This is a genomic window from Yoonia sp. SWMV100, from assembly GCF_056108365.1.
The window spans coordinates 171,595-229,099 of the sequence record NZ_JBWBAQ010000006.1; the positions used below are offsets into that span (position 1 = coordinate 171,595).

The following is a 57,505-nucleotide window of genomic DNA, read 5'->3' on the forward strand; positions in this document are numbered from 1 at the left end:
TTAGGGGAAACTTCAATTCTAAAGCACATATCCGGGTCAAATACGCCGCCAATGATGGACGATTGGCAAGGAGGCGGTAGACGGTGCGCCGCCGACATAAAAGACAGCGCGGTCTGGTGCCGCATGATCGCACGGCAGCCAAACGGGCGAAAAGCTGCGGTTGAACTGTATCAGACCGTGGCGTCGCTGCGGATCAAATGCAGATGCCAGTCCGTGTCGCTGGTAATGGCGCGACCAAAACCCAACATCTGCTTGTGCTGAGCTGAGCTAGCACACACAGATGTTGATCTGACAGCGCATCAAAAAAAATAAACGCCCCGTTGAAAATGGTAAATCTTCGGCCAGCCTGCTTTGTTCGTTGATTCGTGAAATCGTGCCAGTTGGACTGGCAAACGCTATTTGTTCAGAACCACGCGCGGCGTGCGGCTGCGGGGGCTGTGCTACGATCGCAAGCAAAGCCATGCCCGGCGGGATCAGATCGTAAATGCAGCGACACACGATTAGCGCGACGCCAAGCTGTTGGTGACCATGAAGGATCGCGATCAGCGGCAGATCAAATGCGCCCACGCCGGCAGGCGTGCGGGCCAGCAATCCCGCGCCCAGGGCCATTACATACGCCGCAAGCAAAGCCGTGAATTTCACCGATACGCCCTAGCTTGAGGCGGCCAACATTCACGCAAAATCCAGTGCGATCACATGTGGCCAGCTGACCGCCCCGCACCAAGTGAAAAACCTTGATCTCGACAGACATCGCTTGAAACACAAAAACTCCGACTGAAAAGATCGGCGTATCAGGGCATCAAGAAGGCCGCGCTATCCTGCGCGCGCGTGCCGACGCAAAGTCACCTATCATAGCTTTCCGCAAGAAGTTCGGATTTTGCGGTCTGCAAGAGGTTTTCCATTTGGGCACGAATTTCGCGCGGTTCAGCATAGTCAGCCAAATCGTCGATCAGTGCCTGTTCGACCGCATTTGGCGTATGCGGGTGAATATCCATGCTGACGATATGATTGGCATAGAGTTCTGCATCTTGGTCAGATTTTCCTAACACCTGCGCCGCCCAGAGGCCAAGCAGGCGATTGCGGCGGGACATTGCGTTAAATTGCATTTGTGTATCATGGGCAAATTTCGCCTCGAAGGCGCGTTCGCGGTCTTTCAGTGTGGTCATTGGAAACCTCGTGAATTAGGGGAACCGATCTGCATGATATGGGTGTGCGGGTGCTTGCCCGCAAGGTGTGCTTGCACTATGACGCGGTATGACGCGGCCCAAGGCGGGCAGGCGCACGAAGTGACGAGGTGAGCATGGCACGCCGTAAAAAGATTTACGAAGGTAAGGCGAAGATCTTGTATGAAGGTCCAGAGCCAGGGACGCTTGTCCAATATTTTAAAGACGATGCGACCGCTTTCAACGCGGAAAAGAAAGCCGTTTTTGAGGGCAAAGGCGTGCTGAATAACCGCCTGTCAGAGTTTTTTATGACCGGCCTGAGCCAGATCGGGATTCCGACGCATTTCATTAAGCGGCTGAACATGCGCGAGCAGTTGATCCGTCAGGTCGAGATTATTCCGCTTGAAGTGATCGTGCGCAACTTTGCCGCAGGATCGATGGCAAAACGTCTAGGCATGGAAGAGGGCACACCGCTACCACGGCCTATCGTCGAGTTTTCATATAAAGACGACGCGTTGGGTGACCCATTGGTCCCCGAAGAATATATCATCGCTTTTGGCTGGGCCAGCCAGCAAGACCTTGATGATATCATCAGTCTCGCGTTGCGCGTGAACGATTGGATGTCCGGCGTCATGTATGGCGTTGGTATCAAGCTGATTGATTTCAAGATCGAGATGGGGCGTGTCTGGGATAACGAATTCCCGCGACTTCTTCTTGCCGACGAAATTAGTCCGGATAGCTGCCGTTTGTGGGACATTGAAACGGGTCAAAAACTTGACAAGGACGTGTTCCGCCGTGATTTGGGCAGCCTAACGGATGCCTACACCGAAGTGGCGCGCCGCCTTGGTGTTATGCCGTCCAATGTGACCCACCGACCCAAGCCAACACTGATCAACTGACGTTGATTGTTTGAGTATTTGAAACAAAGCGAGACAGGGAAAATCACTGATGAAAGCCCGCGTATATGTCATGTTGAAGAACGGCGTTCTGGATCCCCAAGGTGAGGCCGTTCGGCACGCCTTGGGAAGTCTTGGATTTGAGGGCGTCAACGGCGTCCGACAGGGGAAGCTGATCGAGCTTGATCTGGTTGATGGCACCTCTGAGGCGACCATCGTCGAGATGTGCGACAAGCTTCTTGCGAATACGGTGATCGAAAGCTACCGGATCGAGGTGCTTTGATGCGCGCTGCTGTTATCGTTTTTCCAGGGTCGAACTGTGACCGCGATATGGCTGTCGCATTGTCGGCAGCGGGTGCCGATGTTAGTATGGTTTGGCACAAGGACGCGACATTGCCTGACAATGTTGATCTGGTCGCAATTCCTGGCGGTTTTTCGTTCGGGGACTACCTGCGTTGCGGTGCGATCGCGGCGCAGTCGCCGATTTGCCATGCCGTTGTCGCGCACGCCAACCGCGGTGGCTACGTCTTGGGGGTCTGCAACGGGTTTCAGGTGTTGACGGAAACCGGGTTGCTTCCAGGCGCGTTGATGCGCAATTCGAACCTTAAGTTCATCTGCAAAACCGTTGATTTGACAGTGGAAACATCGCAAAGCGCATTTACATCCGGCTATCAGGCTGGCGACATTGTTGCCTTGCCGGTTGCGCATCACGATGGAAATTATACCGTTGATGCTGACACGCTGGCGCAGATCGAAGATGATGATCGCGTGGCTTTCCGCTATGTCGAAAATCTGAACGGGTCCATCAACAATATTGCGGGTGTTTTGTCTGATAACCGCCGTGTCTTGGGTATGATGCCGCATCCAGAGCGGGCCGTTGATGCGGGTCATGGCGGCACGGATGGGCAGGCGCTTTTTCGCGGATTATTGAGCGAACTGGTTCAAGCTTAAGCAGTGTCCTTGCTGTCTCGGTTGGACAGCAATAGACTTACCGCATGCTGACAAACGCAAGACAAAACGGACGGCGCGGGAAGGGTAGTTGGATGCTTCGGCTTTCGATTACGTTTGTGTGCCTGTTTGCGTTGATCGTCGTCTACGTTTCAAACCAGTTTCTGACCAAACGCTTTACGGAAACGATCAGCGGGCGCTCTGAGGTGCGCCTTGCGCTTTACGTCACCAATTTAACGAGCGAGTTGCAGCGAAATTCAGTTGTTCCGCAGTTGCTTGCGCGCGATCCGGGTTTGATCCTTGCGCTTGAAACCCGCGACTACACGCAGACCTCAGCGCATTTGACGTCCGTCGCCGAAGAGATCGGTGCGGCCTCTTTGCTTTTGCTTGACCGGGGCGGGAATGTGGTTGCCGCGTCTGACGGTGGCAAAGTGGGCGAAGTGCATAGCGATGCCGCCTATTTCACTGCGGCGCATTCGGCGGGGGTCACAGCCTATACGCGGGTGCGTGATCCCGATGGGACATACGCATTCGTATTTTCCCGCCGGATTGACCTTGCGGCGGGAACATTCGGCGTTGTGGTGGTTAAGGTAAGTTCGGCGCTTCTTGAGGCCAGTTGGGTTGGCGGCACCGAAGCGGTTCTTGTCGTTGACAGCCAAGGCGAAATTATCATGGCGTCGGAACCGGTCTGGCGCGGGTTGGACGAAGCCGGTGCATTGCGCACTGACAGTGGCGAGAGCCTGCTTGATCGGTTGCGGCGGTCGCTGCATGGCTTGGCGGGCTTGCCTGCTGACGCTTATTTGCGCGGCGAGGCGGTGCTACGTCGCGAGGCGCGTGTGCCGCATCAAGGCTGGAAGATGGTCAGCTATACGGGTTACGCATCTGTGCGCGAACGCGTGAACGGCATTTTGGCTCTCGAGATGATGGCGTTTGCGATTCTCTTGGCGGTCATGTTTTGGTTCATGTCGCGCAAAACGGCCTCGCGTCTGCTGTCCTTTCAACGCGAATCTGCAGAGTTACGGGCATTGAACCGACGCTTGCAGCGGGAAATTGCCGAGCGTGAAAAGGTCGAAAAAACGCTGCAAGTGGCCGAACAAACAATCGCGCAGTCGTCTAAATTGGCAGCCTTGGGCGAGATGTCAGCGGCGGTGAGCCACGAGCTCAATCAGCCGTTGGCGGCAATGAAAACCTACCTCGCCGGGGCCCGGCTTTTGCTGCAGCGCGAACGCCCCGAAGAGGCGATGTCGTCGTTCCAACGCATTGACGATCTCCTTGAACGTATGGGCGCAATCACCCGCCAGCTGAAATCCTATGCCCGCAAGGGCGCGGATGCATTTGAACCTGTGGACACCCGTGCAGCGGTTTCAACCGCCCTTGCCATGATGGAACCGCAGCTCAAAATTCGGGATGTAAATATCATCCGCTCCCTCCCGAGCGAACCGGTCATGATACTGGGCGACCGGTTGCGGCTAGAGCAAGTGATTGTGAACTTGTTGCGCAATGCGCTGGATGCAACGAAGGGGGCGAATAACCCGACAGTTGAAATCCTATTGGTAGCTGGTGATATAATCAGTCTTCAGATTAGGGATAACGGCGCAGGTATCGAAGATCTCGATAAGCTGTTCGAACCATTCTACACAACGAAACAACCGGGTGACGGGACAGGGCTAGGGCTTGCGATTTCGTCGGGCATTGTAAATGACCTCGGGGGCAGGCTAACGGCGCGGAATGCCATGGATGGCGGTGCCATCTTCGAGGTCCAGCTTCCGACGATGAAACAAGAGGTCGCTGCGGCGGAGTGAAAGAGAGAACGATGAACAAGGCCATGAAAATTGCGATCGTCGATGACGAGACAGACATGCGGCAATCGATCAGCCAGTGGTTGACCCTGTCGGGGTTTGACACGCAGACATTTGCGTCTGCCGAGGACGCGCTCAAGGGGATTGGTGCCGATTATCCGGGGATTGTGGTCACTGATGTGCGTATGCCGGGCATGGACGGTATGCAGTTTCTGAAAAAAATCAAAGCCTTGGACAGCACGTTACCTGTGATCATGATCACAGGCCACGGCGATGTCCCCATGGCGGTCGAGGCGATGCGCGTTGGTGCTTTTGATTTTCTGGAAAAACCGTTCAACCCCGACCGGATGACGGCGCTTGCCAAAAAGGCGTCCGTCGCGCGTCGCTTGACGCTTGATAACCGCGCGCTGCGCAAAGAGCTGTCTGACGGCAGTTCATTGATCAAAAAGCTGATTGGGCAATCTGCTCCGATGGAGCGTCTTAAGGAAGACATTCTGGACCTTGGTCAGGCCGATGGCCATGTTCTGATCGAAGGTGAAACCGGCACCGGTAAAACCCTCGTGGCGCATGCCTTGCATGCGGTGGGCGCACGTTCCTCCAAGAAGTTCGTTTTGTTGTCATGTTCGGCCTACGATGAAGAAACCCTTGGGCGCGTGATCTTTGGGCCGCCGCGCGATGACGAGGCCATTCCGTTGATCGAAGAAGCCCGTGGTGGAACGCTGGTTCTTGAGGATATCGAGGCGCTGACACATCCGCTGCAAGCACGGTTGCTGACCGCGATCAACGAGCAGGGAACACCTGCCGAAACCCGTATTGTTGCGATCTGTAATCTGCAAGAACAGGATAAAACCTGTGAAAGCGTCCTGCGTCCTGATCTGTTTTACCGCCTTGCCGCGCTGCGCATCACCGTGCCGCCACTGCGGCAGCGCGGCGAGGATATTCTGACCCTGTTCACGCGTTTGAGTGAACAGTTCGCAGATGAATACGGCTGCGACGCGCCAGAAGTAAGCGCCCAAGAGGCTGCCCAACTGTTGCAGGCACCTTGGCCGGGTAACGTGCGTCAGCTGATCAATGTTGCTGAACGTGCGGTGTTGCAAAACCGCCGTGGGTCAGGGTCGATCGCGTCTTTGCTGATGGCGGACACCGAAGAAATGAAGCCGGCAATGACCACGGAAGGCAAGCCGCTGAAAGAGTTTGTCGAGGCGTTCGAGCGCATGTTGATCGATAACACCATGCGCCGGCATCGGGGGTCGATCGTATCCGTAATGGACGAATTGTGTCTGCCACGCCGGACGCTGAACGAGAAAATGGCGAAATACGGATTGCAGCGGTCCGATTATCTATAAAGATAACATGGGCGACCTGACAGGGTCGCCCATTGTGCATCAGCGTGATACGGCAACAAATGCTGCAATACCATCGGTTCCGGTGTGCAGTTCCAGGTTGGCCTCGTTTGGTCCTGTGAATACCGCTTCAAGACTGTCTATCTAAGATAGCGGCCCATCATCAGTCACGGGAACGCCGCGCAAATACAATATCCACATCATATTTGAATCGGTCAGCGGCGACAGGTCTGTCACCTGTTCAAGCGAGAGCTGGTGAAGATCGGTCAGATCGGTGAACGCCTTCAGATTTGGAATTTACGCGTGGTCGGGCAGGGCCATGCAAAACAATCAACGTTGCTGACGCAAGCACGACACGTGTTAATGAAACGGAAACACAACCGCATCATTTCAATTATTTGTATCGGTGCGCTACAACCACTTGTGTAATGTGACCAACCTATCCTATGTATATTTTACGGACGCCCGCGCAAAGGTTGCGCGTCGAGGTCCGATCGAGATTCTCTGCACTGTTTGATACTCATCATATCTGTCGCAGCTGATTTGATCCCACGGGATCAGAAGAACGCCCTGGTCGTGCCATCTTTGCCGACCGGGCCCTGAATGGGCCTCGGATCTATGCCGGGGTCGGAGAAGAAACGCGATGCAACGCGCGACAGATCTAGGCAAGAATGCAGTGGCCCTGAGGGGCCCGGTATTTGCCCGCGCGCAGATCGCCTTAATCAGACACATCTCACGTTCGGCTGCACCCCCTGGGGCGCCTGATTTGACATGTGCGAACGGAAAATATGCCCAAAAAAATGCTTATCGATGCAACGCACGCGGAAGAAACCCGCGTAGTTGTTGTGGACGGCAACAAAGTCGAAGAATTTGATTTTGAAAGCCAATTCAAACGCCAGGTTGCTGGCAACATCTACCTTGCAAAGGTAACCCGCGTCGAACCATCGCTGCAGGCCGCGTTCGTGGACTACGGCGGAAATCGGCACGGGTTTTTGGCGTTCTCGGAAATCCACCCGGACTACTACCAGATTCCGGTTGCTGATCGCCAAGCCCTGCTGGCCGAAGAAAAAGCCTATGCAGAAAGCCTGAAAGCCGAGGCAGAGGCCGAAGACGAAAAGCCCAAGCGTCGCCGCACCCGTGCGCGCCCAAAACCTGCTGCCATAGAAGGTGCTGATGCGGTTTTGACAGCCGAATCAGAAACCCCCGAAGAAGAAACGTCGGGTGATATTGCGGGTATGGAAACCATCGATTTGGGCGACGACGACGAGGGTAGCTCGCCCATGGTGTTGGTCGGTGAAACCCCGGTCGAGACCCCGTCGCACGACGAAGACGACGTCGATGACGGCGATACAGATGGTGTAGATGGTGATGACAGCATTGAAAGCGTCGCCGAGGAGGACGACAGTGAAGATGTGCGCCCTGTGCGCAAGCCACGTCCAAAGCGGTACAAGATCCAAGAAGTGGTCAAAGTCCGTCAGGTGATGTTGATTCAGGTCGTCAAAGAAGAACGCGGTAACAAAGGCGCTGCACTGACGACTTACCTTTCACTGGCTGGTCGGTATTGCGTTTTGATGCCGAATACGGCGCGCGGTGGTGGCATTAGCCGCAAGATCACGAATATTGTCGACCGCAAAAAGCTGAAAGAAATCGCTGCCGAGATGACCGTACCCGAAGGTGCGGGATTGATCATTCGTACGGCTGGTTCGCAGCGTACGAAGGCCGAAATCAAGCGTGACTATGAATATCTTCAGCGGATGTGGGAACAGATTCGCGAATTGACGTTGAAGTCTGTAGCCCCCGCAAAGATCTACGAAGAAGGCGACCTGATCAAACGGTCGATCCGTGATCTTTATTCCAAAGATATCGACGAGGTCATCGTCGCTGGCGAGGCGGGCTATCGGACTGCCAAAGACTTCATGAAAATGATCATGCCATCGCATGCAAAAAACGTGAAGTTTTATACCGAACAATTGCCGCTTTATGCCCGCTACCAGGTCGAAGGCTATCTGGGCGGGATGTTCAACCCGACGGTTCAGCTGCCATCTGGCGGCTACATCGTCATTGGGATCACCGAGGCGCTTGTCGCGATCGACGTGAACTCTGGTCGGGCGACCAAAGAGGGTTCGATCGAACAAACCGCTCTCAAGACCAACCTTGAGGCGGCCGACGAAGTGGCACGCCAATTGCGCCTGCGCGATTTGGCGGGTCTGATCGTCATCGACTTTATCGATATGGACGAGCGCAAGAACAACGCCGCCGTCGAAAAGCGTTTCAAGGACAAGCTAAAGACAGATCGCGCCCGCATTCAGGTGGGTCGGATTTCAGGTTTCGGCCTGATGGAGATGTCACGTCAGCGTTTGCGTCCGGGCATGCTCGAGGCGACCACACAGATGTGTGCCCATTGTCACGGCACGGGATTGCTGCGCTCTGACGACAACGTGTCGCTGTCGATCTTGCGTCAGCTTGAAGAAGAGGGTGTGCGTGGCCGTTCAAAAGAGGTTCTGGTCAAGGCACCGATTGCCATCGCCAACTTCTTGATGAACGGCAAACGTGAACATATCGGCGACGTCGAAACACGTTACGGCATGTCGGTCCGCATCGAATGTGATCCGACGTTGGTATCGCCCGACTTTGTGATCGAAAAGTTCAAGACAGCGACCCGTGTTGTCCCGGAAGCGGCACCTGTGGTCACCACGACAGTCATCATGGACGACGATGACGATATCGTTGACGAGGTCGAAGTCGAAGAAATCGAAGCCACCGAAGTGACTGAAACTGCGGCTGTGGAAACCGGTGAGCCTGACGACAAGCCAAAGCGCAAGCGTCGGCGGCGTCGGCGGCCACGGCGTTCGGGCGCCAATGGTGAAAACGGTCAGAGCGACACAAACGGTACTGATGACGCGGACGAGCAGGGCGATGTTACGGCAGAACCTGCTGATCCGGTTGTCGCAGAGACGTCTGACACCGAAGACAAGCCAAAGCGCACCGTTTCACGGTCTCGCTCGCGCAAGCCTGCTGCTGCGGCACCAGTCGTGGCTGAAGCCGTCACCGAAGAAGCCAGCCCTGACGTGGGTGCGGACGAAAAGCCCGCACCGAAAAAGCGTGCGCCGCGTGCTCGCAAAAAACCAGTTGTTGCTGATGACGCGGCGACAGACGCGGTTGCAGAACCCGCAGTTGAGGCTGACGAAAAGCCCAAGCGCAAACCACGTAGCCGGGCAAAGCCAAAGCCAGTCGCCGAACCTGTCGCTGAGGCCGCACAAGAGCTGCCTTCTGTTGCAGAGCCAACGCCGACAAGTGGTGATACCACCCCAGAGCAGCCTGCACGTGATGTAGTCGAGGCAGCACCCACGCCACAGCCAGAAACTGTGGTGGTCGCCGAAACCGCAAAGCCCGTTGATGTAGCGCCTGTCGAAACCGCGCCAGCAGCGGCTGACGAAGAGGCCGCGAAACCGAAACGCCGCGGCTGGTGGTCGCTGAGCCGCTAATCGCGTCAGCGAGAAAAAAATACGCCGCTCCTTCGGGGGCGGCGTTTTACGTTTAGGCTTTGCGGATGAGATAAATTTGACCGGTATCGTCTTCTGCGGTGCTGATCAGGCTGTGCCCTGATTCAGCGCAGAAATGTGGTACGTCGATTATGGCGGCGGGATCATCTGCAATCATCCGCAACACTTGGCCGGATTGTAACGTTTGCAGCCGCTTGCGGGCTTTAAGAACGGGCAGGGGGCATAGCAGGCCACGTGCATCAAGATCAGCATTATGTGTCATGGGTATTGATTATGTCCGATGTTTCATCCTGTCCACTAACTTGTGAGAAATCACAAGGTGACCCTGTGCTAAGTCTGTATTAGAAAAAGCCAAAAAAGGGCCTCAGATGTTTGAAACCACGGCAATTTTTGATGCGGCATTGCTGCCAGCCATGTTGGTGGCTTTGGCGGCAGGCGTGTTGTCGTTCCTCAGCCCGTGTGTGCTGCCTGTTGTGCCGCCTTACCTTGCGTATATGGGTGGCGTGTCCGTCAGCGAATTTGAGGCACAGTCCCACGCCCGCCGCCGCGTCTTGTTTGCTGCGATGTTTTTTGTGTTGGGGCTATCGACGATTTTTGTGCTTTTGGGCCTCGCATTTTCGACGATCGGGCGCGCGTTGTTAGGCTACCAGGATTGGTTCAGCACCGTTGCCGGGGCTGTTGTGATGGTTCTTGGTGCGCATTTCGTGGGAGTTTTCCGTATCGGATTTTTGGATCGTGAAATGCGTGTTGATGCGGGTGATCACGGTGGATCGGCGTTTGGTGCGTATCTGCTAGGGCTTGCTTTTGCGTTCGGGTGGACACCCTGCCTTGGCCCGATCCTGGGCGCGATCCTGAGCTTGGCCGCGTCAGAGGCCAGCATCGGGCGCGGCACGGCTTTGTTGATGGTTTACGCGATCGGGCTGGGCATCCCGTTCCTTTTGGTCGCAGCCTTCTTTCCGCGCCTGAAAGGTGTGATGGGATGGATGAAGCGGCATCTGGGGCAGATTGAACGTACCTCTGGTCTGTTGTTGTGGACGGTCGGACTGATGATGGTGACGGGCCAGTTTTCCGCACTAAGCTATTGGCTTCTTGAACATTTTCCTGCCTTGGCTGCGATCGGTTAAAGGCTTATGTTTTGCTGCATGATCCGCTAGGTTGCTGAAAGCGGACGCAGCAGGGAACAGCAATGACCGAAAAGATACAGCAGGTCACACGGCGCCGGGTGTTTCATATTCCGGGCTATGACCCATTTCCGCCGCGCCGTTATCGCGAATTATACCGGACAGAAAGTCAGGCGCAGGCGCTTGTCAGCGGTTATAAAATCGCGGTTCAGGCGCGCGATGCCGGTGACACATTCGGATGGAACGTGCAGGCAAATATCGATGGCACCGATGTGGTCACATGCGTTGATGTTCTTGTTTGGTCCGATATCGTGCGCGACAGCATGGCACAATCAATCTTGGCGACATATCTGCAGCTGATTCAAACGGCGTGGATCTATGTCAGTACGGGTACGCTGCGTCGGCTTATGTGGATGCGCAAAGGGCCGATCATCGCCGCACTTTATCCGGTCGGTATGCTGCTGTTGCAGCTTTTTTTGGCGGTTCAGATAGGTCACTTTGTTGGCGGTTTGGTACACAGCGCTGGCCTGTGGGTCGCGGCGATGACGGGGTCTGCGGGTGTTGCCGCGATCATTGGCTGGTTTGCATGGTGCGTCAAATTCGTATTGTGGGCGGGTGTCGCCGCGTGCATTCTGAAATGGTTTCAATCAAAAGATAACAAGCTTTTCGCCTACTATCTGATGCATGACTATGCGTTTTCCGCACGGCTTTGGGGTGCAAACCCGCCTGCGCTTGAGGCGCGGATGACGGAATTTGGTGATGAAATTGCAAAGGCGTTCACGGGGCGTGTCGACGAGGTCTTGATCGTCGGTCATTCGTCCGGTGCACATTTGGCGATATCCATCCTTGCTGATCTGATCCGCAGTGGCCGGGTCCCCGTAGACGGGCCGCGGTTGGCGCTTCTTTCGCTTGGTCAGGTGGTGCCGATGATGTCATTTCTGCCAAAAGCACGGCGGCTTCGCACAGATTTGGCATTTCTATCGACCCAAGACCGGATCACGTGGGTTGATGTGACCGCGCCCGGCGACGGATGCTGTTTTGCGCTGTGTGATCCGGTAAGCGTGACGGGTGTCGCGCCACTCGGCAAACGCTGGCCGCTTGTTATTTCTGCGTCTTTCACGCAAACCCTGTCGCCTGAGCGGTGGAAAGCATTGCGGTGGCGGTTTTTCCGTCTTCATTTTCAGTATCTTTGTGCCTTCGATCGACCAAAGGATTACGACTACTTTGCCATTACCGCAGGCCCGCTCACGCTGCATGATCGCTATGCGCAGCGTGCGCCGTCAAAATCGCGCATCGATGTGGCCGCATCAAAATTTACGTCCGTGATGCCACAGTGACAGATTTGCCTCCCAAACCGCCGGCGCGGCCTGATAAGGTATCTCTTTGGCGCTACATGCGTTTGTTTCGCCGCGACATTCTTTCGGCACAGCCCGCAAGGTTATACCGGGCGTGGATGGCCGAATTTCGGACGCCGTTTTTTCGAAGCTATTTGGTCAATGACCCTGCGCTGCTCGCGCGGGTTTTAAAAACGCAGGCGGATGATTTCCCTAAATCCGATCGGATAGGTGCCGGACTGCGCCCGTTGTTGGGCGACAGCGTTTTTCTAACCAATGGTGAACGCTGGAAGCGTCAACGCCGGATTATTGATCCGGCATTTGAAGGCGGGCGGCTTCGGGACACATTTCCGGGCATTTTGGCGGCGGGCGAGGCGGCAGTCGCGCGCTTGACCCCTTTGGCCGATATGGTGCCGCATGAGATAGAGGAATTGACCAGCCACATCGCTGCGGACGTCATTTTTCGGACCCTGTTTTCGTTGCCGATCGAGGACGCGACAGCCCAAAAAGTGTTTCATGAATTTAAGGTTTACCAACGATCACAACCGATTTTGAATTTGGCGGCTTTTGTACCGGGGCCGCGTTGGATGCCGCGGTTTTTTCGCGCAGACACACGCAACACCGCCAACACCATTCGGGCCTTGATTAAGCAATTGACCCAAGACCGACTGGACTTGATCGCATCTGGGGCTGCTCCTGATGACTTGGCGACCAAGATCATGACCACCCGCGATCCTGTCACTGGCGCCAGCTTTGATCTGGATGAAATGGTGGATCAGGTTGCGATCTTCTTTTTGGCAGGCCATGAAACCAGCGCATCCGCGTTGGCATGGACGTTGTACCTGTTGGCGCGCTACCCCGAATGGCAGGCGCAGGTCGCAGCAGAGGCGCAACGTTTCAATGGAAATTTCGGGGATCTGTCACAGCTCAAGGTGACGCGCGACGTGTTTCGCGAGGCGTTACGACTATATCCGCCTGTGCCGATGATGGTCCGAGAGGCGGCGACAGAAACCGAGTTCCGCAAACGCCGCATCCGACGCGGCGCACAGGTCGTGTTGTCGCCATGGCATCTGCATCGCCACACCCGTTTGTGGCAGAACCCTGATGCCTTTGACCCCGGTCGCTGGTCAACGGACGCTGGAAAAGACAGTGCGCGCGATGCCTATCTGCCGTTTTCGGCTGGGCCGCGTGTCTGCACCGGGGCAGGTTTCGCGATGATCGAGGGCGTTACCCTGATTGCACAACTTACGAAGAAGTTTCACTTTTTTCCCGTTGAAGGCGAAGAGCCCGTTCCCGTTGCTCACCTAACCGTGCGTGCCCAAAAAGGGATCATGTTACGATTCTTGAAACATACGGACAGCGTTGACTGACCAGATGGTCAAAAATTAATCACAATCAACTTAAGGCAGGTGTTTATGTGGCGGAATCTGGCGTTAATCGTGCCGAATTGTGCAGGTTTTCGCTCACAGTCGAGTGATCTTGTGCTTTTTGTCGACAGCCCGAGCGAAAAACATGTAATAACATAAATGAATACTCTCGACGCTCTCACTGGTAAAGCGATGCGTGGAAGGGTTGATCGGGATTTACGAAACCACTCAGTAGCGAGGCACATCAATGACTATTGCGCTCCCAGGCTCGTCCAAAAAAGGTTTAGGCGGACTTTTTGGTCGCAAGAGCAAAGCCGTGGTAAAATCGCCTACTGCTGAAAAGCAGCTGTCAGCCGAGCAAGTTGCCAAAATGTTTTCGAAGGGCGCTCGCCCCGAGGTCGCTGTGAACCCGCGCAAGCTGAACGAGAGCGAAAAAGAAGACCGCGCACAATTGGGAAACCTTCGCGGCGCGCTCTACTCCAAAGATTAATCCTGACGGGCAAGCGCCCGTTCTAACACGTATACCCGCAGGGCCGATGCGAGACCGATGTCTCCTCGGCCTTCGTCAATTTCAACGGCCAGACCGTTGATTGTTTTGCCATCTATATCTGCGATGCGGCGAAACTGATCCCAAAAAATATCCTCAAGCGACACGCTGGTGCGATGCCCTCGCAGGGTTAGTGATCTTTTGACAGGGCGCGCGTGTTTATTCATCTTCAAACTTGTGCTGCGACAGCCGGTCACTGATTTGTTTTTGTTGCGCCGCATCCAAAAGCCTTTCGGCCTTGGTGCGACCAAAGCGGACGGCGTTTGCGTCCGCTTTGGCTTTGGCCTCGGCGCGGGTTTGCGCCTTGCGGGCCTGATTAAGGTTGATCGGCTTCACTTAGGGCCAATCATATCTTCGGGGCGCACGACCTTGTCAAACGTGGCCTCATCCACGAAACCAAGCGCAATCGCTTCTTCTTTTAATGTGGTTCCGTTTTTATGCGCGGTCTTGGCGACGGTTGTCGCGTTGTCGTAGCCAATCGTCGGGGCAAGCGCCGTCACCAGCATCAGGCTTTCGCGCATCAGCTTTTCAATGCGCGCACGGTCTGCCTTGATGCCGACAACGCAGTTATCGGTAAACGCGCCTGATGCGTCACCCAAAAGCTGCATGGATTGCAACACGTTATAGGCCATCATTGGCTTCATCACGTTCAGCTCGAAATGGCCCTGTGACCCTGCAAAGCCAACAGCGGCGTCATTCCCCATGACGTGTGCGCAAACTTGGGTGATGGCCTCTACCTGCGTCGGGTTGACCTTGCCGGGCATAATCGACGACCCCGGTTCGTTCTCGGGCAGCATCAGTTCACCCAGACCGCAGCGGGGGCCTGATCCCAGCATCCGGATGTCACACGCGATTTTATAAAGACTGCCCGCCACGGTTTTCAGCGCGCCTGACATTTCCACCAACGCGTCGTGGGCTGCCAGGGCTTCGAATTTGTTCGGGGCCGTAACAAAGGGCATGCCGGTGATATCTGCCATATGGGCGGCCACGGTTTCGCCCCAGCCTTTGGGGGTGCTAAGGCCCGTTCCCACAGCGGTGCCACCTTGTGCCAGTTCGTAAATCGCGGGCAGGGCGGCTTTGATCCGGCGCAGCCCCATGGCAACCTGATGCGCATAGCCGCTAAATTCCTGACCCAAAGTGAGTGGTGTCGCGTCCATCGTATGGGTGCGGCCGATCTTGATAATGTCGGCAAATTCTTCTTGCTTGGCGACCAGCGCCTTATGCAGTTTTTCAAGGCCGGGGATGGTCACATCGCGGGCAGTTGTGGCGACGGCGATATGCATCGCGGTTGGGAACGTGTCGTTTGATGACTGACCCATGTTGCAATGATCGTTGGGGTGAATGGGATCTTTGGATCCGATCACGCCACCCAGCATTTCGATGGCACGGTTGCTGATCACCTCGTTGGCATTCATGTTTGACTGGGTACCCGACCCGGTTTGCCAGACGACAAGCGGAAAGTGGTCATCCAGTTTGCCAGACACGACTTCGGCGGCAGCGGCGATGATGGCGTCCGCTTTGGCTGCGTCAAGCTTGCCGCGCTCTTTGTTCGCGATGGCGCAAGCTTGTTTAATGACGCCAAGTGCGCGCACGATTGCAACAGGTTGCTTTTCCCAACCAATCGGAAAATTCATTATAGAGCGCTGGGTCTGGGCACCCCAATAACGATCGGATGGGACCTCGAGCGGTCCAAAGCTATCTGTTTCGGTACGTGTGGCGGTCATGTCTTTACCCCTTTTGAAATGCTTTCAAACTGGGGTTTAAGCTGCGGCACGCCATATCGCAAGATGAACGGTTACTTGCGAAATTTATCCAAGCTAACCACTTCGGCTTCTTTACGCTCGGTCGGGGCGGGTTCAACCATTTCGTCCATCGGGGCCTCTGGGACGTCAAGAACGGATTCGTCTTCGTCGGTATCGGGGCTTTCAAAGCGCAGGCCAAATTCCACGGACGGATCAACAAATGTGCGGATGGCATCGTAAGGAATGACCAGCCGTTCGGGGCTGTCGCCAAAATTCAGTGTGATTCCAAAACCTTCGTCGGTGACATCAAGGTCCGCAAACCAATGCTGGATGACAATCGTCATATCGCCCGGGTACCGGTCTGACAACCAATCCGCGATTTCGACGCCGGGGTGATTGGTATCAAACGTTACAAAAAAATGATGTTCGCCGGGCAGTCCATCCTTGGCAATTTCAATCAGCACATTCTGGATAAGCCCGCGCATGGCGCGGTGCATCAGGTTTCCATAGTCGATGGTACGTTTCACAGCGATATCCCCTTCGTTCTTGGGGCCAGCATACGGTGTTTTCGCGGGGTGAAAAGGGGCGTTATGCGATTGCCGCACCCGCCGCATAAATCATCAGACTAGTGCCTGCAGATGTGAATAAAACATACCCCAATGCCCATTTGTAGCGCAATAGGAGCAAACCACTCAACACCGCAAGACACACCGCCAAAGGCTGCAACGTCAACACAGACGGCCAAACAATGTGCAGCGGCCCCCAATCGACGACGCCGGTTTTGCTGAAAAACACATGCACCGCGAACCAAAGCGACAAGTTGGCGATAACACCCACGACTGCTGCCGTGATGCCCGCCAATGCACCCCGCAGCCGCGGCCATCCGTCAAGCTGCTCGATCAAAGGTGCGCCCGCGAATATCCATATAAAACAGGGGACAAACGTCACCCACAGCGTCAATAGCCCCGCCAAAATCGCAAGCCCCGCGCCACCCTTGGCCATCCCCGCCAGCATCCCCACAAACTGCGTAACCAGGATGAGTGGCCCGGGTGTCGTTTCAGCAAGCCCCAATGCGTCCATCATTTGTGCTGTGGTCAACCACTGATGGTCAACCACCACCTGCTGGGTCATATAGGCCAGCACCGCATAGGCCCCCCCAAAGGTAACGACCGCGAGTTTGGAAAAGAAAATGCCGAGCGCCAACAAAAACGACTGGTCGACATAGCCGACGACAGCGATGGGAAGCACCCATAGGACCCCACCAACGATCAATGTTCGCAGCGTGCCCTGAAAGTCGACAGGTTTGATTGCCGTCTGATGAGGTGTTGGCGTGGTCATTGCCGCGCCAACGACGCCGCAGACCAGAACCACCAACGGAAACGGGGCGGCAAATGCAAACAGTGCGATAAATGCGCCAATTGCAAAATAGATGTGCGATCTGCGTTGCAGCGCGCGTTTGCTGATTTTGATCAGTGCCGCGATCACGATCACAACCACGCAGGCCTTGATCCCCAAAAAGGCGGCCTGCACAGCCGGCAGTGATCCATATGTTCCATAAGCCAGTGCCAAGGCCATAATAACCAACGCCCCCGGCAAAACAAACAAGCCGCCAGCGATTAATCCGCCCATGACGCCCTGACGTTTCCATCCTGCATAGGTCGCCAATTGCATTGCCTCTGGCCCGGGTAACAGCATGCAAAACGACAGGGCGCGCAAGAATTCGTCTTCGGTCATCCAGTCGCGGGTCTCGACCAATTCTTTGTGCATCAGGGCAATCTGGGCGGCGGGTCCACCAAACGACAGCAGCCCGATACGGCCAAATACGCGGACAATATCATCCATGCTTATGCCCCCGCTGGCCAATAATGGTCTTTGTTTCGACCATCGCGTGCCCAGCGAAAAAGCGCGCCATAGTTCAGCACGCCCGCGCGACATTTGTTATGAATGGTGACATCAATGCCAGGGCACGTCGGTGCGCCGATCAGACGCAACAAAATTTCTGCTGCCACTTTATTTCCGAGCATGAGAGCATCCTTTCTGAGCGTTTCAGTGGATGCGAACCTTGAACCGATGCCTTACAGGACGCTCGCCGGCCCCTTTGCAGGGTTTTGCCGCGTTTTTGTTGATGCGTCAAGCTAGCCCATAACCTTGGTAAGTTCGCGCAGGATCTTTGCGCGAATGGCTTCGGGATAGTTGCGATGCGCGCGCGCGGTTACGACGAACCCGTCGCGGGTGATCACTGAATCTGCATAAAAGTTTGTGATCGCCATCCCCATCGATTCAATCGCGATCGCGTTGATGGTGACCCCTGCGCGTTGCGCGGCTGCGCGGGCGCGGCTGACATCACTGCCGCCATTGGGTGTGCCATCGCCAGATATGTCAATCACGCGGCGGTCACAGGCAGGGGCCGCGCGTAAAATGTCGAGCGCGTAATAAATTGCCTCTGCGGGTGCTGTGTCTGACAGCACAAAGGCCCGTTCCATCTGTTGCACGCGTAGGGCAAGGCGTTCGGCATCTATCGCTGTGTGGATATGTGTCCACCCGACCGACAGGTCTTGCTTGTCAGCGCCGGACCACTGCATCACGGCAATTGCCGCGTTACCTTTGACCATTGCGGCGACAATATCGGGGTCGCGCAGCGCGCTGACCGTTCCGTCGGTTTGCAGCCGGTATTCGGCGACATCGACTGAATTGGACACATCAATTGTTAGCGCCAAAGCAACATCGCAAGCCGACACGCCTGTGGCGCATAGCAACAAATACAAAGGGGCGAGGAAATGCATGCCTTAGTTTCCTCGCCCGTGGTATATTTTGCAAGCTTTAGCTGGCGGCGCGGATCATGACAAAACCACCTGTCTCGCCTTCCAGCGGGCCATGCTCGGCGGATGTTGGTTTGACAATGGCGTCAAGAAGGGTGTCGACCGAGGTCCAATAGGGAATATACCATTCCTGATCGACTTCTAAAATCAGCACGCGTTCTTGTTCGGCGTCATAGGCACCCACCAGCGCAACATGGGGACCGTCCCAGTCATCTGTCACAACCCCCTGATTGAAATAGACCAAGATTGCATTGTCGGAACTGGCTTCGTTTTCAATCAGCATGTCGACCAATCGTGTGCGCGCCAAGTCAGACACCAGTGTGGGGTTGAACTGCATGACCGAACGACCAAGCCCGACGGCCGAAACCGCCTGGGTCGTGAAGTCGACCAGTTGTTGAAACGTCACGCCGTCCCCGCCTTCGGCAGATAGGGTGGCCCAGTCGGCATTTCCGGTCAGTTCCAGCAATGCCTGCTGCGTCATAATGGTTTCAGACGCCCATTCGGGTTGGCCCATGATCCCGTTCAACGCAGCAGTGACAGCGGCGATCGAACACGCCGATGTGGTGAACTGAGGTTTAACGAACGATGAAAACGCCCAATAATCGGGCGCATCATTTGCGCGCAGATAGGTGTTGTCTTGCGTGATCGCGACCGCGTTCGGGCCGAGTTTGGGATAATCATCGGCCTCTTGGGCAAGCAGCGGCGTGCCGCCGGCAAGAAGTGTCGTTAACGCGAAGGAAAGGTAAGCACGCATCATGCGCTCCATGCAAAGTGTGATGAACAACGCTATCCTAGCATGCGCGAATTTGGAAAGAGGGAAAGTGCAGGTTTCTGTTGCCAGGTACCTGCGAACCCCGCCTATGGTCGCAAAACCATAGGGCTTAAGTTTTCGATATTTCGCACAGCTTACGCTGCGAGAGCCATCGGTGCTTTGTTGTCATTTGCAACTAGCTTTTTTGTACCGATAACGGTGGTAACTCACCGAGACAAAGCATACCTCTTTAGACGTTCGTCGATCCTATTTCGTCCCCATGATCCCCAAAGAAGGATTTTTGGTGGAGACGCCGGGTACCGCCCCCGGGTCCGATCCGCTTATTACAAGCGCGTTTATGTCCATAGTCCCGAAGGACATGACACAGATAGGGCGCGTACCGCTGACGTGCAAGGGGCCATCGCCTAAAACTGTGGTCATATAGCGTGACAGTGACGTCATGTCTGGCCAATCCCTATCATCAGCGCTATTGCGCCCAAAACTTTTGGGGCAGTCGCAATGGATTTTGCATCTCGTTTCTTTGCTGGACTATGCGTTGGGGCCATGCTGTTTCCGCAAGGTTCGGTCGCGCAAGGCGCCGCCTCTGGCCAAGTGATGTTGGGCTATCTGGATAACACTTCTCTCACGACCGGTTACGTGTTTGGTGATTTCACTTTGTCACTGCACGGCGAAACCTATGGTGTTGACGTGGGGATGTTTGGCGTTGTCGGGCGGTTGCACGAAACTTATGCGGCACTGACATGGAAGCAAGGCGCCAATGTGTTGGAATTCGGCTTTCCACGCCCCGCATATGACCGGTTTGCCCCGTCAGCGTTGACACAGCTCATGCCCCGCCTCGCGCTTGAAAATATCGGCGCCAGCCGTAGTCGTGCAACTGATGGCACAATGACGGAACCCGATTTTTTGCCCTATGGTGCGGTCTATCGGTTGCAAAATAAAACCTCCCAGATCGCCATGTCGCTGCATGGTGTCCCCGATTATGATGTGACGGTCTTTGGGGCAGGTGGGCGCATGGCGCGCGGCGATTGGTTGCTTGACGTTGGGGTCGAAGCTGTTGCGCAATATGGCGACCTTGACTGGAATGCTAAGGCGCAGCTTCGCAATGAACGTGACTGGGGGAAATTTGGCGTCGGGGTTTTTGATGCAACCGCCAATGATGCCGGCCTGACCGCCGAGATTTTTGTGTTGGCGCAGGTGGGGGATGATCTCTCGCTTAGCGGGGTTGCGCGATACACCGATGACACTGACGCGCAATTTGGACTAGGGGCCAGCTACGACATGGGGCGCGGCATCAGCGCGGCCGTTGCCGTCGTTGACGGTCAATCTGATGCAGTGTCTGTCGATGCTTCGGTTGCATTTTCGTTTTGAACGCCTGCGTTTAAAGCCGTTATTTTTCTGGTGTTTCACCCCAAACAAACGGACATCACATCAATTTTTCATGTGTCTGGGTTTCGGAGTTAACGTTGGTTTAATCAACAATGGTGTCACCCGTGCGTCATTATCGGCGTCTGCGGGTATGAGACACAAAAAAAACACAAAACAATTGGGGATTCAGGCGGAGTCGAACAAATAGGCGCCACAATTTTTAGCGAGGGAGAATTTGGGGAAGTTTAAACGGGATGCATTCGAATGAAAAACTGTAACGATTTAGTAAGGCGTTTTCGAAAAAGTGAGGACGGAAGTTCAAGTGTCGAATTTCTGATTTGGGTTCCTGTCATGGTGTTTTTTCTGACGATGACCACAGACGCAACCCTTCTGATGCACGAGCAACAAAATTTATATAACGCGGCGCGGGACGCCTCACGCCAAGTAGCCTTGGGTCAAAAAAACGAGGAAGAAGCGGAAGACGAATTATTCGCCCGTTTCAACATCCCGACCTTGATTGCTGATGTGGCGATTGCCGATGGCTATGTGAAGACGTCAATCACTGTGCCATTCGATGAAATTACGCGTATCAGCGGATTTTTTGTAAATGGTAACCTGAGTGCCGAAGTATCTATGTGGGTAGAAAATGCAGAATCTTGATATGACAACACGCGTTCAGCGTTTCCGCGGCGACGAAACCGGGTCTGCCACTGTATTGGGGTTGTTCTTCTTTATTGCGACAGCCGTCATTCTGGGCCTCGCGCTTGATCAGGCGAACGGGTGGCGTGTGCGAACCCAAATGCAGATCGCGACTGATGCCGCTGCTTTGGCGGGTGCTGCAAACCTTGATGATCTGGCAAATGCGCGCACCATCGCGCTTGAGGTCGCGAACAGAAACCTTCCCACCCTATATGCAATTGAAGCCGACGATATTCACTTTGGTCATGTCGATCTGGTGTCCTTTGAATTTGTCGAAGGGGCGGACAACGACGGGACGATTTCTGCGGTTGCGGTTGACGCCATGAGGACAAAGCAGCGCGCAAATGCCGTGCCGACCTATCTTTTGAAACTGGTTGGCTTTGACACATTGGACGTGACAGCGACGTCAGTCGCCGCGGCGCAGTTGAACATGAATGGCGGGGGCGTTGCCGGTTGTGAAGATGCCGTGTTCTTCTCGGAGGCGTCGGTATCAGCAGGGGGCGGGTACTCTCTTGACGGTGCGGTGTGTATGCATGGGAATGGTACCGGTACAAGCGGCTACTACGTGCATAGCGGTGGCGACGAAATACTGAACCCCGAGGTCCGTTTTTCGTCACCGAATATCGATAAGATATATCTTGGCACCTCTTATGAACCTGCTGATCTGGACCGGAAGCAGTTGATGGTAGAACGTAGCATGCAAGCAAGTTTGCTGCCCAAACTTGACAGCATGTACGATGACCTTTGGGCTGCACTGTGGTCAAGCGGCGACGAAACATATGAAGGTGAGCTTTTGCCGTCATTTTTCTTTGAAAATGGGGCCCTACCGATTGTGCGGGTCGACGGTTACTGGAACGCGATGACAACTGACTTTGGCTGGAACAAGCCCGTTATCCAGGAAAACCACATTTATGTCGTGAATGGCGGTGTGAATATTGCGTCCGGATCTAGCTTCAGCAACGTTGTGATCATTTCAAATGACGCGATCAACGTTGGTGGCGGCGGAGGGACAACATTTGATAAAGTGTATTTCTTTGGCAGAAGGGACACCGGCGGTAGTCAGGCGGCTGTTTGGGGGAATCCAGATGTATGTGCGTCACAGAACTATACTGTCTACCTGTTCAGCAAGGAAGGTTCAGTGAACTTTGGCAACCAGGCGAGCGGTGTTGTCGCGGCTGGCCCACGGATGAACATTGGCGGGTCATTGAACGGATCAGGAATTTATATCGAGTCGCGCGGGTCATTTCCCCTGGGTGGTGACATGGATATCAAAGCTTGTGGCAGTGCCCGTCAGCCCGCCTATGAGCTAACCGATTTTGGTGTCGCGTCATCTGGAAGTACCGGATCATACCTGTACCGCTAAAGTAACCGAAGCACGACGAAAAGGGGGCGCAGGTTGCGCCTCTTTTTTATATCGTTTTTGAAATCTGCGCCGAACCGTCGCAAGTTTGTCTGCGCCCCAGCCACCGTGTATGACGACAACGCCGCGGCCGGGGGCACAGACCTAAACGGGCCTTGGATCGAAAGGCAGGGCTATTTTAAGCCTGACGGTCGATAAAGCAGGACGTGATATCGGCGATTTGTTCCGGGGTGTGTTCGCGCTTGAAAAACGTGGCCATTCCAGTGTTCGGGAACATCAAATAGGTCTGCACAGAGTGGTCCACCAGATAGTAGTCCGGATCGCCGTCTTCTTGCTTACGGTAATAGGTCCGGTAGGTCTGCGACGCTGCCTTTACCTGATCGGGCGTGCCAGTGAGCCCCAGCATATCCTCGTGAAAGTTATCTGTGAAATCGCGAACAACCTCGGGCGTGTCGCGGTCAGGGTCGATTGAAATAAAGACGGTTCCAACGTCGTAACCGCGATCAGCTAGCAGATAGGCCGCTTGCGCATTGCGCGCACTGTCAAGCGGGCACACATCAGGGCAGAAGGTATAACCAAAGTAGACCAGCGTCGGTTTCGTAATCACGTCCGTTTCGGTGACGGTCTCTCCGGTTTCGGACATCAGTTCGAACGGACCCCCGATCGCCCCGCCAGCAATCGCTGTATCCCCACAGGGCGCGGGTGTGTCGGGTTGCATCGTTGACCACGTATAAAGTCCCAATGTCCCCGCGGCGAGAAGCGTCGTGGCGCCAAAAACAATTGCTTTCATGGCTTTCTCCTGTGTTGGGGTCTCTTTTATCCAAAGAGACCCGCAGATTGGGTTTAATTCGTATGGGCCATTTCGCGGGCAACCACATCGAAAGACACGTCAATGTCACCGGCATGTTCGAAGACCAGCGTCGCCGGGATCGTTTCGCCTATCTCGAAGGGGTCACCTTTTAATCCCATAAACATGATATGATAACCGCCGGGCTCTAGCGTCACGGTTTGGCCTGCAGGAATGGAAATGCCGTCCACATGTTTCATGCTGGCGATCCCATCATTGAATTCCGTCGTGTGAAGCTGGGTGCTGGGAAAGTCCGCGACAATACCCACCAGGGTGTCGTCGGTGTCCCCGGTGTTTGTGATCTCTAGGAAGCCGCCGCCAGACATGGCTGTCGCTGCGGTTTCAAAGGCGCGTGTATGGGTGATGCTGATGATGCTCTCGGCGTGGGCAGCGGACGCGCCCAGTGTCAAAAGGATGGCGCAAGCCGATTTTGTCAGTTTCATTGTATGTCTTTCTCATTGGTTTGGCGCAGGGGCCAGAAATTTGCTGTTGGGTCGGATTGCCTAGGCCAACGGCGGCGCACGCGGCGCATAGGCCCAGTCCAGCTGAGAAAGATCATGGTTTGTGTGCTGACGTGGCCAGACCCGTGTCGAATTGGTGGCCACGCGCAGCGCTGACTGTAACGGCGCGTCGAGCAAGCAGCTATGTGAGATCAGGCAGGCTTGGCACGCTGTGCTGTCCACGTGCCGCGGATCACCCGGTTGACCGCAAAGATCATCCCAACTGCCCCCCGCGAGAACATACGCCGTTGCTTGGGCGTCTTGCTGTAGGGCAGGGCGATTATGCCCAAGCCCGACCATCAAAAGCGCAACGATCGCGACACAGGCAACCCAAATGCGCCACGCGAACGCGCGTCTGGCACGATGTTGCAAAGTGTCGCCGACTGTCTTCATAAGGTGTGATTGCCGTGTTGCTGCGAAATTGTACAGTGGTGATTGCGTCGCAGGGCGCGGTCGATCAGTGTGCGTCCCACAAAAAAAGCGGCGCATCGCTGCGCCGCCTGTTTCGTGCGTGTCGCCCTGATCAGAAGCCGGCTTTGATCAATTCAAACGTTTCTGCCTGACGTTCGCGCATCTCATTGCTCATGGGAAGCTGCGCCAGCACCGGGACGTCAATCGCACCAAGGCCCGAGGCGACCAGATCATCTTCGCTGACTTGGCTCGCAAGCGCGACTGCGTTGGCGGACCCGTATCCGGCGTCCAGCAGTGGAACGACCGACGATTCGTCCAGCATCGCGTTCAGGAAATCATAGCCCTTGTCTTCGACGCCGGGGCCATCTTTCAGGTTCACATAACCGCACAACCACAGCGACGATCCTTCGGCGGCTTCACGTTGGAACGCGATCGGGCGGCCTTCTTCGACCATGGCCGGGAATGTTTCGTTCCACGCCCAGCTGATCAGAATTTCGCCGGATGACATCAGCTGTGCCAACTCTGCCGGGTCGGTCCAATACGTGCGCAGATTTGGGTGCACTTCACGAAGCCAGTTTGACGCGGCTTCGAATTGTTCGTCCGTGGCCTCGGTCCAGTTGGCCACACCTGTTGCAAGATACGCCAGCGCATAGGCGTCGTCTGTGTTGTCAGGAAGGGTCAGTCGGCCGGCATAGGCAGGGTTTTTAAATACCTGCAGGCTGGCAACGTCCTCTGCGGGGACTTCTTCCGGGTTATATGCGATTGCCGTCGAGCCGAAATCGGTTGGGATGAAATAGATGGAATCGGCCGCGCCGACATCCGTACCTGTCAGGTTACGGTCCAAATCGGCATAGGCCGTAATCTTTGTGGTATCCCACGGTTCGATGATGCCGCTTTCGGTCCATTTGGTGACAGAGCCCGCACAGATGTGTGAAACATCTGCCTGAAAGCCAGAGCGCAGCTTTTGAAACGCTTCGTCTTCGTCGCCAAAAAATGCAAAGCTGGGGTTATCCCCGTTTTTTGCAATATAGGTGCTGTGAAATGCCGGGTCTTCGAAGCCCGAATAATCAAACACCAACAGATCGGCGTCTTGCGCAAATGCAGCTGTAGCCATCGCAGTCAAAGAGGCTGCGCCCAATAGTTTACCAAATTTCATGAATCGTTCTCCCGATGATACATTAGAAGTTAGATTAGGTGGGGCATACCTGAGCGACAAGAGGGATATTCGCACCTGTTCGTGACATCGCCATGTGCTGTAAACCTTGGCACAAAAAACCGCAAAAGCGTTAAAAAATAGCGTTGCCGTGTTGTGTTTGGGCTGGCAACGTGGTCGCATTAGGCTCGCTGGGATCAAAAAAGGATACTGGGCATGATCACCCCCGAATACTGCCGTACTATGGCCGCGTATAATCGTTGGCAAAACAATGGGTTGCGTGATATTGTTGCCGTCATGACTGCGGCGGAGCTGACCGCTGACCGCGGGGCGTTTTTTGGCAGTATTCTGGGGACGCTGAACCATTTGCTGTGGGCTGACACGTTATGGATCAGTCGCTTTGATGGTGGTCCTGGCACCGCGCTGACGGTAGGGGACAGCACCACATTTACGCAAACACCCGCGGTTTGGGCCGCCGAAAGATTCCGGATGGACGCCCGGATCGCGCTGTGGGCTGATCGGGTACATGCGATTGATTTGGTCGGAAATTTGTCGTGGTATTCCGGGTCGTTGCAGCGTCACTTTGAAAAACCGATGGCGATGTGTGTGATGCAACTGTTCAACCACCAGACCCACCACCGCGGACAGGTTCACGCGATGATGACGGCAGCAGGATATAAACTGGGCGATACAGACCTTCCGTTTCTGCCCGAAAGCTGATCCAGTTATGGCGAACCTAGGGAGGATATGATGTTTAACGCTTTGATCGTCGAAAAAGACGCGGACGGTACGACCACTGCAACGGTGCAGCAAATCGGGATGGATCAATTGCCCGCAGGTGATGTGACTGTGTCCGTCGCGTATTCGACCGTCAATTACAAAGACGGACTGTGCATCGGACCAGGGGGCGGGCTGGTGCGCAACTATCCACATGTGCCGGGGATCGATTTTGCAGGCACAGTCGAGGCGTCCGACGATCCGCGCTATGCGCCGGGTGACAAGGTTGTCCTGACGGGGTGGCGCGTTGGCGAAGCGCACTGGGGCGGCTACGCCCAAAAAGCGCGCGTCAAAGCGGATTGGTTGGTGCCTCTGCCAGAGGGTCTGGATTTGCGTCGTGCGATGGCTGTCGGGACTGCGGGATTGACCGCGATGCTGGCGGTTATGGCGCTTGAGGATCACGGGATCAAAGATGGACCGGTGTTGGTGACGGGTGCTGCGGGTGGCGTTGGGTCGGTCGCAACCGCAATTTTGGCCCATCTGGGGTACAAGGTTGCTGCGGTAACGGGACGCCCGGAAACGGCTGATTACCTGCGATCGTTAGGCGCGACCGAAATTGTCGCACGTGAGGATTTGAATGAAACCACAAAGCGTCCGCTCGAGGCCGAAACCTGGGGGGGCTGCGTCGATGCCGTGGGCGGTGCGATGTTGGCGCGGGTTCTGGGACAGATGCAGTACGGTGCATCGGTGGCCGCGGTGGGCCTTGCTGGCGGCGCAGGATTGCCTGCAACCGTTGTCCCGTTTCTTTTACGCGGCGTGAATTTGTTGGGCATCGACAGTGTGATGCAGCCGTTTGACAACCGACTGCGCGCATGGGGCCGGATCGCCAAAGATTTGCCAATGGCTCAGCTCGACGCAATGATCCAAACCGCCAAACTGTCGGAACTGCCGGCGCTGGGGCAACAGATTCTAAAGGGGCAGGTCAAGGGCCGTGTTGTCGTTGATGTAAACGCAATCTAAGGGCTGCATTGACTTGTGGTCATGGGCGCTAGATTGGGACAGAGCATCAGGAGACACCAATGACCCAATCCCCGATTTTGATGTGGTTTCGCCGCGATTTGCGCCTTGCCGACCATGCGGCGTTAACGGCTGCCTGTGCCACGGGACGGCCGGTCATCCCCGTATTTATTTGCGACGATTTGCTAGGGGGACTGGGTGCCGCGGCAAAGATGCGTCTGGGTGCGAGTGTCGATGATTTTGCACAATTGCTTGCGGGTCGGGGCAGCCGGTTGATCTTGCGCCAAGGGGACGCGTTGACTGTCTTGCGAGAGCTGATTGCGCAAACGGGGGCCGGGGCAATCTATTGGTCGCGATTATACGATCCCCAACACAAGGCACGTGACACCGGGATCAAAGCGGCCCTGACAGATGACGGTATCACCGTCAAAAGCTTTGCCGGGCATATTCTGTTTGAACCTTGGACGGTCGATACGAAAGCGGGCGGGTATTACAAAGTATTCACGCCAATGTGGAAGGCAGTCCGTGATCGGGATGTGGGGTCGTGTTTGCCTGCGCCAGACCGTATTCCAACCCCCACGACGTGGCCGCAGTCTGACAATTTGTCAGATTGGCGGTTGGATGCCGATATGCGGCGCGGCGCAGATGTTTTGCAGCGCCATTTTTGCGTCGGCGAAACCGCGGCGTTAGATCGGCTCTCGCAGTTTATTGACGAAAAAATTGACGACTATGCACGGCACCGCAATATCCCCGGCAGTGATGCGACCTCGCGGCTTTCGGAAAATCTGACCTATGGAGAAATTAGTCCACGCCAGTGTTGGCACGCAGGATGGCGCGCATTGCATGACGGCGCAGGTGGGGCAGAGACATTTCTGCGCGAATTGGTTTGGCGCGAATTTGCGTATCATCTGGCGCATCACACGCCCCAATTGTTAACCGAAAACTGGAAGCCGGGATGGGACGACTTTCCATGGAATACTGCGGACACCCCAGAGGTGATCGCGTGGAAACAAGGGCGCACTGGCATCCCCTTTGTCGATGCCGCGATGCGCGAGATGTACGTCACGGGCACGATGCACAACCGCGCGCGCATGATCGTCGCGTCCTATCTGACAAAGCATCTTTTGACCCATTGGAAGGTCGGCATGGATTGGTTTGCAGATTGCCTGATCGATTGGGACCCTTGTAGCAATGCCATGGGATGGCAATGGGTTGCGGGCACCGGTCCAGATGCGGCGCCCTATTTCCGGGTTTTCAATGCGGTCACGCAACGCGAGAAGTTCGACCCCCAAAGTATATATGTTGATCACTGGATTGCAGAGACAACCAACACGCCGACCCCTGACGCGTGCAGCTATTTTGAGATGGTGCCGCTGCACTGGAAACTCTCCGCCGATGCGACATATCCGAACCCTGTGGTGTCCATGGCCGAAGGGCGCGCGCGCGCGTTGGCAGCATATGAGGCACAAAAATAGTGTGCAGCAGGGCAAAGGCGCAACAGGTCGCATGTGAAGGGGATAGCTAACTTAATTTATGAGAATCATATTGTAAATTACTGATATTATTTACAAATATGTCAAAATTTTTGGTTGGATCGCTTGCCAGTGACGCTGGCTTTCGCATCACATGACGTTCGGGTTCACTGACAAAACAGAACTTCGCGCTGACCTCTTGCGTGTCGCGCAACCTTGTCAGAAACTATACGTCAACTATTGCTGCTATTTGCGACCATCGCCCGCGCGCGACTGGGCCGCATCCTATCCAAGGATCTGATCTGATGCCCACTGCTGGACGCCTCGCTGGCGCTGTATTTTTCGCACTCTATGGTTGGTATATCGCGGGCATATCGGTGCCTTTCTTCCCAGAGGCGAATGCACCCAGCTATCTTGTTCCGCTTTGCGCGGGACTGGGTCTATTCCAAGGCTGGCAAGTTTTTGGGCGCCGTAGCGGCAAAGGATATAACGCCGCTATCGGGCATGGCCTAACGGTTGCTGCGGCGTTTTCGTTTTGGGTTCTGTTCACGATTTCATTTGTACAGATGATGAAAAATGCGATGCGGCACCTTTACGGTGGACCGATGGAAGCGCTGATCGATACATTTTCCCTGATGGCAGAGCGGGCTGCTTACTTTCTTGATGCAGGTTTTATTGCGACCGTGTTGATTGGTGGCGTCGTTTGCGCGCTTGCGGCGGAATATTTCGCAAAGCGGTATCCGTAGATAATGGACATTTTTGTCTATGGCACCTTGATGTCGCCGCGATTGTTTCAGGCCGTTGCGGGTGGTAAAATCGGGGCGCCGCAACATGCGACGTTGCAAGGTTACGCACGCTATCTGGCGCAAGGTGCGGGCGTTCCCTTTATCGATAAAAATGTTGGCAGCTCTGTCTCTGGCATCGTGTGGCGCGGGATGAACGCAGCGCAGGTGGCGCGCGTCGACCTGTACGAGAGCGTTTTTGGATACGCGCCTGACGCGGTTCATGTGCTGCTGGATGCAGGATCTGCACAGGTAAGTTGCTATGTCCCACAAAAGGGACTGGCTGCCGCGGATGCTGCATGGTCTTTGGCCGCGTGGGAAGACGCATCGTTGGCACCCGCGCTATTGGCCGCAGACGAAGTATTTTCGCATGAACCACTGCCGACACCAGTGGCGCTTCGGCGGATGTGGCCAATGATTGAATCGCGGGCTTGGGCAAAGTATCGTGTGCGTGTTGCGCCTGCCACGGTACGGCATAACGCGATGCCGGACGATATGACCATCGTGTCGTCCCGTGCGCCCGTTGGCGAGTTTTACCGGATGCAAAATATCGATGTGCATCACAAAATGTTTCGCGGTGCGCGATCAAAAACATTGAATCGCGAAGTTTTTATCGCGGTTGATGCGGCGTTTGTGCTGCCATACGATCCGGCGCGCGACAAAGTCCTGCTGGTTGAACAGGTGCGTATTGGTCCGACCGTGCGCCGTGATCCCAACCCGTGGATGCTGGAGCCGATCGCGGGAATAATCGACGCGGGCGAGACACCTGATCAGGCGGCGCACCGCGAAGCAGCAGAGGAGGCGGCGCTGACCGTCACCCGGTTGGAGCCGGTCGCAGAGTTTTATGCGTCACCTGGGGCGACTACGGATTATTTTTATACCTATATCGGCCTTTGTGACCTGCCGATGGACGATACATATTTGGGTGGTCTAGAGAGCGAGGGCGAAGATATACGCCTGCACCCGATCCCGTTTGAACGGGCGATGGCGCTTGCCGACAGCGGTGAAATTCAGGTGGGGCCGCTTCTGCTTATGCTGAACTGGCTGGCACGACACCGTGATCGGTTGCGCACCACGGCTTGAGTTCGCGGGGCCAGAGTTCTACACAGGTGGAACGTAATGAAAGGCGCCGCAATGACCATCCGTAATGACCTTGCCGAAGCTGTTGGCAACACGCCACTGATCAAACTCCGGGCTGCTTCAGAGGCAACTGGATGCACGATTTTAGGCAAAGCCGAATTTTTGAACCCCGGACAGTCGGTGAAAGACCGCGCCGCGCTGTATATGATTAAAGACGCGATCGCGCGCGGTGATCTGAAACCGGGTGGAACCATCGTCGAAGGGACTGCCGGGAATACCGGTATCGGGTTGGCATTGGTCGGGGCCTCGATGGGGTTCAAGACGGTCATTGTTATTCCGGAAACCCAAAGCCAGGAAAAGAAAGACATGCTGCGGCTGGCCGGTGCGCAGCTTGTCGAAGTGCCTGCCGCACCTTACCGCAACCCGAACAATTTTGTCCGGTATTCGGAACGGCTGGCGATTGAGCTGAACAAAACACTGCCAAACGGGGCCGTATGGGCGAACCAGTTTGACAATGTCGCCAACCGTCAAGCGCATATCGAAACCACCGGGCCTGAAATCTGGGCGCAGACCGATGGCAAGGTCGACGGGTTTATCTGTGCGTGTGGGTCTGGGGGAACTTTGGCGGGGGTCGCAATGGCGCTTCAGCCCAAGGGCGTCAAGATTGGTCTGGCAGATCCCGATGGCGCAGCGCTCTATTCCTATTACACCACTGGTGAACTCAAGATGGAAGGCGCGTCCATTTCCGAAGGGATCGGGCAGGCGCGAATCACAAAAAACCTTGAAGGTCTCAAGCCTGATTTTTGCTATAATATCAGTGATCAAGAGGCCATTCCTCTTGTGTTTGATTTGCTGAAAAACGAAGGTTTGTGCATGGGCGGGTCAACAGGCGTAAACATCGGTGGCGCAATACGCATGGCACAAGACATGGGCCCCGGCCACACGATTGTGACGGTGCTGTGTGACTATGGTACGCGCTATCAATCCAAGCTGTATAACCCTGACTTTCTGCGCGAAAAGGGACTGCCCGTACCAGACTGGATCGAGCGTGTCGTCGACCTGCCATCGGTTCTGGCGGACGCATGATCCGACGGTTCTTTTTCGCGGCGGTCATCGTCTGGATGTCGGTGGCCTATCCAGCGGCCTCTTGGGCCCAGGAAACAGCTGATGTACCAACCGCGGCAGAGGCCGATTGGGATCGTGTCGCGACCCGCGCAGAAGCGCTTGCCGGACGTGCAGAGGTATCTCTTTTTGCGATCACGCGCATCCGTGCCGAATTAGTGGCGTGGCGCGATGTTTTTCTGGCGGGGACACATGTCAATGAAGGGCGGATTGCCACGATAGACGCGCAGTTCGCCGCATTAGGTCCGGTTCCCGAAAACGGCGAGGAACCATCTGTGGTTGCCGCCCGCCGCGAAGATCTGACGGCCCAGCGGCAAAACCTCATCGCGCCACGGCTGTTGGCGCAAGAATCGTATGCGCGCGCGAACGGTTTGATCGGCGAATTCGACGCGATCGTGCTGCAACGTCAGGCCGATGCGCTTTTGGTGCGCGGTGTGTCCCCACTTTGGCCGACATATTTCCTTGAGGCCGCAGATGGCATGTGGAAAGCGACACAGTTGCTGGTTGTCGAAACCGCTGCAGGGTTTCGTGCGCAGGTCAATAACGGCAATCTGAACGCCACGCTTCCGCGCGCAGGCATATTGCTGATTTTGGGTATTGGTATGATTGGCCTGTTACGGCGGTGGATCACCGCGTGGCGTGCCAGAATCGCGCACCGTGACGGAAAGATCCAGCCGCTGTGGGTATTCATGGTCTCGGTGATCCAGATTGTGGTGCCGGTTGTTGGCCTGTTTATGATCACGCAGGGTTTGCTTGTTCCCAATATTGTCGGCGTTCTGGGCCGCAGTGTCATCGAGGCAATCCCAAAGGCAGGGTCGATTATCTTGGGAGGCTGGTGGCTGACACGCAACATCTTTCCGTCCGGTTCCGATGTTGGCTATTTGGGATACGATGCCGACACCCGAAGCGAGGGGCGGGTTGCAGGGCTGTCGATCGCATGGGTATTGGCGATCAGTACATTCATCGAAGCCGCGCTGTCCAATGTTGACCTGACAGATGGCGCGCGGGCTGCGGTTGAATGGCCGCTTATTTTTATTCTTGGTATTCTGCTGTGGCGCTTAGGGCTGGTGATCGGCACCAAGCCAGAGCCGCGTGAAAACGTGAACGTGTCGATCGGACGTGTCCGGAGCGTACTGGGGAAAGTCTGCGTTGTGGTGGCCTTGGTGGCGCCGCTGCTGGGCGCGATTGGTTATGGCGCTGCGGGCCGCGGTATTATGGTGCCGACACTCTATTCGCTTGGCGTTGTGGGCGTCGTTTTGGTGTTACAACGGTTGGTGCATGACCTTAGCCGCGATGATGATGACAACGGCACGAAGACCGGGGTGTTTGCACTGTTACCTGTGGTTGTCAGCCTGGTTCTTTATTTGATCAGTCTGCCGATTTTTGCGCTGATTTGGGGCGCCCGGGTTGATGATTTGCTTGAGGTCTGGACCAAATTTCGCGAAGGTTTTGCGGTTGGTGAAAGCCGGATTTCACCAACCGATTTCGTCACATTTGCGCTGGTCTTTGCTCTTGGTTATTTGCTGACCCGGTTTATTCAGGGATCATTGCGCAAAACCGTTCTGCCGCGCACCCGGCTTGACCTTGGTGGCCAAAACGCCGTGGTTGCGGGGTTTGGGTATGTCGGGATCATTTTGGCGGCAATCATCGCGATCACGAGCGCCGGGATTGACCTTTCGAACCTTGCGATTGTAGCCGGTGCACTGTCGGTGGGCATCGGTTTTGGCCTACAAAACATCGTCTCCAACTTTGTGTCGGGGATTATTTTGCTGATTGAACGACCGGTTAGCGAAGGTGACTGGATCGAAGTCGGCGGTCAAATGGGGTTTGTGCGGTCCATTTCGGTACGATCGACGCGGATTGAAACCTTTGACCGGACCGATGTGATTATACCGAACGCGGATCTTGTCAGTGGACAGGTTACAAACTGGACGCGCGGGAATTTGGTCGGTCGCGTGATTGTGCCCGTCGGGGTTGCCTATGGGACGGACACCGACCGGGTTTCCGAAATTTTACGTGAAATCGCCGAGGCGCATCCGCTTGTGATTATGACACCACCGCCGGGTGTTCTGTTTGTGGGTTTTGGTGCCGATTCACTGAATTTCGAAATTCGCGCGATTTTGCGGGATGTGAACTTTGTCATGGCCACAAAGTCTGAAATGAACCACGCGATCGCAAAGAAGTTCGCCGAAGAGGGCATTGAAATTCCCTTTGCACAGCGCGACATTTGGCTGCGTAACCCAGAAGTGCTGAACAAAGGGACCATATGACAGAGCTACTTTTCCGCGACGACGATTATTTGCGTGAAGCAAAGGGCAGGGTTGTCGAGATCACGTCAGAAGGCGGGATCGTCGTCGATCGGACCGTTTTTTATCCGACATCCGGGGGTCAGCCCGGGGATAGCGGAATGCTGACTTGGGATGGTGGTCGTCTGGAAATCGCGACAGCGGTAAAGGGTGCAGGGGACACTGTGGTGTTGCTGCCATCAGAGCCGTCAGCGTTGCCGCCGGTCGGCGCGAATGTCCTTCAATCGATCAACTGGGATCGCCGCTATCGTCACATGCGCGTCCATACGGCGCTGCATCTGCTTTCTGTTGTCATTCCGCTGCCAGTGTCCGGGGGCGCGATCGCCATGGACAAGGGGCGGCTTGATTTCGACATGCCCGACGCGCCCGCGGATAAGGACGCGCTGGAACACGATCTGAACCGTCTGATTGGATGCGACATGGATATCCGCGCGGAATGGATCACCGATGCGGACTTGGATGCGCAACCCGATTTGGTCAAAACCATGTCTGTTCAGCCACCACGCGGTAGCGGGAAAATAAGGCTGATCCGGATCGGGGTTGGCGCAGAGACGGCTGACTTACAGCCGTGCGGTGGCACACATGTTGCCAATACCAGCGAAATTGGCAGGGTGCGTATTGGCAAGATCGAAAAGAAAGGCCGTCAAAACCGGCGTGTCTATTTGCATTTGGAGTAGCGCGATGAAGCAGATTTTTCTATCGGGCCTCATTGCACTGTTTGCAGTACCCGCGGCAGCCGAGAATTACGCCGGTTGCAGCGTCGACGAAGCCCGCGTCGCACGAGAGGCCTTTCAACACGCAAAAGACCTGACGCTGAAAGCCGCGACGACAGTCGGCAACACGTCAGAGTATAGCCGCTGGTTTGGCGAATACTCTGTTGCAAACGCGGAAACCGTGCGTGCAAATCTAAAGTCCGTGGTGGGTGCAATTCGCAGTGGAAACGTCACGGCAACCTGCGAACAGATCGCGGACGGCGGATGTGAGGTCGGTGAATATGCATGGGTTTATCCCAACGAACCCTATTTGATGCACCTGTGCCCGATGTTCTTTAACCTTCCTGCGTTGACAGCGCTGCAGCCCGGTGCGCGGCGCAGCGACAACGGCACGCGCGAGGGAACGATCGTGCACGAACTGTCCCATTTTTTGCGTGTCGCGGGCACTGACGATCATTGTTATTCTCGCAGCGCATGTCGGGATATGGCAACCTATGACACCCGGCGTGCAATCGATAACGCGGATAGTTATCAATACTTTACCGAGGACGTGACCTATTTCGCGCGCCAACCCGTCGCCGGAAAGCCCCCACAAGCAAGCGCCTCGCGATAAATCCTAGCTTCGTTTTTCGTGGCCAAAAATGTCATGGTCAATTGGCTGGTCCAGCATCTGTTCTGTCTCGGGCAGCCCTTCGCGCGAAAGAAGAATGGCAAATGGGCGCAGGCCCGGCACATAACTGCATACGACCAGCATCATCACCATAATCGGGACTGACAGGAACATGCCGGCAATCCCCCAGACGGCGCCCCAAAATGCCAGCGATAGGATGATCCCAAAGGACGACAGCCGAAGAGCGCGCCCCATCAGCATCGGGTCGATCACGTTGCCGTTGACGAATTGAATCACTGTTGCGATCGAAAAAATTGCAAGTGTGGTGCTGCCGTCGCCAAGCTGCACATGAGCCACCAAAGCAATCAAAAAAGTCGCGATAATTGATCCGATATTGGGAATGAAATTCAACACAAAGGTGAGAATGCCAAGTGATGTCGCAAGATCGAGTTGAAAGGCGCGGGCCAAAACATAGACCATCGCGCCAGTGATTGCGCTGATCATTGTTTTTACCAGTAGGTAGTAGTTCACCCGATGTATGATCGACTGCATGATTTTACGTACGCGCGCGGCATGGTGCGCATCACCAAATAGGTTGGTCAGCTTTGTCTCGAACCAGATGCGCTCGGCAAACAAGAAACCGACGAACAGAATAATAAGAACTGTGGCTTGCGTGATGCCGCTGGCTTGGCTTGCTGCAGTACGCAGGTAACTTGATACGTCAATCGACCTGAGCGCGTTCATCACCGCCGCTTCGCTATCCTCGCCCGTCCAGGCAAATAAAGATGCAATCGCCGATGGCGCGCGCTCTGTATAAGACAACGTGGTGACCAAGACCGTATTGACCTGCGCCAATAATATCGAGGTCAGCGTCAGAAGCGTCGCCGCAATCAATAGCATCGCAACAAGGCTCGCCGCGGCATTGGGAATGTGAAAACGGCCGATACGCTGGCGCGCGATAAAGCTGATTACGTCACTGGTCAGGCTGAACAAGATGATTGCTGTGGCAAGCGAAATCAAAATGAACCGTGCCTGCACCAGTAAAAACAGCACCACCGCAAAGGCGATGATCACCAAGGCACCGGTTTGAAGCAGTGTCGTGTCGCGTTTTTCCGTCGGGTTAGGTGGTGGGAGAACTTGTTTCATTGCGATGCGGCTCGTTACCTCGGTCACCCGTTTATATGGTCCGGACCGACAAAGGGTAAACACCTGCAAAAACATATCTATTGGGTCTTGCAAAGGGGGGCAGGTTACGGCTAAACCGCGCTCCACGGACAGGTGGCCGAGTGGTCGAAGGCGCACGCCTGGAAAGTGTGTAGGCGGGAGACCGTCTCCAGGGTTCGAATCCCTGTCTGTCCGCCATTAATCTGACCAACTGTGCGTGTTTGATGAGAATTACCGTTTGAGAGGGGCGTTTTGCGGAACGCTGCGAATAAGCTAGTGTTGCATGGTGGCGTTGTAATTTTTCCTTAACATGCGTCAGACACTGGTTGGCCTGAACGGCAAATAATGCGGGTTTGGGCGACGGCAGTAAAAGGGTCGCTAAGCCAACAGCATTTTCAGTTTAATAACGTGAGTGTAGAGTGGCATCGGTAAGCCATGATGACGATCAGCGTTTACCGCGATTTTGAGGTGACATCTGACACTGGTCGTCTATGCACAACTTTACAATGAGAAAAACCCAATTTTCGCATCGATATCGTGAAACTGGTTGTGCGAATTGAGCGCAAAAGCTTCATTTAATCTGTCCGCGTGCTGAGGGTGCTGGTTAACGCCGACATCTGACCTTACGTAACCAGGCAGATGATCAAATACGCAACATTTATGTGTTTTTGCACGGGTGCAGCAACCGACAGATGGGAATTTTATATCTAAATTAACGTGTTGACGAGCAACTTGCGCTGAAATTTATGCGGCGAGTAGCAGAAAGGTACTGATGCGATTAGGTACCAGTGCCAGACAACCCCAAGAGGACAGGTTTTTTCGATCTTGCATACAACACTAAGTAAATTTAGGAACGCTGGTAGGAATGAAAATTGACCACGCGACACGCGTCACGGTCAATCAAGCACGAAAGAGTTCTGGTATGAACCTGAAAAATTTGACTGCTTGTTCCGGAGAGTAGATGACTTTCTAGTCTTGCGCGCAGTCTCTTGAAATTTAAAATGCTCCCAAATCATAGCATGTTTTATTAGGGGTGTGAGAAGTGGAAACCAATCATTGCTCAATGGGATGATACAAACATCGCAATCACGCCGTATGCGTGAGCAGTCAGATTGCAGCTTGCACCAAAAGCCAAAATCAGAGCCACAGCTTGCCACTGGGTCGGTGCCGCAGCGGCCGGAACGGTCAATTCTGCTGTTACAAGGTCCGGTTGGACCCGTTTTCAATGAGCTGCATCGCGAATTGGTTTCACAAGACTTTAGCGTTAAAAGGGTTTTGTTCCATGCCGGCGATGCGGTTTTTTCGCGTCGCGGTGACTGCTTGCGGTTCGCTGGGACACTTGAAGACTGGCGCGTCTGGTTACATGAAGAGCTTTCGCGCAATCCAGATTACGTCATTGTTTTGTTCGGTTCCATGCGGCCTGTTCATCAGGCTGCGCGTCAGGTTGCGGCAGAGTATGGTATACCGGTTCTGTCACTTGAGGAAGGATACCTGAGAGCAGGTTTCATCACCTGCGAGTTGGGTGGGAACAATCAACATTCGCGACTGTGTTCATGGACATTGCAGCACAAGGGTAACGACAAGGGCGCGCCAGCGCTGGCGCTAAGGTCATCGTTTCCGGTGATGAGCTTTTGGGGCGCTGTGCATTACTTGGCGCGGGATACGTTTTCCAGTTCGCTTGAGCAGACGCTTTTTCACCGTGAACGCGAGCGGTTTTTGCCTCTTTCGCTTTCTTGGATCCGCCATAGTATGCGCCGCGGCGCTGCGCGGATTACCGAGGCATCAAAATTGAACCGCATCGTTCGAGACACGTCGCGGCACTACATTCTGGTACCGCTTCAGGTGCCCTCGGATAGTCAGATCAAGACTGCTGCGCGTGGATGGACAAATGAAAAATTGATTGAATCCGCGTTGGCTGGGTTGGCGCAGGCTTCAGGTGAACAAGAGCTGATGTTCAAATTACATCCCTTGGATCGCGGTGGTTTACAGCTCAGGGATATGATTGTCCGGCAAGCAAAGGCCTTAGGGCTTTGCGATCGCGTGCACGTATTTCAGACAGGTAAGTTAGGTGATCTGACAAAGCGCGCCTCCGGTATGATTGTTATTAATTCCACATCCGCCTTTTCCGCGCTGCATCACCACATCCCAGTTCTGGTGATGGGCAAGGCGATTTTTAGGCATCCTGACATCGTCACAGTCGGAGAGTGCGAACATGATCTTCACAAATTTTTCCGTGTTCGGGAGGTGAAGCGTGCCGCAAGCATCAAGTCCTTCCTGTCGGATGTCCGTAACGAAGCGTTGCTGCCGGGTGACTTTTACCGTTCTAATGGGCGGGCCGTTGCGGTAAAAGAGATCGTGTCCAAAGTGGAAGCAATTGTCGCGTCCTCACGTGATGTCTAAAGGGTTGAAAAGTGATGACGATGTATAGATTACCCATAATCGTAGTCTCCTGTATCTATGGGTTATCTGGTTGCGCATCTCTGCCTGCGTTCGGCCCGAGTTCAGATGTGATTGTTGACGCTGCCGTCACGATTACGGATGAAACTGACGCGGTCGCCTTTGTGCCGTTCGACATTGTGAATATCTCGGTGACGACGATCCCGCAGGCTCAGACATCCCATGGAGGATTTCCCACCGCTTTCCGCGGTCAGTCGCGTGCCGCAGACGAAGTCATTCATATCGCAGACGTATTGGAAATCCGCATCTGGGAGGTTGCGGAAGACGGACTGTTTGCAACAAGTGGCCAACGGCAAACTCTGTTGACAGCAGAGGTGTCTAATTCAGGGAAAATCGAGGTGCCTTACGCGGGTAAGGTGGCGGCAGCGGGTATTTCAACATCGGCGCTACGACTAACGTTGTTAGACCGCTATAGTGGGCAAGCCATCGAGCCGGAAATTGCTGTGCGTATCTCTGAAACTACATCGCGCGCTGCGACAGTGCTGGGTGACGTTCGTACGCCGGGGCGAACCGACATTGCCACAAACGGGACAAGGCTTCTTGATGTTCTGGCGCAAGTCGGCGGTACGCCCCATCCGAACTGGGAGGTCAAAATTGATGTGCAGCGCGGTGGTGCATCGGCATCGGCCACACTACAAGAGATCGTTGATTACGTACCAAACAATATAACGATATTCCCAAGCGACACCGTGCACGTGACGCATGTTCCGCGCCGATTTGCAGTATACGGCGCGCTGAATAAGACGGGGAACATCGAAGTTGATGTGGTGCGTCCGACATTGTCGCAATTGATTGCCGAAGCAGGTGGCCTGGATAATATGCTTGCTGAACCGACATCGGTATTCGTGTTTCGCAATATTCCCGGGCAATCAGCGATTGCTTATCGTCTCGATTTTGCGTCACCGGATGCGTTTTTGTTGGCGGACAGGTTTATCCTTGCGCCATCAGATATCATTTACGTACCGACGGCTGATGCGAGCGAGTTTAGGAAATTTGTATCGACAATTGTTTCACCGTTTTTTAGCACGGCTAACGGCGTCAGCAATTTGAGCAATTGACATGGGGAACTTGGATCCTCATTTCTTTGGCACTGCTTTTGACGCTGCTTCGCATGTGAAAAAATTTGCGCGGGGCAGGGCGTTGACGCAAGGGGGCGACATGACCTTGGTCATCGACAGTGTCGCCACCGGTGATCGGGTTGATCCACCGCATGTGGTGGCAGTTCGATTTGCGCAGCAGTTTCAATTTCTTCATACGCTCAGTACCTTTTATGGCGGCTTAGCTATTTGGCCGACAAAACTGTACGGGCGGCGGCACGTGACTGCTGCGTTGTCGCGCAACATGCGACTTCGTTCACCTGTTTGTTTTTGTCGATGAAACGTCCGGGCATCCCGATAATCCGGAACCAGATGGGCTTTGGGCGCAGTGTCGGGGGCGCGGCGATGATGTTGTTCGGGTATGTGCGCAAGGCCGCGCAGTGGGTGCGGTTAATTTTCACGGCCGCGCTGCACGCGCGTCGCGCACCGCCCGAGGTGCTTGCGACATCGATGGATTTGGTCGATGCAAACATGTCGCGGTTTTTTTCTGGACAAAAGCTGGGGCTTTGTAGCCGCTTTATGCGCAAGCGACCAAAACTGATTGTCGGGTGGGGGCGGAAACTGTCCGGGCAGCAGGCGGTGTCGATCGCGAAACGGCTTGGTGTTCCTTTTACGCTGCTGGAAGACGGGTTTTTGCGATCCGTGGAAAGATTTGAACCAACCCAGTCAATTGTTATGGACCCGATTGGCATCTATTACGATGCCACCGTGTCGTCCCATCTTGAACAGTTGATCGCGGCGCCTCTGACTGATGACGAAATCGCGCGCACGCAGGGCATTGTCGACATGTGGCGGCGATGTCGCGTGTCGAAATACAACGCGTTACCTGAATATAAAGGCCCGTCGCTTGGGCGATATGTCTTGGTCATTGATCAGACGTTTGGGGATGCGTCGGTCGCATACGGTCGTGCGGATGCGACCTGTTTTGATCGCATGCTTGACGCAGCAATCAAGGAAAACCCTGAGTGTCAGATTGTGGTAAAAACGCATCCGGACACGAAGTCCGGAACCAAAAAAGGATACTTCCACGCTGCACAGGTTGGCGCCCTGCCGCGGGTTCAGATTGTTTCAGATGCTTGCCACCCAGTGGGGTTAATCGAACACGCCGAGGCGGTATATACAGTCACCTCGCAAGTCGGTTTCGAGGCGCTCATTTGGGGGAAACGCGTGCGCACATTCGGCATGCCATTTTACGCCGGTTGGGGGCTGACTGAGGATGATCTGCCCGTACCTGATCGGCGCGTCCCGGTGTCAAAGGACCAGTTATTTCACGCCGCTTTAGTGAAATATGCGCGTTACTACGACCCTGTGACTGGCCAACCGTGTGAGGTCGAACGCACAATTGAAAACATCGGGTTTCAGCGCGCGCAGCGATTGCGGTTTCCCGGTCTTGTCGATGCTGTTGGTTTTTCACTGTGGAAGCGCGCCTTTATACGTAAATTTCTGACCGGTTCGGTGGTGCATTTTTCAAAGCGAAACCGTGTTGGCAGTCCAGCCGCTGCGATTGCGGTCTGGGGCAGCAGAGACCTGAACACACCGTTGCCTGTTCTGCGTGTGGAAGATGGATTTATCCGGTCATCTGGTTTAGGGGCCGATCTGGTTTACCCGGTATCTCTGGTGGTTGATGATGTGGGTATCTACTACGATTCCACGCGCCCGTCGGGACTAGAGGTGATATTGAATACGCAGGTATTGTCGCCCGCAGCGTTACGCCGTGCCGCGCAGCTTCGGATGCAAATCGTTGACCTTAACATCACCAAATACAACCTTGGCGGCAACACATGGACACGGCCAGACAACGGTAAACCGATCATTCTGGTGGTCGGGCAAGTTGAAGCAGATGCGTCGATTAAATTTGGATCACCCGCGGTGAAGGAAAATATATCATTGCTGCGCGCCGTAAGAGATGAAAACCCCGATGCATATATTCTCTATAAACCCCACCCGGACGTCGTCGCCGGACTACGCAAAAAGGGGCAGGGTGAGGATGAAAGCAAAATGTATTGTGACGAAATTATCGCCGCAAACATCGCCACGGACCAATTGTTGGGACAGGTTGATGCGGTCCATACGATGACGTCGTTATTAGGTTTCGAGGCCCTGATGCGTGGTGTGCGCGTCACATGCCATGGATTGCCGTTCTATGCCGGGTGGGGCCTGACCCACGACAAGATCAGCTGTGCCAGACGGACAAAAACGCAATCGCTGGACGCGCTTGTGCATGCCGCACTTATTGCTTATCCGCGTTATTTCAACTTTGACAACAATTGCTTTATGACTCCGGAACAAGCCGTCTACGTATTGGCAAATAGCGCCAAGAGTGGCCCAACAACTGGCCTGTGGTATCGCAAACTATTGCGATATATCTTGGTCATCTCGCAACGCCTGAAAGAGGTGACATCATGACAACATCGACACCCAAAGATGGCGCGCGCCCTGCAGGCGTTGGGCAGCAAAATCCAGCGCAACAAGCGCCTGCTCGGCCTGCGCAACAGGCTCCGGCTCGACCAGCGCAACAGGCGCCGGCGCAAAAAGGTATGGTCGTAAACCTGAGCCAGCCACCTGCGCCAACGGACAAGAAACCGCAGGCCAAGCGCCGTCGGCGTCTGTTGCTGTCATTTGTCTTATGTGTCGCTTTGCCATTGGTGGCCGCGACCTGGTATTACGCATATGTTGCAACCGATCGCTATGCAGCGCGGGTTGGGTTCTCCATTCGCGGGATCGACACCAGTTCGGGATTAGATGGCATCGGTGCATTAACGGGCTTGGCCAACGCGGGCTCGACCACGTCGGATTCCTACATTGTTCTCGAATTTCTTGAAAGCAGGGCCCTGCTTGAGGCTGTCGATCAGCGGGTTGGTCTGCGCGAGGTCTATTCAGATACAGAAATTGATCGCATCTCGCGCCTTGGTGCGGATCCCTCAATCGAGGACTTTGTCAGATACTGGCGCAGACACATCCACACGCAATTCGACCCGACGTCGGGAATTATTGAATTCGAGGTGCAGTCGTTTACACCAGAACACGCACGACAGATCGCGGAAGCCTCTCTCGCCACAATTCAGGACTTGGTGAATGATTTGTCGGCGTCCGCACGGCAAGACGCCCTGCGCTTTGCGACTGCCGAAGTCGCGCTGCAGGAATCACGCATGAGAACCGCGCTATCGTCTATTCGTGACTTTCGCGCGACCGAGCAGTCGGTTGACCCGTCAGCAAGCGCGGTGCTGGATATTCAACTGGTTGCGGCACTTGAGGCACGACTGATTGATATCAATGCACGGATTGCGGCACAACGTGCAACACTTGACGAGGATGCGCCAAGTCTGGTTGCCTTGCTGCGTAGCGCAGAGGCGTTGTCCGCGCAAATCGATGAACGTCGTACTGCGATCGGGTCATTGTTGGGTGAACAAGGGGGCAGTGCCATACCCGAACGACTGGCGCGGTATGAAAACCTTGAGGTAGAGCGTACGCTTGCGGAGCAGGCTTATGCGTCTGCGCTGAGCTCGTTAGAGCAAGCCCGCCGCGATGCCGACCGCCAACAACGCTATCTGGCGGTACATTTGCGCCCACAAATCGCCGAGCAAGCGGAATACCCGCATAGCGTCCGCAACACCTTGCTTCTTGCTTTTGCGCTGATATCGGCGTGGGGCATCGGTACATTGATTACCTATTCGGTCAGGGATCACTTGACGTGAAATTAGTGTCGTCATCGGAACTCATTAAATTGCAGCTGCGCGTCATCGCGAGCCTTGTGCTGCGCGAGACCCGTGCGACGTTCGGCACGTCGACATTCGGCTACGTGTGGGCCATTATTACACCGGCAGCCGGTGTCGGGCTGCTGGTTTTTTTGTTTTCACTTGTTGGGCGGCAACCGCCATTCGGTTCAAGCTTGGCGCTGTTTTTCGCCACCGGAATTCTGACGCTTCAGTTTTTTACGGAACTTTCATCGAAATTGATGACCGTCTTTGATGCAAATCGCGCGCTTTTGACATATCCGGTTATCAAAGATGTCGACACGGTGATTGCCCGGTCTCTGCTGGTTTCGGCAACGTATCTGATGATTATGGTCGTTTTTTACGGGGCGCTTTTTATTCTGGATTTAGCACCGCTTCCCGCGCAGCCAGAAATTGTGTTGCTCGCTTATTTTGCGACGGCATTGCTGGGTATCGGGTTCGGGACGCTGAATGCCGTCATCACATCGCTTTGGGAGACATGGGCCCAAATTGAAAAAGTCCTGACGCGGCCATTATTCTTTATTTCCGGTGTGTTCTACCTCGCAAGTAATTTGCCCCCGCAAGCCCGCGATACAATCTACTGGAACCCGGTTCTGCACCTCATTGAATGTTTTCGCGAAGGGTTCTATCCAAATTACAACTCATCCGTGTTGAACATCTTGTACCCGATTTCCTTGGGTGCCGGGATGCTGCTGTTTGCTCTCTTAGGAGAGCGCGTTTTCCGTAAGGTGCGGTATTAATGCTGTCTTTTGAAAATGTGAGCAAATCTTACAAACTGCAGGGCGTTCGCAAGACGATTTTGTCGAACTTCACGTTTGCATTTCCTGAAGGAAGAAACATTGGCATCATGGGGCGCAACGGGGCGGGCAAGTCGACGATGGTGCGCCTTATGGCTGGAACAGAGCCACCTGATACAGGGGCTGTCTATCGGACATCACGCGTGTCGTGGCCTCTGGGGTTCGCTGGCGGCTTTAACGGAAGTATGACCGGGATCGAAAATATCCGTTTCGTTTCACGTATTTATGGGCAGGATACCGAAAAGGTTATCGCGTATGTGACTGAATTTGCCGAACTGGGGGCGTCACTGCGTTTGCCGATAAAAACCTACTCGAACGGCATGCGCGCGCGGCTTGCTTTCGGGCTGAGCATGGCGATCGATTTTGACGTCTATCTGATCGATGAAATTACAGCTGTCGGTGATCAGAACTTTAAGAAAAAAAGCCAAGCGGTTTTTAAAGATAAACTTGCAAGTAGCCAAATCATCATGGTGTCCCATTCGGCGTTGACTATTCGGCAATATTGCGATTGTGGTCTGCTGCTCGACCGCGGCGAGGTGCGGTTTTACGATGACGTTTCGGACCTGTTGGCGGCATACAAAGAAGCTGCATCGTGATTGGGCAAGCGGGGCCACCTTTGTAAAACCGACGTCCAAATGACCTGATATTCTCGCAGGACGCTTAAGCAGATTTTAAGAGCGGTGCGTCACAAGCAACCTAGCTTGATGACTTTTGCGAGGCTCTCATGATATCTTTGAACTCTATACGGATTTCAACAAAACTACCCATACTCGTCGTCGCACTTTGTATTTTCGCGTCCAGTATGGTCGCGACTTTTGGATATCTGGACCTCAAGAAGAACATGCTGGAACACCAGCGTCGTACTTATGAATTGTTGGTATCAGAACGTATTGGTGCGCTTGATACCTGGCTTGATAAAGTCAGCGATGATGTCTTGTATTATGCTACCAACCCGACCGTGGTCTCGGCCGTGGGGGCATTTAGTTCGTCATATAACCTGATGATTGATAGTGAGGGGCTGCAGCAGGCCTATGTCACTGACAACCCAAACCCGGCTGGGGAAAAGGATAAGCTGGATCAGGCGCCGCAATCGGTTCCCTATCACTTTCAACACGGCAGCTTTCACCCGTTTTTTCGCAAGATCAAGGATGTCGAAGGGTATTACGATGTTTTTCTGTTCAATTTGGATGGCGACCTGATCTACTCGGTTTTTAAAGAAAGTGATTACGCGACAAATTTTGATACCGGGGTTTATAGTGCCACCGGCTTGGGGCACGCCTATCGCGCTGCGCGGGATGGCATGGCTGGCGAACTGTATTTCGCGGATTTCGAATCCTATGCGCCGAGCGCAAATATACCGGCATCGTTTCTTGCGACGCAGGTCGTGAACGACCAGGGCGCTGTCCTTGGCGTCGTTGCCGTACAGCTGCCATCAGATCAAATAAATGCGATTGTGCGCAACCCCGAGGGATTGTCGGACACAGGTGAACTTTACCTTGTCGGCGCGGACGGACAAACCCGTAGCGCATCCCGGTTTTCTGATGGTCACCGCATGCTCGCCAATGCGTCACACCTCGTGCAAACTGATGCCGTCTCGGTCCTGAGCCGCGATTTTTTCTACGATGTCGATGGTATTAACGGACATGCGGTGATCGCAGAGGTGTCCAGCCTTGAGGTGTTCGGTAATAAATGGGGGGTCATTGCAGAAATGGATATGACCGAACTCATGGCGCCGGTGGTAAGTGCGCGCAACAAGATGTTGGCTGTGGGTGCGCTGGTATGTGCCGTTGCCGCCGTTGCGGGATGGCTCGTCGCGCGATCGGTGACGCAGCCACTGCAACGGCTACGGATGTCGATGAAAAGCGTGTCAGAACGGAACTATGCAGATGGGATTGCGGATCGAACCCGTGGCGACGAGGTTGGCGATCTATGCTCGGCGTTGGTTGACTTTCGCGACAAGCTAATGGCTGCTGATCATGCAGACGCGGAACGCGAAACCATTCGCGCCCAGCAAACGCGTGTTGTTGAACGGTTGAGTACCGCACTGACAAACCTTGCCGATGGGAACTTAAGTCAACAGATTCAAACGCCATTTTTCGGAGATTATGATCAATTGCGTCAAGATTATAATAGGACGATTGAAAATCTGAATCTGACCATCGGGGCGGTGGTAGAAAGTACGAGCGGAATTTTCATACGATCAGACCAGATGAGCAAGTCATCCGATGACCTGTCGCGGCGCACGGAAAATCAGGCAGCGACACTTGAACAAACCGCCGCCGCGCTGGATGAACTGACAGCGAGCGTGCGTTCGGCAGCCAGCGGTGCCAAAGAGGTAGAGATTATTGTCGCGCGCGCTCAAGCTGATGCCGATGCGAGCGAGGCCGTTGTTGGCAAAGCTGTTTCTGCGATGACTGAAATCGAGAAATCATCTGACGAGATTTCGCAGATCATTGGGGTTATTGATGATATTGCGTTTCAAACCAATCTATTGGCATTAAACGCCGGGGTCGAGGCCGCGCGCGCCGGGGACGCGGGTCGCGGGTTTGCCGTTGTGGCTTCAGAAGTGCGTGCGCTGGCACAGCGATCATCTGACGCTGCAAAAAAGATCAAAATTCTAATTGGAGGTAGTTCCGAGCAAGTCGGACGCGGTGTTGCATTGGTCGGCGAGACAGGCGAGGTGCTAACCAAAATTGCTGGTAACATTGCGCATATTAATAGTCTGATGATCGAAATTGCCGCTGGTGCTGAAGAACAGTCGGTTGGGCTGGGAGAAATTAATATTGGTGTGACGCAACTCGATAAAGTTACGCAACAAAATGCTGCCATGGTGGAGGAAGCAACTGTGAACAGCCACGCTCTAAAGACCGATTTGACGCATTTGGCTCAGATAGTAAAAAAATTCAAACTTTCAAAGCAAGGATCTACGTCAGGCGGGCGTGGGGAAGAAATGCAGGTAGACGATGTGAACGTTTTTAGTTCAGCGCATGCACCTAAAAAACGCAGGTTTATGGATGGGTGAACTGCTGACCAATAGGTAGCCCAACAGGATTTTAGCCCGCGCGCGATCCATGCATTTAAGAATCTGATGACCAACTTGGTGACTGGCACGACGCGTATCACGGTATGACCTATCGCTATGCCAACGCCGCAACGACGAACCTGCAAAAGCCCGCCTTTGGTAACCCATCCACTGTAATACGGCCTCTCCAAAACGACGAAAGCCGCCCGATAGGGCGGCCTTCATCATGTTGAAATCTCTACGAGATTTTGGCTCCGACGGCAGGGATCGAACCTGCGACCAATTGATTAACAGTCAACTGCTCTACCGCTGAGCTACGTCGGAACAACTGCGGGCCGTATAGCAACGTGATTCAGCGGCGTCTAGAGGCATTTGCACAGTTTTTTCATTCATTTTCAAACAGGCCCGGATTTTTCAACGATAGCAAAGGTTGCGAGGCTATCGAGCGTCGGCGAGGCGGAAATTTCAGCCCGTGTGTGCAGGTCAATCAGGTGCGCGAAGACGTTTCGCTGGGCTGCAGCGCGTAAATTGGGGGACGTGTCTGCGTATACCTGCGCTGTAATCTGGGAAATCGTTTGCGGCGATTCCTTTAGTTGTGAAAGAATCTCGCGTTCACGCAATTGCCGATGCGACATCAACCATGCGAGACGGTCAGCAGGATTAGAAACCGGACGTCCGTGGCCCGGATAATATGATGAGGCGGCATATGCTTTTAGCTTGTCACAGGACCGCATGAATTGCGCGACATCGCCATCGGGCGGGGACACAAGTGAACTCGCCCATTCCATGACATGGTCACCCGTAAAGCCTGCATCATTCCAGAAAAAACACATGTGATTTGCCATATGCCCGGGCGTATGCACGGCAGATATTTGCCCCCAATCCCCGGGCAATATTTCACCATCGCAAAGCGCTATATCGGGGCAAAACTGAGCATCGATTCCTTCACCGCCTGTTTGTGGTTCGCGCGCAATCAAATCTGACATCACGGCGCTGCGTCCCGCCGCACTGTCGCCGAAGGCGCAAACAGGCGCACCCGTCATATGCGATAGCGCTGGCGCCAGCCCGCTATGGTCCAAATGGCTGTGTGTCACCAAAATCAGATTGACCTGACGTCCATCCAGCGCGGCCTGCAATGCGTCGCGATGGCGATGATCGTCAGGGCCGGGATCAATGATGACCACAGATGCCTGCCCAATTATATAGGTGTTCGTGCCCCAATGGGTCATTGGCGACGCGTTGGGCGCAAGGACCCGCTGCAAGCCAGGTGCGCAGTTTACTGGCACGCCGATCTCTTGTGCAATTTGATCTGGCATCATAACGATCGGTCCTTTTCGTTTCACCGCAGTGCGGGTATCCTTAATACATGTTTTTCCGCTGGCTCAAAAACTATATGCCGCGCGGCATTTATGCACGTGCGGCGCTTATCTTGATTTTGCCAGTGTTGTTGCTGCAATTGCTGATCTCGGTTGTCTTTATTCAACGGCACTTTGATGGCGTCACGCGGATGATGGCAAGCGCAGAAAATATTGACCTGCGTCTGTTGATTGATACGGCGAACGATGCGCATTCGCTTTCGGCTGCGCAGGCGGCCCTGGCGGTGCTGAGCGTGCCCTTGCAGATCAAGGCAACATTGCCTGCGCTGGATGCCGCTGTGGCAGATGCGATTCCAACATTTGATCTGACCGGTGGTACGGTTATCGCGACAATTCGTGGTGGTGTTGACAACATTCTGGCCGTCTCTGTGGCGGACAGGCGCGTGGTGGTCGTTTGGGTGCAGACCGAACATGGCCCAATGAAGCTAGAGTTAAGTCGTCGCCGGATGTCTGCCGCCAACCCCCATCAATTGCTGGTTATTATGGTTGTTTTTGGCGCTCTGATGACCGCGATTTCGTTCATTTTTTTGCGCAACCAGTTACGCCCGATCAAACGGATGGCCAAGGCGGCAGCAGATTATGGCCGTGGTCGTATGACGCCGTTTACACCGACCGGTGCCATCGAAGTGCGGGCTGCTGGCATGGCATTTTTGGATATGCGTAACCGCCTTGAGCGACAGATCCAAAGTCGGACGATGATGTTATCCGGGGTCAGCCATGACCTGCGGACACCGTTAACCAGGTTGCGGTTGGGACTGTCATTGATGGACGACGAGGACGCCGCACAACTGATCGGTGATGTCGATGAAATGCAACGCTTGCTGGATGCATTTTTGGATTTCGCGCGGAGTGAGGCGGGGGATAGCCTTGAACATGTGGTGCCCGGTGATTTGGTGCGGGCGGTGTTGAACGACAGCAAACGCATGGGGCAGGCGCTGCAATTGGCCGCGATTGAAGGGCCGGAAGATCCGGTTGGCCTGCGCCCGACTGCGATCCGCCGGGCGTTGGATAATCTGGTGGGGAATGCGCTGCGGTATGGCACCCGCGCCGAGGTTGGCGTATGCGTCACCGAACGCGCCGTGCGATTTTGGGTCGAAGACGATGGCCCCGGTATTCCACCAGAACAATATGAAGACGCGATCAGTCCCTTTGTTCGGCTCGATCCAGCGCGCAACCAAGATAAGGGTAGCGGCGTAGGGTTGGGGCTGTCGATTGTCGCCGACATCGCACGCACGCACGGGGGTATTCTGCGGCTTAGCCAAGGGGCGCGGCTTGGTGGGTTAAAGGCCGAGTTGGTCATAGGGCGCTGAACAATAACGCCGCGCAAGACATTGGCTGAAAACGATAAATCTACATGTTAAAGTCGGACATCATTCGTCAGCCGAACGATGTGGGCCTAAGCTGCGCACGAAAACCCGCCGTCCACAGGCAAGCTGATGCCGGTTACGAAATCGGATCCGGCAGAGCATAAGAACCGTGCCGCGCCGCCAATATCTTCGGGGCGGCCCCAGCGACCTGCGGGTGTGCGCGCCAGAACCGTGTCGTGCAAGCCGGGGATTTGTTGTTTTGCGTGGATGGTCAGGTCGGTTTCGATCCAGCCGGGCAGGATTGCGTTGACCTGAATATTGTCGCGCGCCCAACTATGCGCCAGCGACTTTGTCATCTGAACGACGCCGCCTTTTGCGGCCGCGTAGGGCGCGGACATTGCCGAGCCAAAAATAGACAACATCGAACCGATATTAACGATTTTGCCACCACCGCGTGCCTGCATAAGCGGATATGCGGCCTGTGAGACAAGGAACGCCGATGTCAGATTGCTGGCGATCAGTGTGTTCCAGTCGGCAAGGCTGTAATGTTGTGGCAGTTTACGGTCATTGGTGCCGACGTTATTGATCAAGATATCAAGCCCCCCAAAATGATTGACCACCCGTGCCATCGTTTCGGCGATGCTGTCCTGGTCAACCATGTTGCCTGTCATGGTCAGGGGATCAGGCCCGCCAGACCGCCCGAGCGACGCAAAAGCTGCGGCGTTTTTTTCAAGGTCGCGGCCCACAATGGCAATGGATGCACCTGCATCCGCGAGCGCTGTTGCCATCGCCAATCCAATGCCACCATTGCCGCCTGTCACAAGGGCCACTTTTCCAGTCAGTTCGGTCATGGGCTTTCTCCTATCAAAGGGCGTGTTGTGTGATTTCGGTTATGTGCCGCGAACAGTCTTTGTCCCGACCGCACATCGTAAAGTTGTTTTTTGTCTGGTCTGCGTCCACGTCAGAATCGGGGGCGGTGCTATCTCTTTTTGTCGGACCAATGGGTGATGTGATGTCATATCTGGGATGTTTGTTGTCGAAAACCGTGTGTAAATCAAGATTATAATCTTATGTGGTAGGATGAATACGGGCAAAATGGACCGTCAGGCCACAAAGCGGTGTTGATCTGTCGCGGGTTTCATGCGTAGCATCCGACAACGCCGGGTAGGATGATGCGCCTCTCGGTTCATCTGATATCCAAATGAGCATCAACCAATGGGAGAGAGACATGAGCTTATTGAAAAGGCTTTCCAGACTGTCGGTCGTCACGGCTTCGGTCGTGGGACTGGCCGGAAGCGCGCTGGCACAAGATTACAACTGGACATTCCAGACGTCCGAAACAGCTGGTGAACCCGGCTTTGTGAATAAACAAAAGTGGGCGGAGGACGTTGCGCAGCTGTCGGGAGGACGCATTGCAATCGAAATCCTGCCAATCGGGTCGGTCGTGCCACACACCGATACGCTGGACGCGGTGGGCGCGGGCATTTTGCAAGGGCACCTGACCGACCCAAGCTATTTCTCGGGCAAAGATCCTGCTTTTGCGATGATGGGTAACCTCGTTGGCGCATGGAGCGATCCGTTCGAATTGCTGGGCTTCATGGCAAGCGGCGGCGGGAACGAACTTTATGGCGAACTGGTGGAACCCTATGGTGTTCACTTTATCGGCGCGGCCGCGACCGAGCCAGAAGCCTTTGTTTCGCGCGTGCCAATCCGCACCGTCGAAGATCTGCAAGGTGTAAAGTTGCGCGCGCCTGAAGGTATGGTGTTCGAGATCTTTTCAAAGGCGGGTGCTGCCCCTGTGTCGCTGCCGGGTTCAGAGATCTTTTCCGCGCTCGACAAAGGTGTCGTTGACGCAGCCGACAACACCGTGTTCGCAACCAACCAGTCACTGGGCATGAATGATATTGCAAACTATCCGCTGTATCCTGGGTTCCATTCACTGCCGATGATCGATATTTCGATCAACAAAGAGATCTGGGATGGTCTGCCCGAAGACTTGCAGGCAATTCTGGTCGCTTCAGTCGAGAGCTTCAGCTTTAACCACATCTATTCCGTTCGCCAGCTTGACGCTGCCGCTGTGGCTGAATCGCGTGGCAATCCCGATATCGAGATCATCAACTGGTCGGGCGACGAACGTGCAAAATTCCGTCGTATCGCACAGGAAGAATGGAAAAACTGGGCGCCGCGCACAGAAATGACACAGCGTTATTACGACACGGTCACTGGCTATCTTCAGGGCCGCAACCTGCTTTGATCACGTAATGAAATAACAGATTTGCGCCCGGAACGCTTGTGGCCGGGCGCAAACATATCTGCGGCGGGGGAGACCAAAAATATGAGCGAAATAGCCGATTTTATCACCGACATCGAAGATAGCGATGCAGAGATGCGCACAGGGTTCGACCGTGCGATCGCCGGATCAACAAAGGTTTTTGCCTGGGCAATCTTTGCGGCGTTTCTCATCACCGTAATCGAAGTCGTGTCACGTTACGTGTTCAACAGCCCGACGTTTTGGGCGCACGAGACGACAACCTTTCTGATTGCAGCAATCTTCTTGGTGGGCGGCCCTGTCGCATTGGCGCGGGACAAACACATTCGCGTGCGCATTTTCTATGATGCGGTGGGTCCGAAACGCCGTCGCCAGCTTGATATTCTGAATTCATTGATTGCGTTGGTTTTCTTTGCTGGCCTCAGCTTTGCAAGTTGGACGATGGTTGGAAAATCATGGTTTTCGCCAACAGGCGACCTGCGTCTCGAAGGCACAGGCACATCATGGAACCCACCGACACCGGCGCTGCTGAAGATGCTGGTGCTGATTTGTGTGGTGACGATGTTTATCCAGACCTTGCTGCACTTGCTTGCAGCGATCCGGCGCGATGTACCTGCGCCCTCCGACATCTCTGAGGAGCAATAATTATGGGCCTAAGCGCGCTTGGTATCGAATACGGCTCTTATCTTTTGGTGGCCTCTATTTTCTTGTTGCTTCTGACCGGTCAGCCGCTCGCATGGGTCACGGGCCTTGTGGCGTTGATCTTTACGTTTGGCTGGTTTGGCAGTGCGGCGCTGCCGCTGGTGACCTCACGGATATTCGGCTTTATCACCGAATATTCTTTGGTGGCTATTCCGATGTTTATCCTGATGGCGGCACTGCTGGATCGTTCCGGTATTGCCAAATCACTGTTCAACGGGATGCGTATTCTGGCAGGGCGTCTTCCGGGCGGGGTGGCGGTGCAAACGCTGATCGTCGCGATCTTGATGGCGGCGATGTCTGGCGTCATCGGGGGCGAAATCGTTCTACTGGGCATCCTGGCGCTGCCACAGATGCTGCGCCTTGGGTATGACCGCAGCCTGTCCATTGGCGTTGTCTGTGCAGGCGGGTCGCTGGGGACAATGATGCCGCCATCCATCGTGCTGATTATTTTTGGTCTGGTCGCCAACGTATCAATCGCCGATCTTTTTGTGGCAGCGATTACGCCTGCTTTGTTGCTGCTGGCATTCTATGTCGCCTATGTCTTGTTCTTGTGCTGGCGCAGTCCGCACCTTGGGCCGCCAATGTCAAAAGAGGAGGTCGCACAAGAGTCGATTGCGAGCGCGCTGCGTTCGCTGGCAGCACCGCTGGCCATTGTGTTTGTCGTGCTCGGGTCGATTTACGGTGGCATCGCCTCGATCACCGAAGCTGCGGCAATGGGCGTTTCGGCGGTCATGATCATTGCGTTTTTCCGGGGCGAGCTGAATTTCAAAACAATTCAGGACAGTCTGGTTCACACGCTTGAAACCTGCGGCATGATCATATGGATCGGTATCGCCGCTGCGGTATTGGTGGGTGTCTACAACCTGATGGGCGGCAACCGGTTTGTGTCGCAATCCATTCTGGCCATCGACGCGCCGCCTGTTGTGATCATTATGGTGATGATGCTGATCCTGCTTGTTCTTGGGATGTTTCTTGACTGGATCGGTATTGCTTTGCTGACCCTGCCAATCTTTGTCCCGATTGTTATTCAGCTTGGCTATGATCCGATCTGGTTCGGCATCCTCTTTGCGGTGAACATGCAAGTGTCTTATCTGACACCGCCATTTGGACCTGCGGCGTTCTACCTCAAAAGCGTGGCTCCAAAAGAAATCACGCTCAAGCATATCTACACCGCGTTGCTTCCGTTTATTGCCATGCAACTGGTGGTGCTTGCGATCATCTTGTTCTTTCCTGCGATTGCGACATGGGCAGTGTAGCGATCGACGCGCATCGCGGACCCGATATTTGGGTCTTCGATGCGCCTCAACGTGATGACACGTTGAACGTATTTGTGAAAATCAATACGGATATGTCCGATAATTTTGGGGATAGCAGATTGGAAGAAAACTTCGCGGATGGGGTCAGCGGGTCAGCCGTCGATCAAGTGCTCGCCCAGATACGCACGCTGATCGAAACCGAAGGACTGACGGTTGGCGACAAGCTGCCAACAGAACGCGAGCTGTGTGATCTGTTCGCGACCAGCCGGAATACGGTCCGCGAGGCGATGCGTATGCTCAAAGCTTACGGGATCGTCGATGTGCGACCAAAGGTTGGCGCGACCATTGTCGACCATCGCATGAACCGTGCGTTTGACATCTTGTCGTTCAATGTCACCGAAGTCTCGCGCAAGACGTTCGACGATATCCAAGGGTTCCGCGAGCTGATTGAAACGGGCATCGCCTTGCATATTTTCGAGGCGATCACTCCGTCAGACATCGCGAACCTGCGCGCCATAAATGAACAGATGGCCCAGTCAGGCAGTGTGGTCGAAGCGTCGGAATTTGATCTGCAGTTTCACACCGGATTGATTGCCCTGACGGGGAACAAATCCATCCTCGACATCTATGGGATCATGACGCCGGTTATCTTGCGGATCATGCAACGCGGTAAGACCCGCCGCATTATCAAAGGCGAGACATTCCTTGAACACGAAGGCATTTTGCGTGCGATCGAAGCCGCGGATAACCTTGGCTATCAATATCTGATGCGCACGCATCTTCGGGCCGGCCTCGCAAATTTTGCAGCGCCTCCTGAAATCTCTCCCAGCAATACAAAACGTTCTTTATGAGGTGACACCGTGGAATTAAAAGCAACGCGCATTCTACCAGAAAATGTAGGTGGTACATTGGTCGGGCGGGTTTGGTCAGAGGCCGCGGGTGGTCCGTGTCCTGTGCTGGTGCAAGACGGCACACTGCTTGACCTAAGCCATATCGCCCCGACCATGGCCGACCTGCTAGAACATGACGACCCGATCGCAGCAGTGAATGCAGGCGGTCCATCGCTCGGGCAGCTTGATGATTTTCTTGACACAGGTTTCGGCACTGGCCGGTTGGGGCGGTTGCTGGCGCCTTGCGATTTGCAGGCGGTCAAGGCGGCTGGCGTGACATTTGCAGGGTCAATGATCGAACGTGTGATCGAGGAGCGCGCCAAGGGCGATCCGCTGTTGGCTGAATCCATTCGGGCCGACCTTGCCGAATTGCTGGGGGGGAACTTGCGCGGTTTGGTGCCCGGCTCTGACAAGGCGGCCGCCGTTAAGGCGCACCTGCAACAGGCGGGGCTTTGGTCGCAGTACCTCGAGGTCGGAATTGGCCCGGACGCCGAGATTTTCACCAAGGCGCAGCCGATGTCGGCGGTGGGTTGCGGCGCACAGATCGGGGTGCATCCGGGATCACACTGGAATAACCCGGAACCCGAAATTGTGCTGGCCATCAATTCACGCGGCCGGATCTGTGGCGCGACATTGGGCAATGATGTCAACCTGCGGGATTTCGAAGGGCGTTCGGCACTGTTGCTTGGCAAGGCAAAAGACAACAACGCCGCCGCAGCGATTGGCCCGTTTATCCGTCTGTTCGACGACGGTTTCACGCTGGATGATGTCAGCACCCTGCGCGTCGGGTTAGAAATTACCGGACAAGACGGATTTGAATTGTCGGACCACTCTGACATGGCGCATATTTCGCGACAGCCTGCCGATCTTGCGGGGCAGTTGCTGAATCCGAACCACCAGTATCCTGACGGTGCGATGCTTTACCTTGGGACGATGTTTGCGCCGACCAAGGACCGCGATGGCAAGGGACTGGGCTTTACCCATAAGACCGGTGATGTGGTGGCGGTGTCGTCGCCGCTGCTCGGGCGCCTGATAAACCAAGTACAACCATGCGATCAGGTCGCACCATGGACCTACGGTTCGCGCGCGCTGATGCGCAATCTTGCAACAAGGGGGTTGTTCGCATGACCAAACGTCGTCTACGCAGCCAAGACTGGTTCGACAATCCCGATCATGCCGATATGACCGCGCTTTATCTTGAGCGGTTCATGAATTACGGCCTGACACCCGAAGAGCTGACCGAAGGCCGCCCGATCATCGGCATCGCGCAGTCGGGCAGCGACCTGTCGCCCTGCAATCGCCATCATATTGATCTTGCCCAGCGTGTGCGCGACGGAATTCGCGATGCGGGCGGTATCCCGATGGAGTTTCCTACCCATCCGATTTTTGAAAACTGCCGGCGACCGACTGCCGCGCTTGACCGCAACCTTGCCTATTTGGGGTTGGTGGAACTCTTGCATGGCTATCCCATCGACGGTGTGGTTCTGACCACTGGCTGCGATAAGACGACGCCGGCGGCGATCATGGCTGCCGCGACCGTCGATATTCCTGCGATTGTTCTTTCGGGGGGGGCCATGCTTGATTCCGTGCACGAAGGGCGACTGGCCGGGTCGGGCACCGTCATCTGGCAGTCGCGCCGCCGCTATGCCGCTGGCGAAATCGACCGCGCCCAGTTTCTAGAGGCTGCGCTGAATTCCGCCCCGTCCATCGGCCACTGTAATACCATGGGCACCGCATCAACCATGAACGCACTGGCCGAGGCGATGGGGCTATCGCTGACGGGCTGTGCCGCCATTCCCGCCGCCTACCGCGAACGCGGGCAGATGGCCTATCGTACTGGCAGGCGCGCGGTCGAAATGGTGCACGAGGATCTGCGTCCGTCGCAGATCCTGACACGCGCAGCGATGCTGAACGCGGTGCGCGTGA

The 57,505-nt window shown here is 54.9% G+C and carries 54 protein-coding genes, 2 tRNA genes and 1 other RNA gene (1 of these 57 cut by a window edge); 38 read left to right on the plus strand and 19 right to left on the minus strand.

The features are described from left to right. Window positions 1–267 precede the first annotated feature (267 nt). Both ACXJGX_RS14130 and ACXJGX_RS14135 read right to left on the minus strand, forming a co-directional pair. Window positions 268–642 carry a hypothetical protein gene (locus tag ACXJGX_RS14130; protein WP_474782774.1) on the minus strand — a complete coding sequence of 125 codons (375 nt, stop codon included), beginning with the start codon at window positions 640–642 and terminating at the stop codon, window positions 268–270. 200 nt (window positions 643–842) lie between these two features. Continuing rightward, window positions 843–1,166, minus strand: a complete 324-nt coding sequence (locus ACXJGX_RS14135) for a DUF1476 domain-containing protein (protein WP_474782776.1) — start codon at window positions 1,164–1,166, stop codon at window positions 843–845. A gap of 134 nt (window positions 1,167–1,300) precedes the next feature. Between ACXJGX_RS14135 and purC the strand changes: the two genes are divergently transcribed. The 6 genes from purC (at window position 1,301) to ACXJGX_RS14165 (ending at window position 9,634) form a co-directional block, all read left to right on the plus strand. Continuing rightward, window positions 1,301–2,062, plus strand: a complete 762-nt coding sequence (purC, locus tag ACXJGX_RS14140; protein ID WP_474782778.1) for a phosphoribosylaminoimidazolesuccinocarboxamide synthase — start codon at window positions 1,301–1,303, stop codon at window positions 2,060–2,062. A gap of 49 nt (window positions 2,063–2,111) precedes the next feature. Next, the gene (gene purS / locus ACXJGX_RS14145; protein WP_474782780.1) at window positions 2,112–2,342 is read left to right on the plus strand and encodes a phosphoribosylformylglycinamidine synthase subunit PurS; all 231 of its coding nucleotides are present in this window, start codon (window positions 2,112–2,114) and stop codon (window positions 2,340–2,342) included. Continuing rightward, window positions 2,342–3,010: a phosphoribosylformylglycinamidine synthase subunit PurQ gene (gene purQ, locus ACXJGX_RS14150; protein ID WP_474782782.1), complete on the plus strand. Its 669-nt coding sequence runs from the start codon at window positions 2,342–2,344 to the stop codon at window positions 3,008–3,010. The genes purS and purQ overlap by 1 nt, the downstream gene beginning before the upstream one ends. Before the next feature lie 92 nt (window positions 3,011–3,102). After that, window positions 3,103–4,809, plus strand: a complete 1,707-nt coding sequence (locus tag ACXJGX_RS14155) for a sensor histidine kinase (protein WP_474782784.1) — start codon at window positions 3,103–3,105, stop codon at window positions 4,807–4,809. An 11-nt stretch (window positions 4,810–4,820) separates the two neighbouring features. Next, complete coding sequence (locus ACXJGX_RS14160; RefSeq protein ID WP_474782786.1) at window positions 4,821–6,152, plus strand: sigma-54-dependent transcriptional regulator; 1,332 nt, start codon at window positions 4,821–4,823, stop codon at window positions 6,150–6,152. Window positions 6,153–6,937: 785 nt separating this feature from the next. Further along, window positions 6,938–9,634 (plus strand): Rne/Rng family ribonuclease, encoded by a 2,697-nt coding sequence (locus ACXJGX_RS14165; protein WP_474782788.1) that lies wholly within the window; start codon window positions 6,938–6,940, stop codon window positions 9,632–9,634. 52 nt (window positions 9,635–9,686) lie between these two features. Here ACXJGX_RS14165 and ACXJGX_RS14170 read toward each other — a convergent pair whose 3' ends face one another. Then, entirely contained in the window at window positions 9,687–9,914 is a 228-nt protein-coding gene (locus tag ACXJGX_RS14170) for a sulfurtransferase TusA family protein (protein ID WP_474782790.1), read from the minus strand. 106 nt (window positions 9,915–10,020) lie between these two features. Between ACXJGX_RS14170 and ACXJGX_RS14175 the strand changes: the two genes are divergently transcribed. The 4 genes from ACXJGX_RS14175 to ACXJGX_RS14190 all read left to right on the plus strand — a co-directional run bounded on the left by ACXJGX_RS14175 (window position 10,021) and on the right by ACXJGX_RS14190 (window position 13,964). Next, the gene (locus ACXJGX_RS14175; protein WP_474782792.1) at window positions 10,021–10,776 is read left to right on the plus strand and encodes a cytochrome c biogenesis CcdA family protein; all 756 of its coding nucleotides are present in this window, start codon (window positions 10,021–10,023) and stop codon (window positions 10,774–10,776) included. 62 nt (window positions 10,777–10,838) lie between these two features. Next, complete coding sequence (locus ACXJGX_RS14180; protein WP_474782794.1) at window positions 10,839–12,110, plus strand: hypothetical protein; 1,272 nt, start codon at window positions 10,839–10,841, stop codon at window positions 12,108–12,110. Further along, complete coding sequence (locus ACXJGX_RS14185; protein ID WP_474782796.1) at window positions 12,107–13,477, plus strand: cytochrome P450; 1,371 nt, start codon at window positions 12,107–12,109, stop codon at window positions 13,475–13,477. Before ACXJGX_RS14180 ends, ACXJGX_RS14185 begins: the two co-directional genes overlap by 4 nt. A 244-nt stretch (window positions 13,478–13,721) precedes the next feature. Beyond that, the gene (locus ACXJGX_RS14190; RefSeq protein ID WP_474782798.1) at window positions 13,722–13,964 is read left to right on the plus strand and encodes a hypothetical protein; all 243 of its coding nucleotides are present in this window, start codon (window positions 13,722–13,724) and stop codon (window positions 13,962–13,964) included. Here the strand turns inward: ACXJGX_RS14190 and ACXJGX_RS14195 are convergent. From ACXJGX_RS14195 to ssrA, 8 genes are all read right to left on the minus strand, one after another. After that, window positions 13,961–14,188, minus strand: coding sequence for a ribbon-helix-helix domain-containing protein (locus ACXJGX_RS14195; RefSeq protein ID WP_474782800.1), 228 nt, complete (start codon window positions 14,186–14,188; stop codon window positions 13,961–13,963). The genes ACXJGX_RS14190 and ACXJGX_RS14195 overlap by 4 nt on opposite strands. Then, window positions 14,181–14,357, minus strand: coding sequence for a DUF4169 family protein (locus tag ACXJGX_RS14200; RefSeq protein ID WP_474782802.1), 177 nt, complete (start codon window positions 14,355–14,357; stop codon window positions 14,181–14,183). The genes ACXJGX_RS14195 and ACXJGX_RS14200 overlap by 8 nt, the downstream gene beginning before the upstream one ends. Beyond that, complete coding sequence (gene fumC / locus ACXJGX_RS14205; RefSeq protein WP_474782804.1) at window positions 14,354–15,745, minus strand: class II fumarate hydratase; 1,392 nt, start codon at window positions 15,743–15,745, stop codon at window positions 14,354–14,356. Before fumC ends, ACXJGX_RS14200 begins: the two co-directional genes overlap by 4 nt. A gap of 71 nt (window positions 15,746–15,816) precedes the next feature. Next, window positions 15,817–16,290 carry an SspB family protein gene (locus tag ACXJGX_RS14210; RefSeq protein WP_474782806.1) on the minus strand — a complete coding sequence of 158 codons (474 nt, stop codon included), beginning with the start codon at window positions 16,288–16,290 and terminating at the stop codon, window positions 15,817–15,819. A gap of 61 nt (window positions 16,291–16,351) precedes the next feature. Continuing rightward, window positions 16,352–17,605, minus strand: coding sequence for a chromate efflux transporter (gene chrA, locus ACXJGX_RS14215; RefSeq protein ID WP_474782808.1), 1,254 nt, complete (start codon window positions 17,603–17,605; stop codon window positions 16,352–16,354). 293 nt (window positions 17,606–17,898) lie between these two features. Next, entirely contained in the window at window positions 17,899–18,546 is a 648-nt protein-coding gene (locus ACXJGX_RS14220) for a DUF1194 domain-containing protein (protein ID WP_474782810.1), read from the minus strand. Window positions 18,547–18,583: 37 nt separating this feature from the next. Next, the gene (locus ACXJGX_RS14225) at window positions 18,584–19,339 is read right to left on the minus strand and encodes a phytochelatin synthase family protein (protein ID WP_474782812.1); all 756 of its coding nucleotides are present in this window, start codon (window positions 19,337–19,339) and stop codon (window positions 18,584–18,586) included. Window positions 19,340–19,402: 63 nt separating this feature from the next. Continuing rightward, window positions 19,403–19,751, minus strand: a transfer-messenger RNA (tmRNA) gene (gene ssrA / locus ACXJGX_RS14230). 101 nt (window positions 19,752–19,852) lie between these two features. Between ssrA and ACXJGX_RS14235 the strand changes: the two genes are divergently transcribed. The 3 genes from ACXJGX_RS14235 to ACXJGX_RS14245 all read left to right on the plus strand — a co-directional run bounded on the left by ACXJGX_RS14235 (window position 19,853) and on the right by ACXJGX_RS14245 (window position 22,781). Beyond that, on the plus strand, window positions 19,853–20,722 hold the full coding sequence (locus ACXJGX_RS14235) for a hypothetical protein (RefSeq protein ID WP_474782814.1): 870 nt from the start codon (window positions 19,853–19,855) through the stop codon (window positions 20,720–20,722). A 261-nt stretch (window positions 20,723–20,983) separates the two neighbouring features. Next, window positions 20,984–21,379, plus strand: a complete 396-nt coding sequence (locus tag ACXJGX_RS14240; protein WP_474782816.1) for a TadE/TadG family type IV pilus assembly protein — start codon at window positions 20,984–20,986, stop codon at window positions 21,377–21,379. Window position 21,380: 1 nt separating this feature from the next. Next, a complete protein-coding gene (locus ACXJGX_RS14245; protein ID WP_474782818.1) occupies window positions 21,381–22,781 on the plus strand; it encodes a pilus assembly protein TadG-related protein in 1,401 nt (466 codons plus the stop codon). A 175-nt stretch (window positions 22,782–22,956) separates the two neighbouring features. On the opposite strand, the gene ACXJGX_RS14250 is transcribed toward ACXJGX_RS14245, so the two are convergent. The 4 genes from ACXJGX_RS14250 to ACXJGX_RS14265 all read right to left on the minus strand — a co-directional run bounded on the left by ACXJGX_RS14250 (window position 22,957) and on the right by ACXJGX_RS14265 (window position 25,692). Beyond that, the gene (locus ACXJGX_RS14250; protein ID WP_474782820.1) at window positions 22,957–23,568 is read right to left on the minus strand and encodes an SCO family protein; all 612 of its coding nucleotides are present in this window, start codon (window positions 23,566–23,568) and stop codon (window positions 22,957–22,959) included. A 53-nt stretch (window positions 23,569–23,621) separates the two neighbouring features. Further along, window positions 23,622–24,068 (minus strand): copper chaperone PCu(A)C, encoded by a 447-nt coding sequence (locus tag ACXJGX_RS14255; RefSeq protein WP_474782822.1) that lies wholly within the window; start codon window positions 24,066–24,068, stop codon window positions 23,622–23,624. Window positions 24,069–24,128: 60 nt separating this feature from the next. Then, a complete protein-coding gene (locus tag ACXJGX_RS14260) occupies window positions 24,129–24,518 on the minus strand; it encodes a hypothetical protein (protein WP_474782824.1) in 390 nt (129 codons plus the stop codon). Window positions 24,519–24,648: 130 nt separating this feature from the next. Further along, window positions 24,649–25,692 (minus strand): ABC transporter substrate-binding protein, encoded by a 1,044-nt coding sequence (locus ACXJGX_RS14265; RefSeq protein ID WP_474782826.1) that lies wholly within the window; start codon window positions 25,690–25,692, stop codon window positions 24,649–24,651. 213 nt (window positions 25,693–25,905) lie between these two features. Here ACXJGX_RS14265 and ACXJGX_RS14270 point away from each other — a divergent pair, with 213 nt between their 5' ends. From ACXJGX_RS14270 to ACXJGX_RS14310, 9 genes are all read left to right on the plus strand, one after another. Continuing rightward, a complete protein-coding gene (locus tag ACXJGX_RS14270; RefSeq protein ID WP_474782828.1) occupies window positions 25,906–26,409 on the plus strand; it encodes a DinB family protein in 504 nt (167 codons plus the stop codon). A gap of 30 nt (window positions 26,410–26,439) precedes the next feature. Next, window positions 26,440–27,426 (plus strand): acryloyl-CoA reductase, encoded by a 987-nt coding sequence (acuI, locus tag ACXJGX_RS14275; RefSeq protein WP_474782890.1) that lies wholly within the window; start codon window positions 26,440–26,442, stop codon window positions 27,424–27,426. Window positions 27,427–27,485: 59 nt separating this feature from the next. After that, entirely contained in the window at window positions 27,486–28,898 is a 1,413-nt protein-coding gene (locus tag ACXJGX_RS14280; protein WP_474782830.1) for a cryptochrome/photolyase family protein, read from the plus strand. 302 nt (window positions 28,899–29,200) lie between these two features. Further along, window positions 29,201–29,641 (plus strand): TrgA family protein, encoded by a 441-nt coding sequence (locus ACXJGX_RS14285; protein WP_474782832.1) that lies wholly within the window; start codon window positions 29,201–29,203, stop codon window positions 29,639–29,641. A gap of 3 nt (window positions 29,642–29,644) precedes the next feature. Continuing rightward, entirely contained in the window at window positions 29,645–30,760 is a 1,116-nt protein-coding gene (locus ACXJGX_RS14290) for a gamma-glutamylcyclotransferase (RefSeq protein WP_474782834.1), read from the plus strand. Window positions 30,761–30,811: 51 nt separating this feature from the next. Next, window positions 30,812–31,843: a cysteine synthase A gene (locus tag ACXJGX_RS14295; RefSeq protein ID WP_474782836.1), complete on the plus strand. Its 1,032-nt coding sequence runs from the start codon at window positions 30,812–30,814 to the stop codon at window positions 31,841–31,843. Further along, window positions 31,840–34,149, plus strand: coding sequence for a mechanosensitive ion channel family protein (locus tag ACXJGX_RS14300; RefSeq protein WP_474782838.1), 2,310 nt, complete (start codon window positions 31,840–31,842; stop codon window positions 34,147–34,149). The genes ACXJGX_RS14295 and ACXJGX_RS14300 overlap by 4 nt, the downstream gene beginning before the upstream one ends. Then, window positions 34,146–34,862, plus strand: a complete 717-nt coding sequence (locus ACXJGX_RS14305; RefSeq protein WP_474782840.1) for an alanyl-tRNA editing protein — start codon at window positions 34,146–34,148, stop codon at window positions 34,860–34,862. The genes ACXJGX_RS14300 and ACXJGX_RS14305 overlap by 4 nt, the downstream gene beginning before the upstream one ends. Window positions 34,863–34,866: 4 nt before the next feature. After that, window positions 34,867–35,511 (plus strand): M35 family metalloendopeptidase, encoded by a 645-nt coding sequence (locus tag ACXJGX_RS14310; protein WP_474782842.1) that lies wholly within the window; start codon window positions 34,867–34,869, stop codon window positions 35,509–35,511. A 3-nt stretch (window positions 35,512–35,514) separates the two neighbouring features. Here the strand turns inward: ACXJGX_RS14310 and ACXJGX_RS14315 are convergent, their stop codons facing one another. Further along, window positions 35,515–36,654 (minus strand): AI-2E family transporter, encoded by a 1,140-nt coding sequence (locus ACXJGX_RS14315; RefSeq protein ID WP_474782844.1) that lies wholly within the window; start codon window positions 36,652–36,654, stop codon window positions 35,515–35,517. A 126-nt stretch (window positions 36,655–36,780) separates the two neighbouring features. On the opposite strand from ACXJGX_RS14315, the gene ACXJGX_RS14320 reads away from it, so the two are divergent. The 9 genes from ACXJGX_RS14320 (at window position 36,781) to ACXJGX_RS14360 (ending at window position 47,779) form a co-directional block, all read left to right on the plus strand. Beyond that, window positions 36,781–36,870: transfer RNA gene (locus ACXJGX_RS14320), tRNA-Ser, on the plus strand. Between the two features lie 966 nt (window positions 36,871–37,836). Continuing rightward, window positions 37,837–39,072 carry a capsular polysaccharide export protein, LipB/KpsS family gene (locus ACXJGX_RS14325; protein WP_474782846.1) on the plus strand — a complete coding sequence of 412 codons (1,236 nt, stop codon included), beginning with the start codon at window positions 37,837–37,839 and terminating at the stop codon, window positions 39,070–39,072. Between the two features lie 107 nt (window positions 39,073–39,179). Further along, window positions 39,180–40,187 (plus strand): polysaccharide biosynthesis/export family protein, encoded by a 1,008-nt coding sequence (locus ACXJGX_RS14330; protein ID WP_474782848.1) that lies wholly within the window; start codon window positions 39,180–39,182, stop codon window positions 40,185–40,187. Between the two features lie 100 nt (window positions 40,188–40,287). Beyond that, a complete protein-coding gene (locus ACXJGX_RS14335) occupies window positions 40,288–40,506 on the plus strand; it encodes a hypothetical protein (protein WP_474782850.1) in 219 nt (72 codons plus the stop codon). Beyond that, on the plus strand, window positions 40,503–42,632 hold the full coding sequence (locus tag ACXJGX_RS14340) for a capsular polysaccharide biosynthesis protein (protein ID WP_474782852.1): 2,130 nt from the start codon (window positions 40,503–40,505) through the stop codon (window positions 42,630–42,632). Before ACXJGX_RS14335 ends, ACXJGX_RS14340 begins: the two co-directional genes overlap by 4 nt. Further along, window positions 42,629–43,921 (plus strand): KpsE/RkpR family capsule polysaccharide export protein, encoded by a 1,293-nt coding sequence (locus ACXJGX_RS14345; RefSeq protein ID WP_474782854.1) that lies wholly within the window; start codon window positions 42,629–42,631, stop codon window positions 43,919–43,921. Before ACXJGX_RS14340 ends, ACXJGX_RS14345 begins: the two co-directional genes overlap by 4 nt. Further along, window positions 43,918–44,700, plus strand: coding sequence for an ABC transporter permease (locus ACXJGX_RS14350; RefSeq protein WP_474782856.1), 783 nt, complete (start codon window positions 43,918–43,920; stop codon window positions 44,698–44,700). Before ACXJGX_RS14345 ends, ACXJGX_RS14350 begins: the two co-directional genes overlap by 4 nt. Then, window positions 44,700–45,353 carry an ABC transporter ATP-binding protein gene (locus tag ACXJGX_RS14355; protein WP_474782857.1) on the plus strand — a complete coding sequence of 218 codons (654 nt, stop codon included), beginning with the start codon at window positions 44,700–44,702 and terminating at the stop codon, window positions 45,351–45,353. The genes ACXJGX_RS14350 and ACXJGX_RS14355 overlap by 1 nt, the downstream gene beginning before the upstream one ends. A gap of 206 nt (window positions 45,354–45,559) precedes the next feature. Continuing rightward, the gene (locus ACXJGX_RS14360) at window positions 45,560–47,779 is read left to right on the plus strand and encodes a methyl-accepting chemotaxis protein (RefSeq protein ID WP_474782859.1); all 2,220 of its coding nucleotides are present in this window, start codon (window positions 45,560–45,562) and stop codon (window positions 47,777–47,779) included. A gap of 249 nt (window positions 47,780–48,028) precedes the next feature. Here the strand turns inward: ACXJGX_RS14360 and ACXJGX_RS14365 are convergent. After that, a tRNA-Asn gene (locus ACXJGX_RS14365) sits at window positions 48,029–48,103 on the minus strand. Window positions 48,104–48,174: 71 nt separating this feature from the next. After that, the gene (locus tag ACXJGX_RS14370; protein WP_474782861.1) at window positions 48,175–49,098 is read right to left on the minus strand and encodes an MBL fold metallo-hydrolase; all 924 of its coding nucleotides are present in this window, start codon (window positions 49,096–49,098) and stop codon (window positions 48,175–48,177) included. A 47-nt stretch (window positions 49,099–49,145) separates the two neighbouring features. Between ACXJGX_RS14370 and ACXJGX_RS14375 the strand changes: the two genes are divergently transcribed. Further along, window positions 49,146–50,465: an ATP-binding protein gene (locus tag ACXJGX_RS14375; RefSeq protein WP_474782863.1), complete on the plus strand. Its 1,320-nt coding sequence runs from the start codon at window positions 49,146–49,148 to the stop codon at window positions 50,463–50,465. An 86-nt stretch (window positions 50,466–50,551) separates the two neighbouring features. Here ACXJGX_RS14375 and ACXJGX_RS14380 read toward each other — a convergent pair whose 3' ends face one another. Beyond that, complete coding sequence (locus ACXJGX_RS14380) at window positions 50,552–51,313, minus strand: SDR family NAD(P)-dependent oxidoreductase (protein WP_474782865.1); 762 nt, start codon at window positions 51,311–51,313, stop codon at window positions 50,552–50,554. Window positions 51,314–51,690: 377 nt separating this feature from the next. Here ACXJGX_RS14380 and ACXJGX_RS14385 point away from each other — a divergent pair, with 377 nt between their 5' ends. The 6 genes from ACXJGX_RS14385 to ACXJGX_RS14410 form a co-directional block, all read left to right on the plus strand. Beyond that, window positions 51,691–52,716, plus strand: coding sequence for a TRAP transporter substrate-binding protein (locus ACXJGX_RS14385; protein WP_474782867.1), 1,026 nt, complete (start codon window positions 51,691–51,693; stop codon window positions 52,714–52,716). A gap of 81 nt (window positions 52,717–52,797) precedes the next feature. Then, entirely contained in the window at window positions 52,798–53,376 is a 579-nt protein-coding gene (locus tag ACXJGX_RS14390; protein WP_474782869.1) for a TRAP transporter small permease subunit, read from the plus strand. 2 nt (window positions 53,377–53,378) lie between these two features. Further along, window positions 53,379–54,689 (plus strand): TRAP transporter large permease, encoded by a 1,311-nt coding sequence (locus ACXJGX_RS14395; protein WP_474782871.1) that lies wholly within the window; start codon window positions 53,379–53,381, stop codon window positions 54,687–54,689. A 74-nt stretch (window positions 54,690–54,763) separates the two neighbouring features. Further along, on the plus strand, window positions 54,764–55,540 hold the full coding sequence (locus ACXJGX_RS14400; protein WP_474782873.1) for a FadR/GntR family transcriptional regulator: 777 nt from the start codon (window positions 54,764–54,766) through the stop codon (window positions 55,538–55,540). Window positions 55,541–55,549: 9 nt separating this feature from the next. Continuing rightward, window positions 55,550–56,707 (plus strand): fumarylacetoacetate hydrolase family protein, encoded by a 1,158-nt coding sequence (locus ACXJGX_RS14405; RefSeq protein WP_474782875.1) that lies wholly within the window; start codon window positions 55,550–55,552, stop codon window positions 56,705–56,707. Continuing rightward, window positions 56,704–57,505: the beginning of an IlvD/Edd family dehydratase gene (locus tag ACXJGX_RS14410; RefSeq protein ID WP_474782877.1), read on the plus strand. Its footprint extends 968 nt past the window's final position; the window shows 802 of its 1,770 coding nt (coding positions 1–802); its start codon is at window positions 56,704–56,706; the stop codon falls past the right edge of the window. The genes ACXJGX_RS14405 and ACXJGX_RS14410 overlap by 4 nt, the downstream gene beginning before the upstream one ends.

Excerpts from the sequence above, each read along its gene's own strand:
- ACXJGX_RS14135 (WP_474782776.1), bottom strand. The coding sequence starts at position 1,166 with ATGACCACACTGAAAGACCGCGAACGCGCCTTCGAGGCGAAATTTGCC.
- purC (WP_474782778.1), top strand. The coding sequence starts at position 1,301 with ATGGCACGCCGTAAAAAGATTTACGAAGGTAAGGCGAAGATCTTGTAT.
- purS (WP_474782780.1), top strand. The coding sequence starts at position 2,112 with ATGAAAGCCCGCGTATATGTCATGTTGAAGAACGGCGTTCTGGATCCC.
- purQ (WP_474782782.1), top strand. The coding sequence starts at position 2,342 with ATGCGCGCTGCTGTTATCGTTTTTCCAGGGTCGAACTGTGACCGCGAT.
- ACXJGX_RS14155 (WP_474782784.1), top strand. The coding sequence starts at position 3,103 with ATGCTTCGGCTTTCGATTACGTTTGTGTGCCTGTTTGCGTTGATCGTC.
- ACXJGX_RS14160 (WP_474782786.1), top strand. The coding sequence starts at position 4,821 with ATGAACAAGGCCATGAAAATTGCGATCGTCGATGACGAGACAGACATG.
- ACXJGX_RS14165 (WP_474782788.1), top strand. The coding sequence starts at position 6,938 with ATGCCCAAAAAAATGCTTATCGATGCAACGCACGCGGAAGAAACCCGC.
- ACXJGX_RS14170 (WP_474782790.1), bottom strand. The coding sequence starts at position 9,914 with ATGACACATAATGCTGATCTTGATGCACGTGGCCTGCTATGCCCCCTG.
- ACXJGX_RS14175 (WP_474782792.1), top strand. The coding sequence starts at position 10,021 with ATGTTTGAAACCACGGCAATTTTTGATGCGGCATTGCTGCCAGCCATG.
- ACXJGX_RS14180 (WP_474782794.1), top strand. The coding sequence starts at position 10,839 with ATGACCGAAAAGATACAGCAGGTCACACGGCGCCGGGTGTTTCATATT.
- ACXJGX_RS14190 (WP_474782798.1), top strand. The coding sequence starts at position 13,722 with ATGACTATTGCGCTCCCAGGCTCGTCCAAAAAAGGTTTAGGCGGACTT.
- ACXJGX_RS14195 (WP_474782800.1), bottom strand. The coding sequence starts at position 14,188 with ATGAATAAACACGCGCGCCCTGTCAAAAGATCACTAACCCTGCGAGGG.
- fumC (WP_474782804.1), bottom strand. The coding sequence starts at position 15,745 with ATGACCGCCACACGTACCGAAACAGATAGCTTTGGACCGCTCGAGGTC.
- chrA (WP_474782808.1), bottom strand. The coding sequence starts at position 17,605 with ATGGATGATATTGTCCGCGTATTTGGCCGTATCGGGCTGCTGTCGTTT.
- ACXJGX_RS14220 (WP_474782810.1), bottom strand. The coding sequence starts at position 18,546 with ATGCATTTCCTCGCCCCTTTGTATTTGTTGCTATGCGCCACAGGCGTG.
- ACXJGX_RS14225 (WP_474782812.1), bottom strand. The coding sequence starts at position 19,339 with ATGATGCGTGCTTACCTTTCCTTCGCGTTAACGACACTTCTTGCCGGC.
- ACXJGX_RS14235 (WP_474782814.1), top strand. The coding sequence starts at position 19,853 with ATGGATTTTGCATCTCGTTTCTTTGCTGGACTATGCGTTGGGGCCATG.
- ACXJGX_RS14240 (WP_474782816.1), top strand. The coding sequence starts at position 20,984 with ATGAAAAACTGTAACGATTTAGTAAGGCGTTTTCGAAAAAGTGAGGAC.
- ACXJGX_RS14245 (WP_474782818.1), top strand. The coding sequence starts at position 21,381 with ATGACAACACGCGTTCAGCGTTTCCGCGGCGACGAAACCGGGTCTGCC.
- ACXJGX_RS14250 (WP_474782820.1), bottom strand. The coding sequence starts at position 23,568 with ATGAAAGCAATTGTTTTTGGCGCCACGACGCTTCTCGCCGCGGGGACA.
- ACXJGX_RS14255 (WP_474782822.1), bottom strand. The coding sequence starts at position 24,068 with ATGAAACTGACAAAATCGGCTTGCGCCATCCTTTTGACACTGGGCGCG.
- ACXJGX_RS14260 (WP_474782824.1), bottom strand. The coding sequence starts at position 24,518 with ATGAAGACAGTCGGCGACACTTTGCAACATCGTGCCAGACGCGCGTTC.
- ACXJGX_RS14265 (WP_474782826.1), bottom strand. The coding sequence starts at position 25,692 with ATGAAATTTGGTAAACTATTGGGCGCAGCCTCTTTGACTGCGATGGCT.
- ACXJGX_RS14270 (WP_474782828.1), top strand. The coding sequence starts at position 25,906 with ATGATCACCCCCGAATACTGCCGTACTATGGCCGCGTATAATCGTTGG.
- acuI (WP_474782890.1), top strand. The coding sequence starts at position 26,440 with ATGTTTAACGCTTTGATCGTCGAAAAAGACGCGGACGGTACGACCACT.
- ACXJGX_RS14280 (WP_474782830.1), top strand. The coding sequence starts at position 27,486 with ATGACCCAATCCCCGATTTTGATGTGGTTTCGCCGCGATTTGCGCCTT.
- ACXJGX_RS14285 (WP_474782832.1), top strand. The coding sequence starts at position 29,201 with ATGCCCACTGCTGGACGCCTCGCTGGCGCTGTATTTTTCGCACTCTAT.
- ACXJGX_RS14290 (WP_474782834.1), top strand. The coding sequence starts at position 29,645 with ATGGACATTTTTGTCTATGGCACCTTGATGTCGCCGCGATTGTTTCAG.
- ACXJGX_RS14295 (WP_474782836.1), top strand. The coding sequence starts at position 30,812 with ATGACCATCCGTAATGACCTTGCCGAAGCTGTTGGCAACACGCCACTG.
- ACXJGX_RS14300 (WP_474782838.1), top strand. The coding sequence starts at position 31,840 with ATGATCCGACGGTTCTTTTTCGCGGCGGTCATCGTCTGGATGTCGGTG.
- ACXJGX_RS14305 (WP_474782840.1), top strand. The coding sequence starts at position 34,146 with ATGACAGAGCTACTTTTCCGCGACGACGATTATTTGCGTGAAGCAAAG.
- ACXJGX_RS14310 (WP_474782842.1), top strand. The coding sequence starts at position 34,867 with ATGAAGCAGATTTTTCTATCGGGCCTCATTGCACTGTTTGCAGTACCC.
- ACXJGX_RS14315 (WP_474782844.1), bottom strand. The coding sequence starts at position 36,654 with ATGAAACAAGTTCTCCCACCACCTAACCCGACGGAAAAACGCGACACG.
- ACXJGX_RS14335 (WP_474782850.1), top strand. The coding sequence starts at position 40,288 with ATGACCTTGGTCATCGACAGTGTCGCCACCGGTGATCGGGTTGATCCA.
- ACXJGX_RS14340 (WP_474782852.1), top strand. The coding sequence starts at position 40,503 with ATGAAACGTCCGGGCATCCCGATAATCCGGAACCAGATGGGCTTTGGG.
- ACXJGX_RS14345 (WP_474782854.1), top strand. The coding sequence starts at position 42,629 with ATGACAACATCGACACCCAAAGATGGCGCGCGCCCTGCAGGCGTTGGG.
- ACXJGX_RS14355 (WP_474782857.1), top strand. The coding sequence starts at position 44,700 with ATGCTGTCTTTTGAAAATGTGAGCAAATCTTACAAACTGCAGGGCGTT.
- ACXJGX_RS14360 (WP_474782859.1), top strand. The coding sequence starts at position 45,560 with ATGGTCGCGACTTTTGGATATCTGGACCTCAAGAAGAACATGCTGGAA.
- ACXJGX_RS14370 (WP_474782861.1), bottom strand. The coding sequence starts at position 49,098 with ATGATGCCAGATCAAATTGCACAAGAGATCGGCGTGCCAGTAAACTGC.
- ACXJGX_RS14375 (WP_474782863.1), top strand. The coding sequence starts at position 49,146 with ATGTTTTTCCGCTGGCTCAAAAACTATATGCCGCGCGGCATTTATGCA.
- ACXJGX_RS14380 (WP_474782865.1), bottom strand. The coding sequence starts at position 51,313 with ATGACCGAACTGACTGGAAAAGTGGCCCTTGTGACAGGCGGCAATGGT.
- ACXJGX_RS14385 (WP_474782867.1), top strand. The coding sequence starts at position 51,691 with ATGAGCTTATTGAAAAGGCTTTCCAGACTGTCGGTCGTCACGGCTTCG.
- ACXJGX_RS14390 (WP_474782869.1), top strand. The coding sequence starts at position 52,798 with ATGAGCGAAATAGCCGATTTTATCACCGACATCGAAGATAGCGATGCA.
- ACXJGX_RS14395 (WP_474782871.1), top strand. The coding sequence starts at position 53,379 with ATGGGCCTAAGCGCGCTTGGTATCGAATACGGCTCTTATCTTTTGGTG.